The organism is Laspinema palackyanum D2c (assembly GCF_025370875.1).
Taxonomy (GTDB): domain Bacteria; phylum Cyanobacteriota; class Cyanobacteriia; order Cyanobacteriales; family Laspinemataceae; genus Laspinema; species Laspinema palackyanum.
Genome location: NZ_JAMXFD010000010.1, coordinates 115,343 through 173,013, shown reverse-complemented (window position 1 = coordinate 173,013; position 57,671 = coordinate 115,343). Strand labels below are relative to the sequence as shown.

At 49.8% G+C, this 57,671-nt stretch carries 36 protein-coding genes (1 of these 36 cut by a window edge); 13 read left to right on the top strand and 23 right to left on the bottom strand.

Annotated elements, in window-relative coordinates; genetic code table 11:
• Positions 1-32: 32 nt before the first annotated feature.
• The 5 genes from aroF to NG795_RS14285 form a co-directional block, all read right to left on the bottom strand.
• Positions 33-1,097, bottom strand: a complete 1,065-nt coding sequence (gene aroF / locus NG795_RS14305) for a 3-deoxy-7-phosphoheptulonate synthase (protein WP_367289338.1) — start codon at positions 1,095-1,097, stop codon at positions 33-35.
• A 210-nt stretch (positions 1,098-1,307) separates the two neighbouring features.
• Entirely contained in the window at positions 1,308-1,775 is a 468-nt protein-coding gene (locus NG795_RS14300; protein WP_367289337.1) for a PAM68 family protein, read from the bottom strand.
• Positions 1,776-1,792: 17 nt separating this feature from the next.
• Positions 1,793-2,062 (bottom strand): 30S ribosomal protein S15, encoded by a 270-nt coding sequence (gene rpsO, locus NG795_RS14295; protein WP_015151668.1) that lies wholly within the window; start codon positions 2,060-2,062, stop codon positions 1,793-1,795.
• A 310-nt stretch (positions 2,063-2,372) separates the two neighbouring features.
• Entirely contained in the window at positions 2,373-3,002 is a 630-nt protein-coding gene (gene ruvA / locus NG795_RS14290) for a Holliday junction branch migration protein RuvA (protein ID WP_367289336.1), read from the bottom strand.
• Between the two features lie 103 nt (positions 3,003-3,105).
• Positions 3,106-3,852 carry a sucrose-phosphate phosphatase gene (locus tag NG795_RS14285; RefSeq protein ID WP_367289335.1) on the bottom strand — a complete coding sequence of 249 codons (747 nt, stop codon included), beginning with the start codon at positions 3,850-3,852 and terminating at the stop codon, positions 3,106-3,108.
• 375 nt (positions 3,853-4,227) lie between these two features.
• Between NG795_RS14285 and NG795_RS14280 the strand changes: the two genes are divergently transcribed.
• On the top strand, positions 4,228-5,907 hold the full coding sequence (locus NG795_RS14280) for a purple acid phosphatase family protein (RefSeq protein ID WP_367289334.1): 1,680 nt from the start codon (positions 4,228-4,230) through the stop codon (positions 5,905-5,907).
• A 100-nt stretch (positions 5,908-6,007) separates the two neighbouring features.
• Here NG795_RS14280 and NG795_RS14275 read toward each other — a convergent pair whose 3' ends face one another.
• The 5 genes from NG795_RS14275 to NG795_RS14255 all read right to left on the bottom strand — a co-directional run bounded on the left by NG795_RS14275 (position 6,008) and on the right by NG795_RS14255 (position 26,237).
• Positions 6,008-6,532 carry a hypothetical protein gene (locus tag NG795_RS14275; protein WP_367289333.1) on the bottom strand — a complete coding sequence of 175 codons (525 nt, stop codon included), beginning with the start codon at positions 6,530-6,532 and terminating at the stop codon, positions 6,008-6,010.
• A 185-nt stretch (positions 6,533-6,717) separates the two neighbouring features.
• Positions 6,718-15,804: a DUF4347 domain-containing protein gene (locus NG795_RS14270; protein WP_367289332.1), complete on the bottom strand. Its 9,087-nt coding sequence runs from the start codon at positions 15,802-15,804 to the stop codon at positions 6,718-6,720.
• Positions 15,805-16,780: 976 nt separating this feature from the next.
• The gene (locus tag NG795_RS14265; protein ID WP_367289331.1) at positions 16,781-18,028 is read right to left on the bottom strand and encodes a WD40 repeat domain-containing protein; all 1,248 of its coding nucleotides are present in this window, start codon (positions 18,026-18,028) and stop codon (positions 16,781-16,783) included.
• Between the two features lie 64 nt (positions 18,029-18,092).
• On the bottom strand, positions 18,093-19,925 hold the full coding sequence (locus NG795_RS14260) for a WD40 repeat domain-containing protein (protein WP_367289330.1): 1,833 nt from the start codon (positions 19,923-19,925) through the stop codon (positions 18,093-18,095).
• 234 nt (positions 19,926-20,159) lie between these two features.
• Positions 20,160-26,237 (bottom strand): PAS domain S-box protein, encoded by a 6,078-nt coding sequence (locus NG795_RS14255; RefSeq protein WP_367289329.1) that lies wholly within the window; start codon positions 26,235-26,237, stop codon positions 20,160-20,162.
• Positions 26,238-26,785: 548 nt separating this feature from the next.
• Between NG795_RS14255 and NG795_RS14250 the strand changes: the two genes are divergently transcribed.
• The gene (locus NG795_RS14250) at positions 26,786-27,046 is read left to right on the top strand and encodes a CRR7 family NDH-1 assembly protein (protein WP_367289328.1); all 261 of its coding nucleotides are present in this window, start codon (positions 26,786-26,788) and stop codon (positions 27,044-27,046) included.
• A gap of 114 nt (positions 27,047-27,160) precedes the next feature.
• Here NG795_RS14250 and NG795_RS14245 read toward each other — a convergent pair whose 3' ends face one another.
• The gene (locus NG795_RS14245) at positions 27,161-27,706 is read right to left on the bottom strand and encodes a DUF2854 domain-containing protein (protein WP_367289327.1); all 546 of its coding nucleotides are present in this window, start codon (positions 27,704-27,706) and stop codon (positions 27,161-27,163) included.
• A 471-nt stretch (positions 27,707-28,177) separates the two neighbouring features.
• Here NG795_RS14245 and NG795_RS14240 point away from each other — a divergent pair, with 471 nt between their 5' ends.
• Positions 28,178-28,360, top strand: a complete 183-nt coding sequence (locus tag NG795_RS14240) for a hypothetical protein (protein WP_261200584.1) — start codon at positions 28,178-28,180, stop codon at positions 28,358-28,360.
• Between the two features lie 83 nt (positions 28,361-28,443).
• Here the strand turns inward: NG795_RS14240 and ppk1 are convergent, their stop codons facing one another.
• The 5 genes from ppk1 to NG795_RS14215 form a co-directional block, all read right to left on the bottom strand.
• On the bottom strand, positions 28,444-30,621 hold the full coding sequence (gene ppk1, locus NG795_RS14235) for a polyphosphate kinase 1 (protein ID WP_367289326.1): 2,178 nt from the start codon (positions 30,619-30,621) through the stop codon (positions 28,444-28,446).
• 349 nt (positions 30,622-30,970) lie between these two features.
• The gene (locus tag NG795_RS14230; protein WP_367289325.1) at positions 30,971-31,573 is read right to left on the bottom strand and encodes a superoxide dismutase; all 603 of its coding nucleotides are present in this window, start codon (positions 31,571-31,573) and stop codon (positions 30,971-30,973) included.
• 388 nt (positions 31,574-31,961) lie between these two features.
• Positions 31,962-33,695 carry a diflavin flavoprotein gene (locus NG795_RS14225; protein ID WP_367289324.1) on the bottom strand — a complete coding sequence of 578 codons (1,734 nt, stop codon included), beginning with the start codon at positions 33,693-33,695 and terminating at the stop codon, positions 31,962-31,964.
• Between the two features lie 257 nt (positions 33,696-33,952).
• Positions 33,953-35,680 (bottom strand): diflavin flavoprotein, encoded by a 1,728-nt coding sequence (locus NG795_RS14220; protein ID WP_367289323.1) that lies wholly within the window; start codon positions 35,678-35,680, stop codon positions 33,953-33,955.
• Between the two features lie 281 nt (positions 35,681-35,961).
• Complete coding sequence (locus NG795_RS14215) at positions 35,962-38,013, bottom strand: GAF domain-containing sensor histidine kinase (protein ID WP_367289322.1); 2,052 nt, start codon at positions 38,011-38,013, stop codon at positions 35,962-35,964.
• A gap of 236 nt (positions 38,014-38,249) precedes the next feature.
• Between NG795_RS14215 and NG795_RS14210 the strand changes: the two genes are divergently transcribed.
• Entirely contained in the window at positions 38,250-39,113 is an 864-nt protein-coding gene (locus NG795_RS14210) for a pantothenate kinase (protein WP_367289321.1), read from the top strand.
• Here NG795_RS14210 and NG795_RS14205 read toward each other — a convergent pair.
• The 3 genes from NG795_RS14205 to NG795_RS14195 form a co-directional block, all read right to left on the bottom strand.
• A complete protein-coding gene (locus tag NG795_RS14205) occupies positions 39,097-39,918 on the bottom strand; it encodes an alpha/beta fold hydrolase (RefSeq protein ID WP_367289320.1) in 822 nt (273 codons plus the stop codon). The two genes, NG795_RS14210 and NG795_RS14205, sit on opposite strands and share 17 nt — an antisense overlap.
• 134 nt (positions 39,919-40,052) lie before the next feature.
• Complete coding sequence (locus NG795_RS14200) at positions 40,053-40,508, bottom strand: NUDIX hydrolase (protein ID WP_367289319.1); 456 nt, start codon at positions 40,506-40,508, stop codon at positions 40,053-40,055.
• Positions 40,509-40,889: 381 nt separating this feature from the next.
• Complete coding sequence (locus tag NG795_RS14195) at positions 40,890-41,114, bottom strand: hypothetical protein (protein WP_367289318.1); 225 nt, start codon at positions 41,112-41,114, stop codon at positions 40,890-40,892.
• Between the two features lie 230 nt (positions 41,115-41,344).
• Here NG795_RS14195 and NG795_RS14190 point away from each other — a divergent pair, with 230 nt between their 5' ends.
• The 3 genes from NG795_RS14190 (at position 41,345) to NG795_RS14180 (ending at position 44,840) form a co-directional block, all read left to right on the top strand.
• Complete coding sequence (locus tag NG795_RS14190; RefSeq protein ID WP_015151665.1) at positions 41,345-41,512, top strand: Asl3888 family RNA-binding protein; 168 nt, start codon at positions 41,345-41,347, stop codon at positions 41,510-41,512.
• Positions 41,513-41,694: 182 nt separating this feature from the next.
• Positions 41,695-41,931 carry a hypothetical protein gene (locus tag NG795_RS14185; protein ID WP_367289317.1) on the top strand — a complete coding sequence of 79 codons (237 nt, stop codon included), beginning with the start codon at positions 41,695-41,697 and terminating at the stop codon, positions 41,929-41,931.
• Positions 41,932-42,686: 755 nt separating this feature from the next.
• A complete protein-coding gene (locus NG795_RS14180; RefSeq protein ID WP_367289316.1) occupies positions 42,687-44,840 on the top strand; it encodes a WD40 repeat domain-containing protein in 2,154 nt (717 codons plus the stop codon).
• A gap of 321 nt (positions 44,841-45,161) precedes the next feature.
• Here NG795_RS14180 and NG795_RS14175 read toward each other — a convergent pair whose 3' ends face one another.
• Positions 45,162-45,947, bottom strand: a complete 786-nt coding sequence (locus NG795_RS14175) for a pentapeptide repeat-containing protein (RefSeq protein ID WP_367289315.1) — start codon at positions 45,945-45,947, stop codon at positions 45,162-45,164.
• A 64-nt stretch (positions 45,948-46,011) separates the two neighbouring features.
• Here NG795_RS14175 and NG795_RS14170 point away from each other — a divergent pair, with 64 nt between their 5' ends.
• On the top strand, positions 46,012-46,143 hold the full coding sequence (locus tag NG795_RS14170; protein WP_367289314.1) for a hypothetical protein: 132 nt from the start codon (positions 46,012-46,014) through the stop codon (positions 46,141-46,143).
• Positions 46,144-46,172: 29 nt separating this feature from the next.
• Here the strand turns inward: NG795_RS14170 and NG795_RS14165 are convergent, their stop codons facing one another.
• Together NG795_RS14165 and NG795_RS14160 are read right to left on the bottom strand one after the other, a co-directional pair.
• Positions 46,173-47,168 (bottom strand): S-layer homology domain-containing protein, encoded by a 996-nt coding sequence (locus NG795_RS14165; protein WP_367289313.1) that lies wholly within the window; start codon positions 47,166-47,168, stop codon positions 46,173-46,175.
• A 280-nt stretch (positions 47,169-47,448) separates the two neighbouring features.
• Entirely contained in the window at positions 47,449-48,423 is a 975-nt protein-coding gene (locus NG795_RS14160) for a DUF2382 domain-containing protein (protein WP_367289312.1), read from the bottom strand.
• A gap of 249 nt (positions 48,424-48,672) precedes the next feature.
• On the opposite strand from NG795_RS14160, the gene NG795_RS14155 reads away from it, so the two are divergent.
• Both NG795_RS14155 and NG795_RS14150 read left to right on the top strand, forming a co-directional pair.
• Entirely contained in the window at positions 48,673-49,275 is a 603-nt protein-coding gene (locus tag NG795_RS14155; protein WP_367289311.1) for a hypothetical protein, read from the top strand.
• Between the two features lie 275 nt (positions 49,276-49,550).
• Positions 49,551-50,096, top strand: coding sequence for a hypothetical protein (locus NG795_RS14150; RefSeq protein ID WP_367289310.1), 546 nt, complete (start codon positions 49,551-49,553; stop codon positions 50,094-50,096).
• 243 nt (positions 50,097-50,339) lie between these two features.
• On the opposite strand, the gene NG795_RS14145 is transcribed toward NG795_RS14150, so the two are convergent.
• Positions 50,340-53,456, bottom strand: a complete 3,117-nt coding sequence (locus tag NG795_RS14145; RefSeq protein WP_367289309.1) for an alpha-mannosidase — start codon at positions 53,454-53,456, stop codon at positions 50,340-50,342.
• Positions 53,457-53,600: 144 nt separating this feature from the next.
• Between NG795_RS14145 and NG795_RS14140 the strand changes: the two genes are divergently transcribed.
• From NG795_RS14140 to NG795_RS14130, 3 genes are all read left to right on the top strand, one after another.
• Entirely contained in the window at positions 53,601-55,466 is a 1,866-nt protein-coding gene (locus tag NG795_RS14140) for a hypothetical protein (RefSeq protein WP_367289308.1), read from the top strand.
• 654 nt (positions 55,467-56,120) lie between these two features.
• A complete protein-coding gene (locus tag NG795_RS14135; RefSeq protein ID WP_015151639.1) occupies positions 56,121-56,237 on the top strand; it encodes a photosystem II reaction center protein I in 117 nt (38 codons plus the stop codon).
• A 121-nt stretch (positions 56,238-56,358) separates the two neighbouring features.
• Positions 56,359-57,671, top strand: partial view of a DUF3769 domain-containing protein gene (locus tag NG795_RS14130; protein WP_367289307.1) — the 5' portion only. 1,150 nt of this gene lie beyond the right edge of the window; the window shows 1,313 of its 2,463 coding nt (coding positions 1-1,313); its start codon is at positions 56,359-56,361; its stop codon lies beyond the right edge, outside the window.

Sequence of the window (57,671 nt, the reverse complement as noted above, 5' to 3'; positions counted from 1 at the left end):
TCTGGGCTGATTCTCCAAGATGGAATCGCCCGTTACGCTAAGACGGGGGTGGGGACAGTCCACCGACCAACGGCTTTACCAATCACCGCTAACTCTTCTCCCATCAGGTGATCAAAGCGATCGGGGGTGAGGGATTGGGGTCCATCGGAGAGGGCTTTATTGGGCGTCGGGTGTACTTCAATCATCAGGGAGTCGGTTCCTGCTGCGATCGCCGCCCGCGCCATCGAAGGCACCTGATCTGACCAACCCGTTCCATGACTGGGATCAATCATAATCGGCAGGTGAGTCAGCTTTCTCAGGACCGGAATCACCGATAAATCCAAAGTATTCCGGGTGTACTGCCGGTCAAAAGTCCGGATTCCCCGTTCACACAAAATCACCCGGGGATTGCCTGCGGCCAAAATATACTCCGCTGCCATCAACCACTCTTCAATCGTGGCGGACATTCCCCGTTTGAGTAACACCGGCTTATCCTGAGCACCGACTTTCTTTAACAGGGAAAAATTATGCATATTCCGCGCCCCAATTTGGATGACATCGGCGACTTCCCCTAACATCTCCAAATCTGACGCATCCATCAGTTCGGTAATAATTCCCAACCCAGTGACTTCCCGCGCTGTGGCGAGTAACTCTAACGCACTTTCGCCATGTCCTTGGAACGCATAGGGCGAGGTGCGGGGTTTAAAGGCACCGCCTCGCAAAAACTTGGCCCCAGCCGCTTTGACTCGTCGGGCCGTCTCAACAATCATATCCTCGTTTTCCACAGAACAGGGTCCTGCCACCACCACGATCGGGTGGGTTTCACCAAAGTGAACCGGACCATTAGGAGTATCCACCACGACTTCTGAAGCTTCGCCGTGGCGGAATTCCCGACTGACGCGCTTAAAGGGTTGTTCTACCCGCAAGACTTGTTCGATCGCCGGACTCATTTCTTGGAGTTGTTGCAGATCCAAATCTGCCGTATCCCCAACCAGTCCAATTACGACTTTATAGCGACCGACTATTTTCTCCGGGGTCAGCCCCCAATTTTCGGTCAATTCTGCATTGAGTCGGTCAATTTCGGCTTCGGGTGTGCCGACCTTCATTACAATGATCATGGTATGTTACCGGGCTTATTTGCTTTTGTACAGACTCTTTAACTGCTCTCGTCGGCGATCGGCTCTTCCTAAGTGATGGCTTCTTTCTAGCAATGTTCAGCACTTCGCTAAAGAGCAGCCGATCGCCGATCGCCCGCGAATCCTAATAAATTGAGCATAGGTCATTTGTCCTTGGTTCTCCTAAGACGACAAATGACCAATGACAACTGACTACTGGCTTTTTTGCTTCGCCGCTCGCCTCGCCGCATTCATTCGGCCCAAATTGGTGGTAAACTCCTGCCAACCTAACAGGGATCCGGGAATCTCTTCATCCCAGGATGCGGACAGTACGCCGTAGGTTAACCCAATCACGCCGAGTCCAAAGCAGCCCATGCTCACCAAGACGACGGCGAAATTAGGCAAGGGGAACAAGTCCCCAGTGATCACAAAATAGCTGGCGATAAATGTAAACATCCCCAAAGCAGTCGGAACCCCGCACAAGATTGCCATCCGACTCACCATGCGTTGGCTGACCACTTCGGGAATGGCCCGTTCTTCTTTGGACATCGGACGACGAGCAGTTTTTTCCGGTTTTCCAGAGGCTGGAGTTTCGGATGCCTTGGGGGTTGAGTTGTTTTTGGCCGGTTTTTTCCGTTTGGGCTCAAACGGTAACCGATTTCGTTGGGGTTCCTGTGACATGGGTTTTTCTGTTGGTTCTAACCCCGAATCCCGAGGCGGGTAATCAAAGCGCGATAGCGGGCTTGGTCTTGTTTCAAAATATAGGCCAGTAAGCGCTTGCGCTGACCAATCATTTTCAACAATCCTCTTCTGGAGGAGTGGTCTTTTTTGTTGGTTTTCAGGTGTGCGCTGAGTTGGTTAATCCGGGTGGTTAACATGGCAACTTGCACATCTGCCGATCCGGTGTCGGTCTCATGGATTTGATATTCGTTGATGAGTTCGTGTTTGCGCTCTTGCGTCAGGGTCATTGCTTTTTGGCTTTACTACTATAAACGCGGCAATTCACAATCTTAACATGACTTTGGGAGATGGGGAAGATTGGGGGGAGATGGGGGGCTTACAAGAGTAGGTTTTTTTTTCTCGTGACGTGGCTTAAGCGCGTCACGCACTATGGGCGGCTCTGCCGCCTGCTCCTCTGATGACGAGTTGAAGCCGTGACAGGTACAATAAGCAGCGATTAGCCCTAGGGACTGGAGGCAGAGCCTCCAGAGTGCATGACGCGGCAGAGCCACGTCACGAGGAACCTACTGCTGTAAGGGATGGGGGGGATGGGGGGCGTTATTGGGAGGCTAACCAGGCGATCGCCTGTCGGATCCACTCTTCTACCGGGTCCTCGTTGGATAATTGGCCACTTTGAGCGATCGCCGATAAAGATTCCATGACTTCGCTACTGCTATATCCGATCGCCAGCAACGTCATCTCTACATCCTCTTGCAATGCCGGTTTGACTCCCATTGCTGGAGTCGCACTCACCCCGGATTCCTTCCGCCATTGCGCCAGTTTGGTTCTCAGTTCTAGGGAAATCCGTTCCGCAGTCTTTTTCCCCACCCCTGGCGCTTTAGCGAGGATGGCGGTATTACTGGTGACGATCGCCTGGACCAATTCGTTCAACTCTAGGGTATCCAACAGGGCGATCGCCAACTGAGTCCCAATCCCACTCACGGCAATTAATTGCCGAAATAATTCCCGTTCCGCATGAGACGCAAACCCATAGAGCACCATCTGGTCCTCGCGAACCTGGAGATGGGTAAACATCTGCAAAGTTTCTCCGACTGCCGGTAACTGGCGAATCGTCCGAGGACTAATTTGCAAGTCATACCCCACCCCATTCACCTCTAAAGTTAGGAAAACCCGATTGCCCGTATTTTTTTGAACCCCTGCCACAGTGCCTTTGAGATAGCCGATCATGCCATTAGGTATCCTTGTGATGCGGTTGCGGTCTGATTCCAGGGTCTCGGTTGAGGGTGGAGGGGTTCAAGGGCGATCGCTCCTCTACCCTCAACCCTTGAGTTTACAAGAACTGAAAATGTTTTAAGCCTTCTAATATACCACCAGCACAGGATGCTTGGGCAAAATAAAGACTATCCTGGCGATGTTCTTCATACCAGGTTCGCAACTCGGGTTGGGCATTTCCAACGATGATCCCCCGTTCTTCCCCTACTTCAAACAGGGCGATATCATTCCCCGAGTCCCCACAGGCAACGGTTTGTTCTGGTTCCATGCCGTAGCGGTTGCGGATAAATTGCATGGCTAACCCTTTATTTCCCCTGATGGGTAAAATATCCAGGTCTTTGCCGCCACTGTAAATCAAACGCACCTCTAATGAGCGGTCTTTTAAGGCAGATTCTAACCGGGGGAGTAAATCAGGGGCGACATCCTCGGAAAGGAAATAACTGACTTTAAAAGGGCGCTGTTCCGAGTCTGGTTGGGACACTAAGTCAGAAAAATGACCGGCAGTTGCCAGAATGCGATCGCGGTCCCACCCGTCCGAGAGAATATCCGCCCATTCGGAGTCATACGCTTCCATGCCATTGGTATAGATTTCGGTGCCAACGGAGGTAACTAAGGCATCCGGTTGGATGAGTTGCTTTTCTTGTTGGAGTTCCTGGTACAGTGCAGGCGATCGCCCGGTGGAATAGACAATTTTCGTTCCATAGGTTTGGCGATGCTGACTGAGTGCTTCCTGAAGGATTGCCAAGGCTGCATCGTCACCGACATAAGTATGATCTAAATCGGTTATGAATAAAAACTGACTCATGTTTTCCTCTGGTTTATGGTATTTAGTGGTTTATTGTTTCGTGGCGATCGCACCTTGTCAAAGTCCAGGGGGTAGAATTTGGGTGTTCATTCAACGAAAAACTGAGAGTTTCCGATTCCCAGAAGCCTGATTCCCGTCAAATGGAGACAACCCTCGGGGCGATCGCGCGTTTATTTAAGGGTCTTCGGTGGATGGGTTAGACAGCCTGTTACTATGGCTTAAAGATTCTTCTAGACTGGGCGAACCTCTATGATACTGACTCCCCCACCCGAAGCGTTCAAATCTGCGCTCAACACCCCCCGCAAACTCGGGTTGTTGATTCTGCTCTTTTTCTGTTCCCTCTGTCTGATCTTCTTGTCACCTGGGTTGAGTGTCATGGTATTTCCCCCCCAACTTTTAACGGATCCGTTTCTGCAAGTTCCCACCGCCAATTCTGTTCGGGTCCTGTGGTTTACGGAGTTTGCTGGGATTGAGCATCGGGTCGAATATGGGGAAAAGGGGGAGAACCTGGTGGGGGCGACTACGATGAAACTGAGTCGGACTCAGGAGGACGGGCGATCGCACCTCGGGAGTCAAACCGAAGACGGATCAGTGTATCCGAATCCGACAGTCCGAGAGATTTGGCGGCATGAAGCGGAGATTACCGGATTAACCCCAGGAGTGCGAGTCCCCTATTCGGTGACGAGTGTGCGGGAGGATCAGGTAGAAATTAAGAGCGATCGCTTCACCCTGGCAGCCAACCCCGAACCGGGTAGCGATTTGAAAATTTTGCTCACTTCCGATTATCAGTTAAAGCCGATGACTGCGGCTAATTTACAGAAAGTTGTGGAAACAGTTGGGCGAGTTGATGCGGTGTTTCATGCCGGTGATTTAATCAATGTTGCCGATCGCGCTTCGGAATGGTTTGATGACAATCGGGGAAATGCCTTCTTTCCCGTCCTACAAGGTCGCGCTCAGTATAACTTTAAATCAGAGTCCGGAACTCATCTTTATACCGGGGGTCAAATTATTCAACACGCGCCCCTATTTCCTACGGTCGGCAATCATGAAGTGATGGGGCGGTTTTCTCCAGAAAAAGACTTAGATGACCAGTTTATCGATGCCTTTCCCCGGGAGGTAGCCCGTCGCCTTTACGAGGAAAAGGTTAAAGAAATCAATCCCGAAGAGTCTCCGGTATTGCGCGATCGCTGGTTGATTGACAACTCCTTTAATACCACAACCTTTAATGAAATCTTTAACCTCCCCAATCCTGAAGGCAAAAATTATTACGCCGTCACCTTCGGCGATGTGCGATTAGTTGTTTTATATATCACGAATATCTGGCGCTATCCCAGTCTCGATCCTACAACCAAAGGTCGATATCGAGAACGGGCAGAAGATTTAACTCAACCGGAAAAATGGGGATACGGACAACATATTTTTGAACCCATTACTCCAGGAAGTCGGCAATATCAATGGCTGGAACAAGAGTTAGCCAGTCCAGAGTTTACAGAAGCTAAATATAAAATTGTCATGTTTCATCATCCCCCCCATTCCCTCGGGGGAAATGTCGTTCCGGCTTATACGGACCCAGTGAAACGGTTAGAATCTGATGAAATTGGGCGGATCACCGTGCGCTATGAATATCCCAAAGACCAAGATTATATTATTCGGGATGTTGTACCCTTATTGGAATCTGCCGGAGTCCAGTTGGTATTTTACGGACATTCTCACTTATGGAATCGCTTCGTCAGTCCCAGTGGAATGCACTTTTTGGAATCCTCTAATGTGGGGAACAGTTATGGGGCGCATGACGAGAATAATCCCCGCGAAGTGCCGGAAAATTATCAAGAAACCTATACAGCGATCGGCAATCCCAATGGCTTGGATCCGGTGATTCCCACCCTTTCTCCCCTTTTGGATGACCAGGGTCAACCGTTACCCTATCTTGCCAGTAATGATATCTCGGCGTTTAGTATTTTCGAGACCCGTACAGGGATGGTCAGCAGCTACCGTTTTGATGTCAAAAATCCGAATGCGCCGGTGGTTAAATTTGATGAATTTAAGTTGAAATAATCTGGACAAAATCTCGATTGATTCCAAGTGTTTGACAGTTCTGAGACACCTCACAAAAAGCAGTGTTGAAAGGCAGATTTTATGAGTTTAAGTTTGCGAATTACCGCGAGAGTCCAGGGAATCCCATGCCGGAAAATTCAATCTGGACTCGTCCATCTTTTTCGGTGGCTTGGATGCCACCGCCATTATCAATTAAATAGCGCGATCGCATTCCCCCCTCGGGTAAGGCATAGTCACATTTGGGTTCTCCAAGTTTGGTTTCTAATTCCATCAACGAGTTGAATTTTAACCCTTGGTTTATCTCTTTTTTTAGTTGATGAACTACAGTAGCCGAGAGTTCAGATGGGCCTAATCGAATCGAACCTTCTGGACATTCGGATAAGCGATGATCTAGGACAAGCATGGGTCTATCAGCCCGTTCTCGAATCGGTCCGGTGGCCCCACAAGGTCGGTGGTGCAAGAATTGTGGTTGGGATAAACCCCAAATTTTGGTCGCTTTGGAGACTCCCCGACCAAAGCAAAAGGTGCGATTACATTCGGGTGGTTTAGTGAAATGTTTCTGAACGAGCATGATTAATAATAATGCAGCTAATCCCGTGTAAAAATAAGCTCTAAATGCGCCCATAAATTATCCTGAGTTGTCTAAAAAGATTAGCATAAAAAGGGTTTTATGTCATAAAATGATAGGACTCAAACGTAAGGACACGGCACTGCCGTGTCCTTACAGGTTAAACATCTCCATCAAGCTTGGAGAAAATTGGGATTAATCGTAGGGTGTTGAACTCATAGGCGTCAACCCCGCCAATTCAATTACACGAAACTGAAGTAATCCGACTGCAAATTCAGGTCAGAAACATCCTGAACGATCGCAACTAAATCTTCGCGATCGCCTTCTTTGCGGTAAATCGCAGTTCCCGCAAACATTTCCTCTGGGGAAGCAGCAAGGTAATAATTAGCAGCCGAACCGTGTAACTGGATCGTATCTTCCCCGATCGCAAAATCGGCGATCGCTGCAAAATCGTTCAGTCCCGTCTCGGCATCCACTCCGCTATCGTAGTAGGTGCGGTTGGCATCGCCGAGAACGAAGGTATCGCGACCCCGATCTCCAATGAGGCGATCAATTTCACCCACTCCCGGATTGGCAGCATTGACATTCACTCCCGTGAGAATATCGTGACCCGCATCGCCAAACAGGATGTCATCTCCTTCCATCCCTGCGATCGCATTCGATCCCCGCGTCCCCAGAATCATATCCGGAGTTGCAGAACCCATCATCTCGCCACCGAGGCGACCTTCAGTCATGCCGTACATCATATAATGTTCGTACCCGCTGCCGAAGATGCCATTTTTCACCGCGTCATCCACATCCGCGTGGTTGGCGAGGTAGTAGCTTTCGCTATAGGCCATACTCGGAGCGCGACCCTCCACCATCCCGGAATTGAGAAAGTGTTCCATCGCACTGCTCAACGTCCCATTTTCCACCGCTGCGGCAACATCGGCGTTTTGCGTCAGATAGTATTGCGAGTCAAAGGTTTGTGAGAGAACGTCGTAGGTCGAGAGCGTATTGCCACCGGACGCCAACTCGACACCCACCAAATGTTCCAGTCCGTTCGCATAACTGCCTTGACCCACCGCTGTAGCAGCATCGGGGTTTTTCCACAGATAGAACATCTCCAAATCTTTGAAGGCATCGCTGGGGAAACGACCTTCGGCAAAACCGAACTTGATAAAATGTTCAAACCCACTGCGGAACGTGCCGTTGGTTACGGCCTCTGCCACATCGGTGTTTTGTGAGAGGTATTCAGCGCCAAATAGCTCGCTGGGTGCGCGACCTTCAGCGAAACCAAATGCGCCGAAGTGTTCTGCTGCACTGCGGAATGTGCCGTTTTCCACCGCAGCAGCCACATCGGTATTTTGTGCCAGATAGTATTCGGCATCGAAGAACCGGATGAACTGATTCAGGTTGAAATTGAGATCGTTTTGCGCCAGAGTGTTGTTGTCTCCACTGTTAAGCGGCTCGCTGCTGGAAGGCAACCCCTGGGGAAGCAACGGTCCGAGTTCGGAGTTAGTGAAGTCAGTGGGGATAACACCTTCAATGGTAGGAGCCTCAAACACTGGACGCACGGTGGGATTGTTGGCGAAGGCATTCGCCATCTTCTCTTGGATCGCTTCCCGGGTATTTTGCGCGAGGAACTGTTCCACGCTAACAGTTCCGGCGGCAAGTTCTGGCAAACTCGTGGCAATTTCACCCACTGATACAGATTGCAAGCGAGCGATGTCGGTGGCTGCATCGGTCAAGGATTTTCCACTGCTGGTAATTTCCTCAACCAGTTGATTGCCTAACGCCATGATTTGCGACGCTGCCGAGGCAACAGTGGCAACCTGGGAGGAGTTGAGGGTGGGTTCTGCCTCCGCAACGAATCCGATCGCCGAGTTGACAATGGCTTCGATTTCCGATGGTTGGGTTAAGTCTACGGAAGTGCCGCTACTGAGGCGATTTGCGATCGCTTTTATTGCTGCATTGCCAAGCTGGGTCAGGGAAAGCTTGCTCACTCCCTCGATTAACTTCGCCGTCTGCACGATCGTGTTTTGCACCTGAATCATCGAGGCAAACACCGTCAAACCATTGGGATCCCCATTCGTCATCGCCTCTAAGGGATCGTAGTTCTGCAGATCTACTCCAGCAGGCAGTCCCAACGCCGCTTCCACCTTCGCTTGCGCCTGTGCGGGATCGATTCCTTGTTCGACTAACTGCGCGATTAGAGTGGTTAGCGGTGTGACCACAGTGGCATCAAAGGTAGAAGCTAGAGGCGTCACCAGTGGTAAATAGGTAGAGACATCAATACCGTTTTCGATGACGATCTTACCTTCACTGACATCGATTTCGCCATTGCCATTGGTGTCGAATTTTTCCAACTCGACCATCAAATCGAACGTACCATCGGGATTGGTAATCCCAAACGGTTCGGCTTCTACATCCCACACCCCGTTAAAGTTGGCATCGAAGAAGACAGTGCTACCACTAATGTAGCCGTCAATGGCGCGACTGCGACGAGTCGGACCCGAACCCAAGCGAAACTCGGCTAGAGTATAGGTACCCAGACGTTGTTTCCAAGCATTTTCCCATCCGGACCACAACGTCCAGTAATCGATTCCGGCATCTAGGAAGGCATCTACCTTGCCATTCACCTCAAACATCGACAGGGGGTTACGGATCCGGGAGATAATTTCCGAACCTCGGATTTTGCCATCGCTGGTTCCGTTTTCTTCGCCAACGTCAATCAGATCGAGTTTTGCCGTGCCCTGAACGCCGCCAGTTAGATATCCTTTGACAATTGCAAAATTTGCACTAGCGCCAGCGTATAGACTCGCATTGAGTTTGAGTTCGTTCACATCTGGCCCTGTGCCATCTGCGTTTTGAAGATCGCTGACGTAGAAACCATCGAATACTTTGTAGGAATCTCCCAGATCAAACCTGGAATTTTTCCACTGATTTAGGCCGTAAGTATCAAAGCCAAAGCCCAGATTTGACTGTGCATTAAAGTTGCCTCCAACATAACCGTTAATTCCGATTCCCAGGATGCTGTATAGCGGAAAGTCCCGATGAAATCCGAAGTCTATGTCTAGCTTCGGCATTTGGTAGGCAAATAAGGTGGCATCCGGTTTGCCCAACAGCAGGTCGATCGCCGTTCCCGGATCGCTCAAAATCGGGAAACTCAGCCCCTCGATGTTTTGCAACGCCGAGAGAAACTGGGAAATTTTGCCCCCACCCGCTTTCGATTGAGCTTGTTGGGTTGGCGAACTCGCTTGTTGGGTTGTAGTCGTGTCGGCTTGTGTCAGATCCGCATTTGGGTTGCTGGCATCGAAATTGACTTCGTAACTCCCCAAGTCGATTTTAATCGTGCCTTCCTGTGCGGATAGTTCTTGAACCAACGCGCTAACTTGGCCGATCTTATCCAGTGCATCCAAGAAGCGAGTATCCACCTGCTTCCGAGCAAGGGTTGCACCTGCTTCTACCAAAGTCACTTTGCCATCGCGATTTTGGTCGAACATATTCCGTAAGGCATCGATTCGCGATAGCACAGTCACATCCTTATTCAGGGTGCTAATCACTGGCCGAGCGGGATCCACTACCTTATTCACATTCGTGAGAATCGGTTTGGCAAAGTCAGTGACAAATGTCCCCAAATCAAGCTGCATATTGTTGAAAGCCAGAGTGGGTTTTTGCGGCCCACTCCATTGGCCATCTTCGTACTTCAAGACCGGGAATTCGGCTTTTAAATCGAAGTTAAACGAAGGAATCGTCGAACTTCCTTCAATGCTGGTTACGGCTTTCAGACCCAGGTTGGCTTTCGTATCTAAACTGACGGCAAATAAATCGCTGAGATTGTAGCTGCCTTTGAGTTCGGAGAAAGTCAGTCGTTCGCCATCATCACCGGACTGGTTCAAAGGTTCGACATCTTGAAGCTTGACTTTGAACTCTGCACCAATGTTAGTGGGATCGTCGGCATTGTTCTCTAGGTCAAGTTGCAAAAATCCCGCCGTCCCGGTGGCTTTGAAATCATCGCTTAAACCCAGACCGAGATTGAAAACGAGTTCGGTGTTTTCGGTATCTAGATAGAAGCCGTAGTCCTTGTGATACCCAAATCCCAGAGAGAGTTGATACTCGAATGCACTATCGGCAGACCCTTGCGCTTGTATCCCCAATGCAGGCAAGCCGATACTGCCGTTGAGCGGGATTGTTGCTAGGTCAATCGAGTTTTTCCCGGTAATCTTAAATTTGCCTTCCTTGGCAGTGATTTCGGGATCGATTTCGACTTCGGAGAAGACGAAGGATAGCTTTTCTTGGAGTGTTTTGGCGAGATCGTCGGCACCCCCATCGAGGGCGTCGTTAATGGCACCGAGTACGTCGGTGCGGAGTTTGTCAGCGAAATCGGAGGTGAGAATGTCTTGGAGAGATTTGTTAACAACGGGTAGTCTGAGTTGGGAGAGTTGCGCGTCGAGCAAGTTCTCGATCAAATCGAATCCGGTTGCGAGTCCCTCCTTCGTTTTGGTCAGATCCGGATCGCGGATGTAGGCGTTAATGTTGGGCAGAGTGATGCCGTTGTACTTCGCATCGGTGCTACTGACGGTATGAGCGATCGCGCTGGTGCGATCGCCTTGCAATTCATTATCGGCAACGGCACTGACCGAGACCGTCTGAGGAACGTTCCAGTTGCTTGCACTAAAGGTTAACGCGCCAATCGGTTTCAGGTTGTCATCCGTGCTAAAGTCAATCCGCACGTCGGCAGTGGGTTGGCTGGATAGCACGACTGTATAAGTATCCGGACTGCCGCCTTCGCTCACTTCGGTTCCCGAGCCCGACTCCACAATTCGCATCCCGGCGGTATCATTATCGATAACGTAGGCGATCGCCGTGCCGGATGAACCGATGTTATGATTGGAGCCAGGATTCAACGAAACTTCTATACTTTCGTCGTCTTCATCGACGAAATCATCCACTGGCACGAGATTGATATTGGCGCTAGTTGCTCCTGCGGGGATGAAGGCGCTGCCAGATAAATTGTTGTAGTCGGTGCCGCTGGTGGCGTTGCCTCGAAAGCTATAGCTGACGCGGATGCCTTCTGCTGGCGCGGGGTCGCTTAATGTAAGCATAAAGTTGCCCGTAGTCGCGCTCTGTTCCTGGGGATTGCTTCCAGGAGCGATTCCCAGATTGGGCCAGTCATTATCGGCAATATTTGCCGTCACTGGGGACAAGCTGATGCCGTTGTAGTTGGCGTCGCTGCTGCTGATGCTGTGCGAAATTGTCCCACTGTGAGGGTACTCCACCGCCGTATCGTCGATCGCCCCCACTGTGACGGTTTGCGCGACGTTCCAGTTGTTTGGCGTGAAGGTGAGGCTTGTTGCCCCCACTACCCGGGTTTGACTGTCAGGGTTAACGGTGATACTGACGTCCTGGGTGGGTTGACTCAACAGGACAATCTCGTAAGTATCGGTGGTGCCGCTTTCCGCAACATTGGTGCTGTTGTTCGACTGGGTAAGCTTTGCGCCTGCGGTGTCGTTGTCTACCAGGGAAATCGTTGCCTCACTCGTCGTCCCCAAGTTGTAACCCGTTCCCGTCGCAACGGTGAGTTTCACCGTTTCATCCGGTTCGTCAATGGCATCGTCGAGAGGAGTAACGTTAATATTAGCAGTCGTTGCCCCTGCGGGAATGAAAACACTGCCGGATAAGGCGGTGTAGTCGGTGCCTGAAGTGGCGGTTCCGGCTACAGAGTAGTTGACTGTCATGCCTCCCGTCGGTGCCGCATCGCTTAAAGTGAGAGTCCACTGACCGCTGCTGGTATTAGCTTCGCTGGCATTGTTACCCGCTGCTACATTCACTTTGGGTAAATCGTTGTCCGTCACATTAGCCGTTATATTACTCACCGCCATCCCGTTGTAGTTGGCATCGGTGGAGGTGACGCTGTGGGAAATGGTGCTGGTGTGGGCGTATTCCACTGCCGTATCGTCGGCAGCAGTCACGGTGACGGTTTGGGGGGTATTCCAGTTGGTGCTGGTAAAGGTGCGCGTCACTGCCGTTCCCGCACCATTCCCCAAATCGGTTTGGGCGTCGGGGGTGATGGTGATATTGACGTTGGCGGTGGGGGCGCTGGTTAAGACGAATTGGTAAGTATCGGTTGTCCCCCCTTCGGTGACAGCAGTGCTGCCACTGCTTTGGGTGACTAAGATATTCGGCGTGTCGTTGTCAATATTGGTGACGCTGACATCATTCGGGTTGATGCTGCTGTAGATGCTGTCCGTGCTGGTGACGGTAGTTTGAATCGTGTAGGTGATATTGCCATCGGCAACGGCATCATCTACCCCAGTGACGGTCACGGTTTGGGGGACGTTCCAGTTGCTGGGGGTAAAGGTGAGGGAGGGCACGGAGACGATACCTTCCCCGGTGTTGCCACTAACTAAGTTGACGGTGACGTCGGCGGTGGGTTGGGTGTCGAGTACCACGTCAAACGACGCGCTATCCCCCGCTTCGCTAGTGTTGCCGTTCATGGCAGAAACTGTGACTCCAGCCGTATCGTTGTCGGTGACGGTGACGCTGGCAGTATTGTTGGTGGCGTTGACGTTATAGTGGGTGCCCGCATTTAGGGTGACTTCTACGGTTTCACCCGGATCGGCGATCGCGTCATCTGTCGGCACTACTTGGATACTGGCGCTAGTCTCACCTTCTGCAATAAAGAGGCTACCGGATAAGGTGGTATAGTCGCTGGCGCTGGTAGCGGTTCCGGCAACGGTGTAGTTGAGAGTTATGCCTCCGAGTGGGGCAGGATCGCTGAGGGTAATCTGGAAGTGACCGGGGGTGGCACTGGTTTCGTCGGGATTTGTTCCTGGGGCGATGCTGACGGTGGGCCAGTCGTTGTCGGTGAGACTGACGGTGACATCGGTCACGGTCAAACCATTATAGTTGGCATCGGTAGAGGTGACGCTGTGGGCGATCGTGCTGGTGTGGTCATACTCTACCGCTGTATCATCGATCGCAGCGACGGTGACGGTTTGCGCTACGTTCCAGTTGCTGCTATCAAAGGTGAGGGTGACGGGGGTTCCCGCACCGCTACCGAGGTCAGTTTGGGCGTTGGGAGTGACGTTGATGTTGACGCTGGCGGTGGGTTCAGTGGCGAGTTTGATGGAGTAGGTATCGGTTGCACCATCTTCTGAGGCGGCAGTGTTGCTGCCGGTTTCGGCGATAATGACCCCCGCCGTGTCGTTGTCGGCGATCGTGAGGCTGGCAGAATTATTTGCGGCACTGGTGGCGTAACCCGTTCCTGGACTCAGAGTGAGTTGAACGGTTTCATTCTCATCGTCGATCTCATCGTCAATGGGAACCAAATTAATAGTAGTGGTGGTACTTCCCTCCGGAATAAAGGCGCTACCGGACAAGGCATCGTAGTCCGTAGCATTGGTTGCCGTCCCCCCTACGCTGTAGTTAACCGTAATTCCCCCTGTAGGTGCGGGTTCGCTTCGGGTGAGGTTAAACGTGCTGGTTGTCGGTCCGATTTCGCTTGGGGCAGTACCCGGGGTTATGCTGACCACAGGCGAGAGTTTAGACACCCATGCGTCATACCAACCCACATTACTGCCGTCCAACGTACCGCGTGTATCTCCAGCAACGTAGGGGTTGCCCGCGCTATCTACCGTAATATCAAAGGAGTTATCAACATGGTCACTGCCGAACTGCTTAATCCACTGCTGAGTGCCACTGCTGTCGTACTTCGCAACCCAGGCATCTCCTAACCCGGCATTGGTTCCGTCCAAGTTGCCATCGGTATATCCGGTAACGTAAAGGTTGCCCGCGCTATCTACGGCAATCCCATCAGATCTGTCGCTACCCGAAGATCCGAACTGCTTGATCCACTGCTGGTTGCCATTGCTGTCATACTTCGCAATCCAGATGTCCTGCCCTCCGGCATGGGTGCCGCCCAAGTTGCCATCGGTATATCCAGTAACGTAAAGGTTGCCCGCGCTATCTGAGGTAATACCGTTAGATCCATCGTAACCGCTGCTGCCGAACTGCCGAACCCACTGCTGGTTGCCATTGCTGTCGTATTTGGCAATCCAAGCATCAGTTGCCCCGGCATGGGTGCCGCCTAAGTTGCCATCGGTATCTCCGGTAACGTAAAGGTTGCCCGCGCTATCTGAGGTAATACCGTTGGCTCCATCGTAACCGCTGCTGCCGAACTGCCGAACCCACTGCTGATAGCCGGAAGTGTTGTAAGATCCAATCCAAGCATCAGTGGCTCCGGCATTAGTGCCATCCCAGTCGCCATCGGTAGATCCGGTCAGGTAAAGGTTGCCTCCACTCCCGATGGTAATGCCTTTGGCGTTCTCATAATTGGGAGTACCCCACATCTCGACCCACTGCACATTGCCACTGTTATTATACTTGGCAATATAAGCATCCTCACCCCCCTGATATGTCCCGGCATTGCCGTAGAGTAATTGACCCGAAGCTCCTCCGGTAAGGTACACGTTGCCCGCGCTATCTACGGTAATGCCGTTGGATACATCAGAACCGCTGCTGCCGAACTGCTTGACCCACTGTTGAGTCCCATTACTGTTGTATTTGGCAACCCACGAATCTCTGCCCCCGGCATTGGTGCCGCCCAAGCTGCCCTCGGTATATCCGCTAAGGTAGATGTTGCCTGCGCTATCTACGGCAATATCAGAAGCGCGATCGTTACTTGAAGAGCCAAACTGTTCGATCCACTCCGGTGCGCGTGTCAGAACGGCTGCGTATCCCCGCATTACCTCCGGCGCAAACGCCAAGGCGGTTTTAATTTCCCCGGTGTGGACTTCGAGTTCCCAGTCGCCGCCAAGTGCAGTGCTGCCGGTACGGTTGGCGGAGGCAGCGATATTGGCTCCTGTCAGTTCGTGGAGGCGGTGGAGGAAGGGTGAGCCACAGATTGCACTGATGTTCACGGATGAGGAGGTGGCTCCTGTAGAGAGGCGATTCATCGCGTCTTCTGTTGAGCAGGCGGCGACGTTACAGCCATAAATCAAGATATCGGCGTCGGGGGTGAGGGCGTTGCGCCACTGGTGCAGTAGGGGACTGTAGGTATCCAGGGTGTCAGTGGCGAGGCGGGTGGAACCCAGAAATAAGCAACCCGGTTGCCCATGAGACAAGATATGCAATGCGTCAATGTTGCTACGAGTGGCAAGCAGTTCGGTAATTTGGGCGACTCCATCTTGATGGGGGTGGAGTACCACGATCTCAGTGCCTGGAAGCACTCCTGCTGCTAAACTTTCCCAGTTTTCTACCGCCGCGTCGAGAACAACAATGCTGGGATTTTGCGAGGTGGTGGCGGAGGTGTCTACCACAATCTGAGTCATTTCGAGTGCGTTCATCAAGGGGAGTGTCCTTTTGGGTCAATAGGGGATGTTGGTAGATGCAACCCGAGGCAATATCGAGGCGAGTGGGAATCGCTTCTGCTATTCAGTCAACTGAGGCCGATCGCGAGGTGTGGACTGAATCGAGAGAAACTCTATGAGTCAAAACAGGATTTTTCCGAGCTGATATGCCTGGAAATTCAAGGGGAAAATCGGCTTAAAAATTTACAGCAAATTCATGCGGTTTTGCCGATTTCTGTAAGGGATTGCAGGAATAAGCACTGAAAGAGTTTTTTGTCAACTCCTAATAGATGTGTTTTTTTTGAATGCACCTCTAATGTAACTCTCAGCAGCCCAACCTAACCATCGGGCAATTGTAAATATTTGATAAAGCCGATTTTTCCCCCTAGTGGATTTTAGTCAGGGGTTCAGGAAGTAATAAGGCTTTTTGGGTTTTATACAGGCAAGGGTGTTCTTGTCAAGTGATAATCCACGGGAAAATCGGTGAAGTTTTGAATGTAAAGAGGTCAATATTTCCGTATTATTACGGTGAAGGGTAGCTGATGACTTCACAAATTTTTACGGATGACAGAGTGCTTCATGTAGAGACGCCATAAATGGGCGTCTTCCGGTGAGGGGGCGCGATCGCATTGTTTAGAAGCACAGGAAGCGGTAAGTGTTCTTACTTACTCAGAAGAGGGATAACCCGGAGTGGAGCCGATCGCTGTTAAGATACACAGACGCTACATCATTCATATAATTGAGAAAGGAGTGGGACAGCGATCGCAGCCGAGTATAATTTGAGGATCTCGCTCCGCAAGTCCTCACGGAGTTGAGGGATTGTCCGAAAAATTGTGAAGGTAAATAGCTATTAACAGAATATCAATATATCAATATTAATACATATTTAGAACCCACCCTGTTCTTTACAGAATAGCTGAATTTCTATCACTTTTATTAAAACTATAATGCCCTATTTAGATAACCCATATAACTAGGAATTCTGCATTTTCCAAATTTTAATGGTTTTATCACTACTGCCGCTCACGAGCATTTTACCATCAGCAGTCATCCCTACGGCATTGACACTATCGGAATGTCCCGTTAGGGTTTGAATGGGCTGCCTACTTCTGAGGTCCCAGAGTTTCAGGGTATGGTCTGAACTGGCAGAAACCAGCATTTTTCCGCCGGGACTGATGGCAAGACTATTGATGCGATCGCCATGTCCGGTTAAGGTGCAAATCTCGGTGGCTGTTTTGATATCCCAAAGTTTAATGGTCTTATCTAAACTGCCACTGGCTAAGATTAAATTATCAGGGAATATCCCCACAGCAGTCACGCCGTCCGAATGTCCCAATAATGGGGGAAATTCTTCTGATGTTTCTATATTCCAGAGTTTAATGGTTTTATCTAAACTGCCACTGGCTAAAATGCGATTATTCGGACTAATTGCCAAGGAGGTTACTGCCGCTAAATGTCCGGTTAAGGTGACCAATTCTTGTCCGGTGATGCCATTCCAGAGGCGAATGGTTTGGTCAAGACTGCCACTGGCAATCAGGGTTCCATCGGGACTGAAGATGACGGCATTCACCCATTGTTGATGTCCGGTTTTGGTGAATAAAGGTTGTCCGGTTTGGGCTTTCCAGAGTTTGACGGTTTTATCATTACTGCAACTGGCTAAAGTCCAGCCATTGTAACTGAGGGCGACGGAATTTACGGGGTAAGAATGGCCGGTGAGGGTGAGAAGTTCTGCGCCGGTTTTGAGGTTCCAGAGTTTAATGGTTTTATCCCAACTGCCACTGGCGAGGAGTTGACTCTCGGCATCTAAGGCGATCGCACTGACGGGGCGAAAATGGCCGGTTAGGGTAGCTTGACATTCCATGCCGGGAGTTTTTAACACTTCCACCGGGGAGACGGGTGTGGCGGCAAAATCTGGGGACTCGGGAGAAGCATGAGGATTAAAGGAAGAGGAAACCTGGGTCAAATGAGACTGAAGAACTCGGGTTTCTTGTTCTAGTTGCTTAATTAGATGGCTGGCACTTCTGAGTTCGTCCTGCTGCGATCGCAGGGTAGCCCAGAGGCGTTTGGCCCAAGCTACTTTGGCCCGTTCTTTCGATAAAATAATCGGTCGAATATCCGGAGTAACCGATGCGGGATAGGGGGTCAAATCCCAGCCACATTGGGCACAGCGATCGCATTCTCCTTTCGTAAATTCTGCTTGACAAATCGGACAGTTAGACATAAGGGTTTAGATAGACGGGCAACAGAACTGATGGAGTCCGAACTAACCCCGGATGGCATGGGGGTTAATGGTCACCAATTCCCCAAATTTTAATCTTACCCCCATCAAACCCCGTGACAATTTTATCTCCGTTGGGACCAATGGCGCTGCATAACATATACCCCTCATTGCCGTGAGTCGTTTTCAACGGAGGAATGGTATGAATGGGTCTAGCTTGCTCTAAATCCCAGATTTTAATCGTCCCATCATCGGAACTGCTGGCCATCATATTATTCTGAGAAATAGAAACAGAAGTCACCCCACTGGAATGATCCGCCAGGGTGTACAAAAGTTTGCCAGTTCCAACATTCCACAGGCGCAAGGTCGTATCATTACTCCCACTGGCCAAGATATTACCATCGGGACTAATAGCAACGGAACAGACGGATCCGGTATGTTCCGTGAGGGTATGGAGTAATTCTCCGGTGAGTAAGTTTCTAATTTTAATCATATTATCATTTCCCCCACTAATTAGGGTATTTCCTTGGGGATTAATGGAGATAGACCTCACGGTACTCGTATGTCCATAAAATGTCCCAATTAATTCCTGGGTATCCAAATTCCATAAGGCAATAGTTTTATCTGCACCGCCACTCACTAGCATATTTCCTTTAGGGTGAAATGCCAAGGCATTTACCCATCCTGTATGTCCTCGCAGGGTGAAGCGGAGTTTGCCAGTTTTGAGTTCCCAAAGTTTGATGGTATTGTCTCCACTGCCACTGGCGAAGAGTTCGCCATTGGGGGAAATGGCTAGGGCGATCGCAGAACCCGTGTGACCGATTCCGGTTTTAATCAGATTTCCGGTGTTGATTTCCCAAATTTTAACGGTTTTATCATTACTGCCACTGACCAAAAAATTTCCATTCGGGTCAAGTGCCACCGTTCGCACGGCTTTTTGATGTTCTACGACTTGTAGGCATCGGAAAAACCGATAGGGTTGATAATCTTCTATAGCCATTTTTGCTTTGGGTAAATGACTGCGTTTGAGCAACGCATAAGCCCATCGCTGGACGGCTTCCGATGGATCGGCCAAGGAGGAAATCAATAAATTAACCATTTCTGCTTCAAATTCAACCGCCCCATTAGCGCGACTTTTAGCTTCTATTTCAGCGTTTAATTCTTTAACTTTTTCTTGGAGACTGGCGGATTTTTTTTGTTCAGAAATCAATTTGTTTGTTAGATTCAATTGCTGGGATTGAGATTCAGTTAACTGGTCTTTTAATTCCTGAATTTTTAGAAAAGATTCTGCTTCTTTGGGGGGTTGCAATCGAGCTATTTCTTGATGCAGGTTGGCCAACAGTTCTTTTAAATCCTGGGGTTCTATCATAGGATGGCTGCTCGATTGAATGGGATGAAGGGATTGAGAATTTTGTGACCGATCGCCATTGCTTTGCTGTAACTGAGAGAACACTTCATCCAGTCGAGACTCTAACTCTTGGTCCCGAGCTAGGCGTTCTTGCCGCTCTTGGTTAATCTCCATTTCGAGGCGAGCGCGTTGTTGGCGGACTTCCTCACTCTCAAATAACAGGCGATCGACCTGTTCCTGGGCATTAATTCGTTCTTTCCCCGCCCGATCTAACCGTTCCCAAACTTTAGATAACTGTCCTTCAATGTCGGCTAATTTCCACTCTAACTGTTTAACGGCTGAGTCGCGTTCCTGAACCAGAGCCCAGACGTTTCGCGCCCAAAATAGTTTGGTCCCTTCACCGGGAGAATTCACTTCGGGCAACTCCCCCGGCATTAACGGGGGATCCAACGTTACATCCCACCCACAGGTTGGGCAGAGTGTCTGTTCTCCCTGCACATATTCCGTGCCACACACCGGACATTTAGACGCACCCAAGCTCACCCTATTCATACGTTCTACCCGCCAGAAATTCGATCACCCATATCAGCATCTACTGTTATGCTAATGGTTTCCCATACCTTTAGCCTAAGACCTCGGTATCGCCTTCAATCGATACAGGACTTACGGCTCACACAGATGTAAGATGGACATTGCCAAGCCAGGGCTACATTTATAGTTTTGAACCTGGACTGGCGTTAGTCCTAAGATAGGGCAGTGCCGAGGTTCCTCCTCAACCCCAGTTTTTCATCGCTGCAACTCATCTTGTAAAGCGGGTTTGAGGCGTTCGTACTCCAAGTAAATCGATCGCACTAGATCCAATGCCTCTGGGGGTAAGAGCGTTCCCGCTTCGGAACTCGTTCGTCCGAGCTTTTCTAGCTGTTTGCTCAATTGCGCCAAGGGTTTCGCGCCGAGGGTGGCACTGGTTGATTTTAAAGTGTGAGCCGAACGATGAAGGGTGGGAGCATCTTGTTGCTGCACAGAAGTTTCCAGGGTTTCTAACAGATTGGGTAAATCGTTTAGATAACTCTCAACCACTTCAATAAACGCTTCTGGCTCATCTTCCCCCACCATTTCTCGTAAGTTTTGCAACGCTTTGGCATCAATGGGAGGTTCAGGACTGGAGTCGGAGAATGAAGAATTAGACATGGGAGTTGGGGGAGATTGGGGAGATTGGGGAGATGGGAAAGAGACAGACTCCGGTGGTTCGGATACATCTGATGTCTGTGCCGGTGGTAAGGGTTCAGAATAGAGATGACATCCAGCTAGTGCTTGGGCGAGGGCTTCCATGCGAATGGGTTTGCTGATGTAATCATCCATTCCCGCTTGCAGACAGATTTCGCGATCGCCTTGCATAGCATTAGCCGTCATGGCAATAATCCAAGGGCGTCCCATCGGTGAAACATCCCGGCGTTCACTCCATTCTAAGCAGATGCGCCTTGTGGCTTCTAAACCATCCATTTCAGGCATTTGCACATCCATGAGGATGACATCGTAGCTTTGACGATTTAGGGAGGCGATCGCCTCCAATCCGTTACTGGCGACATCGGCACGATATCCCATCCGTTCTAAAATCCGCAACGCCACCTTTTGGTTCACCACATTATCTTCCGCTAACAGAATTTTCAGAGGGCGATCGCTCTTGAGAGGAGTAGACTGACGCGGCAAACCGGGAGCACGACGGCCCCTTGAATCCTTCCCATTCGATTGCCGAGAGAAAATCCCAATCAAGATATCAAACAGTTGGGATTGTTTGATGGGTTTACTCAAAAACGCCGCAAAATCGATTCCGGACGCTTCCCGAGAAGCGGGTTGCCAACCCAGAGAGGTCAACATTACCAAAGGTAAGCGATCGCCATCGGGGAGTTGACGAATCGCCCCTGCTAGGGCCAACCCATCCATGTCCGGCATCTGCATATCCAAAATAGCCAGGTCAAAACGGGTTTGTGAATTTTGCAACCCAGCCAATGCTTCCGGGCCCGAAGCGGCTGCTGTGGTTAGCATTCCCCAGGATTGAGCTTGGCGGGTGAGAATCAGACGATTGGTGGCATTATCATCCACAATCAGTAAATGCTTGCCTGTCAGTTGCGGCACTTCATCGTCTGGACTCACCGAGGCCAACTCCGAGGTAGCTGCGGCCTGAATGGTAAAATGGAACGTCGAACCGATGCCGATTTGACTTTCCACCCACATCGTACCGCCCATCAGTTCGCTCAGGCGCTTGGCGATCGCCAAACCCAAACCTGTACCCCCATATTTGCGGGTGGTGGAAGAATCCACCTGAGAAAACGACTTAAACAGGCGATCCATGCGATCGGGGGGAATTCCCACCCCGGTATCTTTCACCGAAAAGTGAATTTGATAAATCCCCCCCTGAGTTCCCGGTTCTATCCGTTTCCCCAACTGGGAATCCTGCACTAACGTCGCATTCACCGAGACAATCGTCTCCCCTTCCTGGGTAAATTTGACCGCATTACTGAGTAGATTCACCAAGATTTGACGCAAGCGGGTGACATCACCGATGATGCTTTCGGGGGTTTGGGGACCGAACAAATAGGCCAGTTCGAGTTGTTTTTCTGCGGCTTTAGAGGCTACCAAGTCCAGACATTCCTCAATACAGGTTCGCAGATTAAACGGATGTTCCTCCAAATCCATCTTCCCAGACTCAATTTTGGAGAAGTCGAGGATGTCGTTAATAATCGTCAGTAAGCCGTCGCCACTGGTGCGAATCGTTTCCACAAAGTCGCGCTGATCGGCATTCAAGGGCGTATCCAACAGCAACCCGGTCATGCCAATCACCGCATTCATTGGAGTGCGGATTTCGTGGCTCATGGTAGCGAGGAATTCACTCTTGGCTCGGTTAGCCGCTTCTGCGGCTTCCTGTGCTTGCAAAGCGGCTTGGCTTTTGAGGGCCACTTCCTGACGGGCGAGGGTTTCCTGTTCCAGGAGTCGGGCTTGAGCCAGGGCAATTCCCACTTGTTCAGCGACGGCTTCACACAACTCAATTTCCTCACGAGTCCAGCGTCGGAAGCGATCGCACTGATGCATCCCGATCACCCCATTAGGTACTCCCTGATAGGAGGTCCGCACCGCTAACATGGACTTGACTCCAATCTGCCGACACATCGCCTCCGCTCCTTTGAGCAGGGGTTCCTTATAAACATCCGGGGAGACCAGCACTGTATCGAAGGCTACCAGTTGTTCCGCATGAGGATTCCCCACTACAGGCACCTCAAAGTTCATCATGGATTGAACTCCAGGCTCTAAATACTCCGCAACTAAGGGCATTCTCGGTGGGTCCGTGGGGATGTAACTATGAATCAAACAGCGATTCACCCCAAATGCCTGACCAATTTGAGTGGCAGTGGTCTGAAAAATCTTTTGAGTATCTAAACTTTGGCGGATTTCCCGGCTAATTTGAGACAGGAGCAAACTGCGATGGAGTTGCTGTTGCAGGGCAATTTGAGCCTGATTCCGCTCGATCTCACCGCCAATCCACTGCGCCATCAGTTTCAACAAATTTTGATCCACTGATTTAAAGGGTTGAGTCCGACGCTGGAAAGAGGAAAAGCTCAGACAACCGTAAACTACCCCCGAGACAATCACTCGCACTCCCAGATAAGCTTCTAATCCCCGCATCTTATAGGCCGGATGCTCCCGCCACTCGGAGTCACTGGCGCAGGGGATGCAGACGGGCTCGGGTTCCCGGACGGCAACGGAGCAATAGGTGAGTTCTAATTTAAAGGCATCCCCTTGGGTCAAGGGAGTTAAACTATTAGCGGGTAATTGCAGGGCGATCGCCTCGATGGTAGAAGCACGCTCCATTCCGTCTCGACTCTCCCTCGGGCTGTCTAAACGGCCTACCATGCCAATATTCAAGCCAAACCGCAGACATCCCATCTCTAACATCCGTGAAAGCCTGGTGTCAAAGTCCAGGCTGCGATCGGCTGTTACGGAATAGAGCGCCCGAATCGCTGCCTCACTCTCTTTCAGGGAGGCAATTAATTGAGTCTTTTCCCACTCGGCCTGTTTGCGGAAGGTAATATCATTAAGGGTGCCACTAATCCCGGTCAACTCTCCGGCCTGATTGCGACTTCCTCGGGCAAAGACTTCAATCCAACGGTAGCCTCCATCTTTGGTGCGGTATCGCATCTCATCTTCACAGTTCTGCTGTTCTCCAGAAATGAGTGCTTCTAAATATTGGGAAAAGGGCTGGAGGTCGGGTTCATAAATGTAATTTAACCAGGACCTCCCAAGGGTCTGGTCAATCTCAAAGCCAGTAATTTCCTCCCAAGCGGGATTGAGAAAGGTGAAGGAACCCTGAGCATCGGTCTGGAAAATCACCTCTTTAATGTTATCCACCACGGAGCGATATTTTTCCTGGCTCTGGCGCAGGGCTTCTGCGGCTTCAAAGCGTTCTGTAATATCCTGAACCATGCCTAGGGCAAATTTAGGATTGCCATTGGCATCCCGAATGATGGAAACGGTGACATCAACCCAGATCCTCGATCCGTCCTTGCAAATATAACGCTTCTGGATTTCGTAGCTGGGGCGCTCTGCGGCTACCACAGCCTGAAAGAGGGGGAGTTCTTTCTGTAAATCTTCCACATCGGTGAAGTCAGAAAAGCTCATGGTAGAGAGTTCGGTTTCAGAGTATCCCAGCATCTTCTCAAAGGCGGGATTACAGTTGAGAATCCGTCCCTCATCCAAGGTCCCCAAGGCGATGCCAATGGCTGCCCCTTCAAAGACGATTCGGAGTTGAGCAGCGCTTTCGGCGAGGGCTTCTTCCGCTTCCTTGCGTTGGGTGATGTCATGGGCGACAGCGTAGAGTAATCCTTGTTCGCGAAAGGGGGTGGTGTTCCAGCGGACCCAACGATAGGAGCCATCTTTGCAGCGATAGCGGTTCTCAAAACCGAGGGTGTCCAGGTGCAAGTTACTCAGTTTCGCGGTTTCAGCTAGGGTGGCGGCGCGATCGTCCGGATGGACGAATTCGATAAAGGGTTGGGAAAACAGTTCTTCGTCGGTGTAACCGAGGATTTTTCCCCAGGCGGGATTGAGGCGTTTGAAATATCCATCGAATCCGGCGATACAGAGCATATCCAGGGAGAGGGTGAAGAACCGATCGCGTTCCTGTTCGGCGGTTTTGCGATCGGTGATATCCTGGGCTACCACCATCACGGAGTCGATTGGGCTGGTTTCGGTTCGCACGGGTACGGTGTGGGTGAGGTACCACCGGCCATTCCAGGGCATTTCCTGGATGACTGAGGTTGAGTTACCCTTGATCTGCTGAATACTCTGTTCTAAGAGGGTCCGGGCTTCTAATGAAAAGACCTCACTGAGGGTTTTGCCTTCTACGAATGCTTTAGAAAGACCTGCCGTCTCTAACCCTGACCCTTCTGCGAGTAAAAACCGTTGATTTCGGTCTAGGAGGAAGACTGCGCCCTGGGGAAAGTTCTGGCTGAGGGTGCGATAGAGTTCTTCACTTTGACGAAGGGCTTCTTGCGATCGCACCTGTTCGGTCCGGTCCGTCGCTACCCCAATCACCCCGCTCACGGTGCCGCTTTCATCCCAGATAGGGGTCAATTTATGTTCATAAATTAATCCGTTGCAATTGCCAATCCAGTTTTCTTCTTTCCCGTCCAACACCTGATGGATCTGCTGGAGGATACTCGGCTGCTCGGCGTAACAATCCAAAATGGATGTCCCGATTACCTTGTCCGAATTCAACCCTAAGGATGAGAGTTCTTTTCCTTCCAATAGGGTAATGATGCCATGACGATCGGTGGCGTAGAGGAGCACGGGGGACTGTTTAACGAGGGTTTTTAAGTGCGCTGTACTCTCTCGCAGTGCTGCTTCTATCCGTTGGCGTTGGTTGATTTCTCCCTGCAATTCCTGGTAGGCGGTTTGCCATTGTCTGGTTCTTTCGGCTACTCGCCCTTCTAGTTCTAAGTTGAGCGATCGCAGGGCGATTTCTTGCTGTTTGCGATCGGTAATATCCTCGATCATCAACAGGGTTAAGCTCGGTTTCCCCTCGAATGCTGTAATCTGGGAAACTATCATCTGAGCGGTCCGCATTTCTCCATCTTTCCTGCGGTAATTCTGTTCTTGTCCATCGGTACTCTTGAAAGATGTCTCTTGTCCCTGGGCGATTTCCTCCTGCGGTTGCATCAGTTGGGGCTCTGCGCTTAAGTCGCTCCAGGTGATGGCATTCAGTTCCGAAGCGCTATATCCGAGCATCTGTTGCAGCGCTAGATTGGGTTGGGTGATGTTGCCTTCGGGGGTCACCAGGGCAATTCCCAGGGGCGATCGCTCAATCACGGTTCTCAACAGCACTTCGTTTTCCCGCAATGCTGTTTCCACCTGTTGCCGTTCTGTAATTTCTGTTTGTAGTTGCTGGTTGGCTTGCTCTAACTGCTCTGGGGATGCCAATGCCAAGGCTTTGGGAATCAGGGGGACCAGTAAAAGCGCCGTGGCGAGGGAGACGGAGGCGGTGATCGCTTTGATTCCCCCGGATAGCCAATAGTCCGGATGCCACAGGGTCCAGATTTCCATTAAATGGCTGGTCCCACAGGAGATGATAAATGCCCCAAATAATACAAAAATCCAACTAAAGGGCAGGTCTTTACGATTGCGGATAAAATATAACAGGGTTAGGGGAATCGCAAAATAGGAAAGGGCAATCAGGGCGTCGGAACCAACATGAAGCCCCACTAGCCCGGGCTGCCACAAGTAACAATGCCCGTGAGGGATAAATGAGAGCAATCTCTCCCCCGACAAATTGGCGATCGCTGGGTTTGTGAACAATCCTAAAACTTGGTCCTGCATTTATCCCCCTTAAACATTGTCTCGCGCTCCATTTCTGTCTCTGGTTCCCTTGTCTTTGACTTTCTATTGATTGAACGGCTTTCCCTTGGGCTGACCTGTTTTTGTTGTTTAGAAGAGGGAGCAAAGGGGAAAATCCCGTGAGCGGTATTCTCCATGTTTTTGAGTTAAAATAGAAGAATGTCCGATAGAACCCTGATACAATGGTTCTCTAATTTTAGCCAAATTATAGAAGCTTTCAGCCAGCCCCGGGGGATTCTTTGTTAAAGCTTAAGATTGCCCAGGGTGCAGTTATCCGGGGGATTCCTCCCTTTGGGGGAAACGAACAGACTATTGTCGGTCCCTCTATCAAGCGGTGGCGATCGTCATCCCCTTGGGAAATGGTGTATCAGAATGGTACGTTAGAAGGGTGCGTTAGTCCCCCAAGGAAAAGGCTTTTCAGACTTTCCCTCGGGGGACTGACAGATCCTACACCCTTGTCGCGACCCTGACGTTGCATCCTGACCCTGAATCAGTCAATATTATCAAAACCCGTCATCCGAATCAGAACGATGCCTAACTCCTTAATGTATCAAGACCCCACTCATTTTGTCCTCCTCGAATCCAATCAACCGGAACAATTACTGACCGCTGAGGAATTGCTCTCCAAGCTCAAAGTGATTTTAGGCGATCGCCAGGATAATTTGCCTCGGGATTTACAAAAGTTTCCGACTATCGATGCCCAAGCTCAATATCTTTTGGAAACCAGTTGCGAATTTGATTTAGGTCCAGGAGAATATTTTCAATGGTATGTAGTTCGACTCGAAAAATAAATTAATTCAGCCTATCGCCAGGGATTTGATAAGATTTAAAACTTTTATATTTGACAGACAAAGACGGGGAAATTCCCCGCCTTTTTATTAAAACCCTCGGTTAAGTAAAAAGTATCAAGGGGTAGTAATTAGCGCCACATCAAGGCGATTGTTTCCAGTATCTTTGAATTCAACTGAGATACCTGGACCAAAAAATTTTTCGATTTTTTCTTGCTTTTGCTGCCAAATTTCCAAGGGGAATTGTGGGGAATCAAATTCTAAAATTAAAGCATAGCACCCCTCTACATTCTCTTCTCGAATCCCCACGAGAACGGGTCGGGCTTCATCGGAGGGATTTAGACCAAAGCGTTCCAGGGAATCATCCAGATGAGCATCTTGACCATAGCGATAGCGCCTGACATCTTTGCGAATTTGATTTTGGATTTGAGTGGCTTGTTTTTCTCGCAGTTCTAAGATATCCGGGGAGGTGGGGTGAGTGAAGGGGACCGGCTTGAGTTCTGCCGCTTTCAGGGCCAATCCACCGAGTAACAGGGGAATGCCATAAAAGAATCCGGCCAGATTTAAGGTAGCGTAGTCATTAAAGTAAGCATAAAAGCCAACTACGGTGATCAGACTGCCCAGGGATAAACCTAAGGTTCCCAATGAAAGTTTAGCTAACATGATAGTGAATGAATGAACGATCGCGCTTAAAGTGCAAAGTTCTATTGTCCCCTGTTGGCGATCGCACCACAACGATCTGGCCGGTTGTTTTCAGGCCGATGATGGTTACCCTTGTTAATCTTTGTTAAAATAGGTCAGGTTCAAGAATGCCAGACCCGTCGGATTCGGGGATAAAGAGGGAAAAACTGCGATCGCGTCGTCAAGAGAGGCGATCGGGGATCTCGGGCATCGGTATTGTCTTCAATCATTCAGACTAACAACTGGATTTCTGGCCCTGATGGGGTAAAAAGCGCGTGGGGGGTGGTCAAGAAACCCGGTTGGTCTTCCCCGTCTGCTACCACCGCCCTCGGCGGATCGATTCAGCTTGACAAATGGCTGATTTTATAATAGAGCAAGCTGCCGGATCTCAACCTGATCGGCATCAACAAAACTGTTTACAGTGATATTAGCAAAAACAAAGGGAAGGCAGAAATGGACGAACAAAAACTCAGAGAACGGGTCAGCGCGATCGCAGACAAACGGGAAACCCTCGTGCGTCTCTTGGAACAACCGAACTTAGGAACCCTCAGAATTGATGTAAATCAGGCGATCGAAGAACTCGACGATTTGCTGGATGAATTCAACCGCACCTTTAGCGATCGCCCGATCTCCTAAACCCGGTCGAAACCCCAACCGCCCCTAACCCCTACGGTCCAGGGGCGGTGTTTTTATGCCCCTCCCCTGGAATTCCCGACCCCTCACCCTTGTTGCAGGGCCATCTCCATCAAAATATTCTGCGAACTTTGGGCGATCGCCTCATTCTTTCCCCTCCGTTGCAGATAACTCCCATCCGGTTGCAACTCCCACGCTTGGCGATTATCCGCTAACATAATCCCCAGAATTTCCTGGAGGTCTTTCGCCAAATCTGGGTCTTCTACCGGGGTTATCGCCTCCACCCGTCGATTCAGGTTCCGAGGCATCCAATCCGCACTGCCAATATACACCTCTTCCGCCCCACCATTATAAAAATAAAAAATCCGGGAATGCTCTAAAAACCGCCCCACAATACTCAACACCCGGATATTTTCACTCACATTCGCCACCCCCGGACGCAAACAGCAAATCCCCCGCACAATTAAATCAATTTGCACCCCTGCCCTCGATGCTTCATAGAGCTTAATAATCATTTTCGGGTCTACCAAGGCATTCATTTTTAACACAATTCGCCCCGCTTTTCCCTGTTTGGCATTGTCAATTTCCCGCTGGACTAAGGCGGTCATCCGTTCCCTCATGTTCACCGGCGCAACTAACAAACTGCGATAGGACCGCTGGCGGGAATACCCAGTCAAATAATTAAACAAATCCGTTAAATCTGCCCCGATATCTTCCCGGCAGGTAATTAACCCCAAATCCGTATAAAGTCGGGCCGTCTTGGGATTATAATTCCCTGTCCCAATATGAGCATAGCGCCGGATACCATCGGCTTCCCGACGCACCACCATCCCGACTTTCGTATGGGTTTTCAGTCCTACTAACCCATAGACGACATGAACGCCCACTTTTTCTAACTTCCGCGCCCAAGAGATATTATTTTCCTCATCAAAGCGCGCTTTCAGTTCCACCAATGCCGCCACCTGTTTGCCATTTTCTGCTGCTGCAATTAAGGCATTCACAATGGGCGAATCCCCCGAGGTTCGGTAGAGGGTCATTTTAATCGCTAATACCGCTGGATCGTATGCCGCCTGGGTAATAAATCGCTGGACTGTTGCGCTAAAGGAATGATAGGGATGATGGATGAGCAAATCCCGCGATCGGATCAAAGCAAATAGATCCTCTGTCTCTTCCATATCCTCCAGATTCAGTTCTGAGGGCAGTTCTCCCAGGCGACGGAAAGAGGCGGGAGTCACTGGATTCCACACTGGATATTTAAGTTCGGGAAGAGGTAAATCCATCAACCCCATTAAGTCTACTAACCCCAGCAATCCCTCCACTTCATACACTTCATGAGGAACTAAACCCAATTCTTCCCGCAGCATTTCACGGACGGCTGAGGGAATATCCGATTGCACTTCCATTCGCACCACGGAACCGCCGACTCGTCGCTTGCGAATTTCTTGTTCGATCGCCAGGAGTAAATCATCCGCTTCATCTTCTTCTAGGGCAATATCCGCATTACGAGTCACGCGAAACGGATGATATTCCAAAATATTCATCCCCGGAAAGAGAAACTCTAAATTATGGGCAATCACCTGTTCTAAGGGTGTAAAAGTCCAGGTTTTTCCGGGTCCTTCCCCGTGACTGCTGCTGGCGTCTCGGGGTGCTTCAGGAATCGGCACAAATCGGGGTAAAACTTTGGGGACTTTCACCCGGGCAAAAAATTCTTCCTCTGTTTCTGGATCTTTAATCACCACCGCCAGATTCAAACTGCGGTTAGAAATGTAGGGAAAGGGATGTCCCGGATCGACGGCTAAGGGGGTGAGAACGGGGAAAATTTCTTCTTCAAAATACTGTTGCAGATAGGTCCGCTGTTCTTGGTTGAGATCCATATAATCGAGGATCTGGATGCCATAAGCAATCAGTTGGGGACGCAGGAGTTTTTCAAAATGGCGATGTTGTTCGGCAACCATTGGATGCAGGCGATCGCCCACTGCATCCAATTGTTGTTGGGGGGTGCGTCCATCAGGAGTCCGGGAAGACACTCCCGCTTCCACCTGCTGTTTCAGTCCGGCAATTCGCACCATGAAATATTCATCTAAGTTCGCACTGAAAATTGCTAAAAATTTCAGCCGTTCTAACAACGGAGTTCGCGGGTCAAAGGCTTCCTGTAAAACTCGGTAATTAAATTCAACCCAACTTAATTCTCGGTTGAAGTAGTATTGCTGATCTTTTAAGTTAATTTCCGGGGTTGTTTCTTGGGGTTTCTTTGTCGTTGTCATAATTTTGATCGGATGGAGTAATAAAAGGAGTTCATTGGTAAGTACACTCTGTAGTCCGACCCTGACTTCGACCGCATCGGGGTGGAGAGAATGAAGTCGGATGGATCCGTTGCCACCGGAACAGACCCAGGAGTGGAAAATCCTGGCAAAATGCCTGGTGTTGGAGGTGGGCTTTTCCTGGAGGTGATGGGGATGGGTAGATATATTGTGCCAAGGATGAGGTTATGATGCCACGGAATGGGGGAATTCACGACAAAAAACAGTCACGAAGCGATCGTGACTGCCTAGGATGAACCGTTAGTAAGGGCGATCGCCCTTACGGAGTGACTCAATCTTGTTTAACCGGGGATTAAGCGGCTTTTTTCATTTGTTCGGCGACAAAATCCCAGTTGATTAAGCTGCTGATGAAGGTTTCAATGTAATCAGGACGCTTGTTTTGGTAGTCCAGGTAATAGGCGTGTTCCCAAACATCAATGGTCAACAGGGGAGTCAGTCCCATTGCCACAGGATTTTCGGCATTGCTGGTTTTGACCACTTTCAGGGTGCTTTTATCCAACACTAACCAGGCCCAACCGCTACCAAACTGGGTGGCTGCTGCTGCTTTGAATTCTTCTTTAAATTTATCAAAACTGCCAAAGTCCGAAGCAATCTTGTCGGCGAGTTCTCCACTGGGTTGACCACCGCCACTGGGTTTGATGCAGTTCCAGTAGAAGGTGTGGTTCCAAGCTTGGGCCGCATTGTTGAAGATTCCGGCTTTAGAGGCGTCATTGTAGGTGGCTTTGATCACCTCTTCAATGGATTTGCTCTCCATGTCGGTGCCTTTCACCATGTTGTTGTAGTTGTTGACGTAGGCCGCATGGTGTTTGTCGTGGTGGAACTCCAGGGTGCTCTTGGACACATGGGGCTCAAGGGCAGTGTAGTCAAACGGCAAGGGGGGAAGTTCGTAAGTCATGGTTTATCCTCTCTCGAAGTGTTCTTAAGGGTTGCGCCCAGAAAGCGCTTTCTGTCGGCAGGCGTCAACAGCACACCACCAGCAACCTAATTCCGGTCTCTGGGGTAATGCCTCTGTGGGTCAGCTTAGGCGAAGGTTCGCCAGAATGCGATCGCCACATTACGATAGGATTTTATATCAAAAGTCGGACCCGATCCAACTCCGAGATAAAAATCTACCAGAAGAGGGAGAGAACTGGATCCATTCTGCGCCCCCCATAGGTTTTTTACGCTTAACTGCACATCCGGTCCCCTCCCCTGTGTCTTGGTCCGGGTTAGGGTGGGGTTCTCACTGCACCTGATGGTCCCCTCCCCTTGGCAAGGGGAGGGGACCGGAGTTGGAGAGGGGTTTAATAAAAACTCCCAGTTTTGCGATAATGAACAGCCGTTACCCCTTCGGTATCCAGCACTTTGCCATTTTCCACCGTGGCATACACCACCCAATGATCTCCACATTCCATGCGGTTTTGCACCACACATTCCAGATAAGCGAGTCCATCTTTTAAAATTGGACAACCGTTCGCGGCCTCAATGGTTTCTAACCCCACAAATCGGTCTTCCCCGGGAGCAAATCGCTTCATGAAATGCTTGCGTAATTGTTTCCCTTCTGCTAAAATATTTAGCACAAATTTATCCCCGGTATGGGTGAGGGATTCCAATGCCCGGTCTTTGGCGACGGCAACGGTTAAACCGGGAGGATTAAATGAGCCTTGGGAAACCCAGGAGGCTAACATTCCGCTAATCACATCCCCGCGTTTGGCGGAAACAACGCATAAAGACCCAACAATTCGACCGACGGCTTGGGCAGTGCGATCGCTGGTTACTCCTGTATTTAAGGAAGATTTAGCCGTCCGTCGTTTCTGCGATCGCTTCAAATTTTGGGCGAAATCCAGGGCAGATTCTTCACAAGCTTGCAAGGTCACATCGGTGGGTTTAAACTTCACCCGAATCGGGTCAAAGCCAAACTGATATCCCGCATCGGTTAACTTACTTTCCAACAGGTCGATCGCTTCTCCACTCCACCCAAATGACCCAAATACTCCGGCCAATTTACTGGTAGAGGCGGTTTTCAAAATAATCCCCAAAGCGGTTTGAATTTGGGTCGGTGCATGACCTCCCAAGGTGGGAGACCCGATAATAAATCCATCGCATTTTTCCACAGCCGCCTGAATTTCCGAGGGTTCGGCTTGTTCACAATTCAGAAATTCTACTGCTATTCCCGCTTTAGTTAACCCTCGGGCGATCGCCTGTCCCACGATGGCGGTATTCCCATAAGCTGAAGCATAAACTAAAGCCACAGTCAAATCCTGAGACTTCTGCAAATTACTCCAGGACCGATACAATTCCGTCAGTTCTTTTTTGCCATACAAAACTAACGGTCCATGACCCGTGGCATACAATTTTACCTCGGGTAATTCAGCTATTTTATCCAACGCCGAGATCACCTGTTTCGCCTGGGGTGCGTGTAAGCAATCATAGTAAAACCGTCGGTCTTCACTATAAATGGCCCAACCTTCATCAAAAATTTGGTCTCCGCAAACATGAGCCCCAAAGAATTTATCGGTGAACAGAATTTTAGTTTTGGGGTCGTAAGTTAACAATTCATCCGGCCATTTGGGAGTCGGAGTGGCAATGAATTGTAACTGATGTCCCTGACCTAAATCTAAGGTATCTTCCCCTCGGATAACCAAAATATTTAAGTCTTCGGTTTCCAAGAATTGGCGTAAGGCGATCGCCCCGGGATTGGTACAAACAAATTGCACTTGCGGCGCAAGATTCAATAGCGCTTTAATCGTCTCCCCGCGATTGGCATTAAAATGTCCCAGAATGACATAATCAATCTGGGAAAGGTCAATTCGGGACTTCAGCGACTCTAAATAATTTTTAGTAAAGGATTCCCCGGGTGGGTCGATCAGGGCAATTTTATCCCCTTGAATTAAAAATGAGTTGGCGGTGGTTCCTTTAGCTAGGGAATATTCCACCTCAAATTTCAGGCGGTCCCAAGTGCGCGATCGCATCACTCGGGTTTCTTCGGCAATCAGGACCACCTGAACATCACGTTGTTTAGTCGTTGTTTCTATCATGAGTGAGGAATGCGCTAAGACAGTTTACTTAAAACAATTACAATCATCCCTCATTATCTAACCCTTGTGCAGATATGAGGAATCAATTTGCTCTCCTGGCTCATTTCCTAGGACGCCGATACAGGATTAGATAAGCTAGGACAAAAACCAGGTTTCTTTACCCAAATGTTGGTGATTAGCAACAGATTAGGATAAGAAACCTGGTTTCTAACCTTTACTGTACCGATGCCCTAGGAAAAATGAGCAATGGCATCGGTCTAATAATGATTGCCTACTTTGCGATGGTGGATTGCAGGTAAGGCATCGGGATTGGAGACTCGGCCATTGTCTACCTGGCTATACACGATCCAGTGATCGGGACATTCCATGCGACTGATGACTTGGCATTCCAGATAGGCAAGGGCTTCACTCAGAATCGGACTACCGTTGTTCGCGGGTTGGGTTTTGATTCCGGCAAAGCGATCGGCCCCCGGGGGGAAGCGTTTGAGGAAGTGTCGCATCAGTCCTTGATAGTTGTCTTCATCCAGGACATTGAGCACGAAAGTATCGCCGACGTGCATTAACGCTTCGATCGCCCGGTCTTTGGCAACAGCAATGGTAATCCCCAGGGGTTCAAAACTGGCTTGCGTCACCCAGGAGGCTAACATGGCACTACTCACATCCCCTTTCTGGGCGGTGATGATATACAATCCCCCGCTAATCCGCCCCAAGGCTTTATCCAGTTCACTATCTAAGGATTTCATCTGTTTGATGGCTTTCTTCAGGGTCAGCATCTGTCCCATGTCGGTTCCCGCTTCATCGCACAGTTGATAGGTGGCTTCCGTGGGGTTTTCCTTGACGATAATGTTGGGAAATCCCTGTTTGAGCCCGAGTTCTTTAAATTTAACGGCGAGGGGATAGATGGATTGGTCGTTACCTCCACCGGATTCAAAGAGTCCGATCGCCTGTTTGTTATTGGCGGCCACTAAAATGGTCCCGATCGCCGCTTCTGCATTTTCTGCACCCGGTCCCGTTAATGGGGGTGCACCGAGGGCGATTCCCGAGGCGACACTGACCAGTTCCCTCACTTCCTGGGGTTCTGCCGATCGCAAATCCATCATTTCTACGTTAACGCCGGTTTTGGTAATCCCGTGGGCCACCGCTTGGGAGAGGCGATCGCTATAGCCGTAATCGGAAAAATAAAACACCGCAACGGTGGTGTCTGCCTTGGCTTGTTCCTGACTCCACTGTTTGTATCGTCCGGTGAGTTCCCCGACATTATACCGCAGTAGAGGTCCGTGGCCGGTGGCGATCGTGCTAATTTTTTCCACTTCCGGCATCCGCTTCATGGCACTCAGAACCGATCGCGCATTCGGGGCCATCAAACATTCGTAATAAAAGTGATAATCCGCTTCAATTTCACTTAAGTTTTCATCGAAGGTTTTATCGGAACAATAGTGCATTCCAAAGGCATCGCAGGTAAATAGAATCTGCGTTTTGGCATCGTAGGTAAAGATTGTATCCGGCCAGTGCAAATTCGGGGCATTGAAAAATTCTAGGACATGGCCGTTGCCTAAATCCAGGGTATCCCCATTTTTGACAATTAAACGTTTAAAGGGTTGATGAACTAAGTCTTCTAAAAACTGAATGGCAACTTTGGCCCCGACAATGGTAATATCTGGGGCGAGTGCTAAGACATCTTTAACTAATCCGCTATGATCCGGTTCCGTATGACTGATGATCAGGTAATCGATTTGAGTTGGGTCGATTTCCTGGCAAAGGGTTGGCAAATAGGACTCGCGGAATTTGGCATGGGAGGTATCCACCAAGGCAGTCTGACTCCCCCGAATCAGAAAGGAATTATAAGTGGTCCCGTTTTGCAGGCCAAATTCGATATCAAACCGATCGCGGTCCCAATCCAAACAGCGAATTGCTGTGGTTTCGGTGGCGATTTCCCCCGTTGCGATCGTCAGTCTCGGTTGTACTCTGTCGGTGACGGCTACCATTGAGTGGCCTCCTGTTCTTGTCGATGTTAGGGTTTGCTTACTTTTTAATATTGTTACATATTTTAACCATTAGTTTTCATGGAAAAATATATGGTAATCATAAGCCTTACCAATCACCGATTCCCCCCGGGAATCCCTGTGTTATAGTTAAAGATTGATTTTCACCCTAACAGAAGAGGCGAGAAAGCGAATCGCCTCTTCTGTTAGGGGTTCATATTAAATATTGCGTAAGTCCTATCTAGGAATAGTGACGACTTGCGGGATGGAGGTGGGGAATGGGTTTATGTCTCCTCACCCATTTTGAGGGGCAGTTCTACAATAAACTCCGTCCCTTCCCCTTCGCTGATGCAGCGAATCTTCCCGTTATGACCCTTGACGATAATTTGATAACACAGGGACAGACCTAACCCAGTGCCTTTCCCCACGGGTTTTGTGGTAAAAAACGGATTAAAAATTTGGTCTTGAATCTCTGGAGAGATTCCCGGACCATTATCTTTGATGGAAATGCTCACCCAATTGGGATAGGGTTCGCAAATCGCCAGGGTCAGTTCACCCTCTGTATCTGGATTGGCGGCGATCGCATCTAAAGCATTGTCAATTAAGTTAAAAAACACTTGATTAATCTGGGCCGGATGACATTCAACTCGGGCTTTAGCATGATAATGTTTATGAATTTTTAACGCCGGGGAAAATCGATGTTGCAACATCGATAAACTGCTTTCCAGACCTTCACTGAGATTCACGGGTTTAGCCCCGGCTTCATCTAAACGGGAAAAATTCCGCAAGTTTTGGACAATTTTGCGAATGCGATCGCTCCCTTGCTGCATGGAACCAATCAGGTTCGGGGAATCAGACCGGATATAATCCAAATCGACTTCTTCATTCAACTCTTCGATTTCTGGAGGAATTTCTGAGGCCGCCGATTCGTAAATATCAACCGCTTTTTTCAAAGCTTCCACATATTCTTGGACGTAAAATAAATTAGCATGAACAAAATTATTAGCATTGTTAATTTCATGAGCGACTCCAGCCACCAACTGTCCCAAACTCGACAATTTTTCGCTTTGAATGAGTTGTTGCTGGGTGGCTTTCAGTTCTTGTAAAGTCCGTTCTAATTGTTCAGCCTGGGCTTGATATTGGGCCGCAGAATCCTGAACCTTTTGATAAAGTTCTGCTTGTGAGATAGCAATTGCCATCTGATGGCCTAACTGTTCTAGGAGTTCGATTTCTCCTTGGGTCCAATGGCGGTTTGAATGACATTCATGAGCAATCAACAACCCCCAGAGATGATCGGGCATATTAATGGGAACGATTAAATTGGCCTTGACTTGCAATTGCTCTAAGAACTCCGCATGACAAGTATTTAATCCAGAATTATGAATATCATCGATCGCCCGAACTCGCCCTTGTTTATAGAGTTCGGCATGGTCGGTTTTAAAACAATTATCCGCTATAGCCCCCCCCAAAATCGGCGGCCAAGGTACCTTAAGGTCTTCAACCACGATTTCCCCGGCCCAGTTTTCTAGGAAGCGGTAAATCACCACCCGGTCAGTATTCAAGAGTTCCCGGACTCCCTGGACTGCGGTTTTTAAAACCGTATTCAGGTCCAATGTACTGCGAATTTGGTTGGTAATTAGGCGCAGTAAAGACTCCCTTTGTGCGGCAGCGCGGGTGGCACTGTACAATTGGGCTTGGTTAATGGCGATCGCCAGTTGGGAGGCTACTCCTTCTAATAGGTCTTGTTCCCATTGCGACCACTCCCGTTCGCGATCGCACTGATGCAGTCCGATAATCCCATTAACTTTCCCCTGGTAGGAAGTGGCGATCGCCAGCATGGACTTAATTCCCAGTGCCTGTACCAGTTGTAAGGTTTCTTCCCCCAAACCAGGAAACTCTAAAAACCGAGTCACCGCTAGGGGTTCCGCCTGAGACATCAACTGATGCAAGTGGGGATTATCCGCCAACGGCACTCGGGCTCCTAGTTGGCTGGTGTAATCATCGGTTTTATACTCTCCTCGGGTGATTAGCCAGTCTCCCGCTTCCGATTCGTTGACTAAAATGCTGACTCGACTACAGTTGAAGGTTTCCCCTAACAAAAGACAGGCGGCTTGGAGCACTTCATCTAAATCCAGGCTACTGCGAACTTGATGATTGATCTGGTTGAGCAATCGCGATCGCTCTACCTCCCTCTGGAGTTCCCGAGGAGGTAAATTTTGTATCTCCATACCTTCTTTGTAAGTCTCAGTCGCCTCCTGAATTGAGCGACTGGCTTGCGGGAGTGATAAATCAGGCTTCGGCCATGTACAGTAGGGGGCTTGTTCTTTTATATACATAAATTTTTATCGGAGGGGGCCAACATAAATCGATGAAGCAGATGCAGCTATTCTGTTATCTTAACAAATTTTTATAAAAATTTAAGGTATTTTTTATAATTGTTAGTGAAATCAATTGAAAAAATTGCTATAATGTCTGATAAAATTTTAAAAAGCTTCAATCGATACATCTTTATTTGATTATAAGCGACTTTAAGGGGACGGAAAAAGCAGGGGAACCCAGGGCCACCCTAAACATGAGCAACAGTGCAACCGAATCGGGAAGTGACCAGGGCAACTGGCTGGCCTTAAGCATCGGCAATTCCAGACTCCACTGGGCCTGGTTTCAGGGAGAACTCTGCAAACAGGTGTGGCACAGCCCTCATTTAGACGCTGCTGCTAGGGAAAAGCTCATTGATGCCTGGAACCGGGGGGAGTTGTGGGATGGAAGTCTGGAGTATCCCGGTCCCCTGGGGGATGAGGCGATCGCCCCGAACCCGCCCCTGTGGATCGCCTCCGTCGTTCCCCAACAGTTAGCGCTTTGGCAGTCATACCGGAGATTCAACCGGATTACCCTCGCGGATTTGCCCCTGTTGGGACTTTATCCCACCTTGGGAATCGATCGCGCCTTGGCCTTAGTAGGGGCCGCAACCGAATCAGGTTGGCCGGTTTTGGTCGTGGATGCAGGAACCGCCCTCACCTTGACCGGGGCGGATCCCGAGGGCCGATTAGTCGGAGGGGCAATTCTCCCGGGGTTTGGGTTACAACTGCAATCGTTAACGGAAAAAACCGCAGCATTACCTCGGGTAACATTTCCCGGGACCTTACCCCCACGGTGGGCTTTAAATACCCCCGAGGCGATCGCTTCTGGGGTAGTCTATGGGATTGGGGCCGGGGTGCGAGACTTTATCAGCGACTGGTGGCAGCGCTTTCCCACCTCACCTGTGGTGATCACCGGAGGAGGGGGGGAAATGCTGCTGAGATATCTCCAGGAGACTGCGCCAGAAATAGCAAAACAGGCGATCGCCATGCCGGATCTGATTTTTTCGGGGATTTGCTGCATCAAACAGCAGCAGTCCGGGGAAAGTTTACCCGCTCCTGGGTTTAAGCCTCTATATTAGAAATAAAATCTCGAATCTGTTGGGCCACGAGATCCGGGAGTTCTTCGGGTAAATTAGAATGGCCCTCGGGAATGCGGCGTAAATGCGCATCAGCGATCGCCCGATGGTAGGTTTCGGATAGGGCGACTGCCGTTGGGGTATCGCGATCGCCGATTAAAATCAAAACCGGGATTTTCAGCCAACTCAAACGGTCCTGCAACAACTCCCCTTCAATTTCACTCTGCCGACGTTGAAACAAAATCTGACAAGCTACCCCAAATTTTTGTAAGCGATCGGCATTTAACAAAGCTTGATGCATCACTTGGTGCAAGCGCAAGATTCTGGCGAGGGGAAAGAGGACCGATTGTAACTTGCGAATCAAAGGCAACGCCTGAATCCAAAGGCGAGTCCTAAACCAGCGGTTTTTCAACCCTTCCACCTGGACCCCTTCCGGGGTCAGCAACACCAATCCTGGCACCACCTCGGGATATTTCAGGGCGTAACTCGCTGCCACCCAAGCGCCAAGAGAGTCACCCACCAGATAAACCGGGCCGGGGTTCAGTGTTTCCAGAAATTCGTGTAAACACTCCACCTGTAGGGCGATCGAGTAGTGGATATTCGGCTGTTCCGACTCACCAAACCCGAGTAAATCTAAGGCAAAACAGTGATAATTGGCCCGGAGGCGCTCAATCACTGGCACCCATTGAGCGCTATCGCTCCACGAACCATGTAAAAATACTAGAGTGAGTCCCTCCTGGCCGACTTCACGCCAGAACAGTTGCCCTTGGGACAGTTTGATTCGGGAATTGCGGAGCGGTAGAGTCATCCTGAGTCCTTGAAACGCATCCGTATCGAGTTAAGGGTTTATGAGGCCGGAGGAGTTGACGATCGCCGTTGACAGAAGGAAACCCGAGGTAACTCCTCCGATCCCCAATCAGGGTACCACGCTCCCCGACCCAATTAAGCGACTATCGTCACACCATTGAGAAAGTCCTGTAATTGGCGATCGTGGTCATGGGACAGTTGACCCAGGGGTAGAGAATCCCGGTCAAATGCCTTGACCTCAAGAATTTCAGCGGTATCATAGATTTTCATCTCCCCCTGGACCTGTGCGGCGACGACGACGCAGATCGAATGAATCCGGGGATCGCGATCGGGGGCGGAATAAATTCCCACTAAACGACCCACTTGAGTCACTTCTAGGCCCGTTTCTTCCGTGAGTTCCCGTTTTAAGGTATTCGGAATATCTTCCCCCCAGTCCACCATGCCTCCGGGTAGACCCCATTTGCCATTATCGCGACGGCGCACCAACACGATTTGACCGTTGTCTAACAGGGGAATGATGCTAATTCCGAGGACGGGATGTCGAAACACAATCCCGAGCACGGCTTGCGTAAAATGCCATAAGCGCTTCATAAATCAAATCATCCTGGATTCAACGACCACCACCGAGCCTCAATCTGTTTACCCCGATCGCCTTGTTGTGTAGGCTTGAGCTGACTCCCTCCCTCTGCTCCATGAGCAAAAAACAACGCGGAACACCCCAGTGACTTGAGCCACGAGATGAAAACCGGGCCAAGCCGTCCTGATTTTAACCTACAACCTGTTAGAATCATCATCGTTGATGAGTTTACAGGATTTCAAGACAACAAATCCTAACGTTCCCAAGTTCAACGTCCCGACTTCAGTCGTTCCCCCATCATCCCCATCCTCCCCAGAGGGGATAGCTCTTTGCTGTTATCATGAATTTAGTGCTACGCAAGTTCGGTCATGCCTGTGATTGAGATTCCATAGAACTCAGCTACAGTCTAGGCCGAGAGCAATTCGAGAAATTGTGCGTTCCCTGGCATAAAATAGTGGATCGGATTCATCCGGAGTAGGGGGGGTAAACCGCCCCATCCAAAAGAGACTCACCGGATGATGGGCGATCGCTTGCTTTCTTTCGGGAGAAAGGTTCTCATAGAAACCCGAATGGATGGGATTGAGCCTATCCCCATCCGAAATGGGTGAGCTGGGTTTCACCCTCGGTACGAAACTGCTCGGATATTGGGTGGGAGTGCTAACCCTTGCCCCCTGTTCAGGAATTCCGTCCCCTTGCCCTGTTTGTTCTAACTCGTGATTGTGCAATTGACACCTGTGCAATCAATGGAGCGATCGCCAGTCGGGTCAGTCTGTACCTCGCGGCGATCGTACCCGAGAGCTACCCTAGAGCCAAGAGTCATTTTTGTTGTTTATCCTTGAGGTCCATAATAATGGCAAAACGTCGCAATCCCAAAAAAGAAAAAGCACAACGGAATAAAGCTTATGCGCGCCAATTCCGCAAACCGACTAATTCCGGTCGCTTTTTCAAGAACCGTAACTCTAATATGAATGGCAACCGTGACGAAAACAGCGAAAACACAGAAGGGGAAGAAAACTAACGGAATTCTCTGGGATTTAAACCTCAGTTAAGGCGGAGTTTATCCCCCCATGAAGTTGGGTTAATCAAGAGAATCAAGTGCGGTTGAGTTACGGATTTTTGAGAGATTTGGGAAAGTAAAGGGGAGTCGAAGTGGAGGGTCAGTTGCCCAAGAGGTGACTGGCAACTTTGTACTCCCGGGTTATGAACCCGAAAAATCGAGCCGTTGCCTGGAGAACATCCTCTAACCTCGCAACTCGAATCCCCCAGTGGGAAAAACATCGGTTCCGAGTGGGCGATCGCTATGAGATTGCCCACTACCGAATTTTTCTGGGATTCCCAGGCGATCGCCTACCGAGATTCAGTGGGGAACTCGCTTCCCCAAGACGGGTTAAACCCGAAAGTTCCGCTCAAACCGCTTCAATGCTGCCCATTCCCTAGGTTAATCAGGGAAGATTTATCCGGTCTTAAATTCTCCAGTCCCGTCATGAGAATCCCCGACAAACTGACCGAAACAATCTGAGGAATAACCCCAGCTCACCCTGAATTTTTTTAGCCCAAAACCAAGACTCTAAAACCCCCGAAGGCTGAGGGAAAAAGAGCCAGTCCGGTAAACAGGTCTTCATCAACGCAGCGGGAAAGCAAAAATAGCATATTTTTCTTTCTCATGCCAGAAATTCGTTAAAACTTGATAAAACCTCGTTTCCCTGAGTCCAGAAATTCGTTAAAACTTTATAAAAAGTTGTTTCCCTGAGTCCAGAAATCAGATAAAATTTGAATAAAACTAACCCAGAAGAGGGGAGAGAACAGGGGGGTATCCCAGGAAGGAGGGAAAACTTCACGGACCCCATTCAATCTGGGGATGCGGTCGAAACGCCTCAATCCCCCGGAAAACCTCACTCCCTGCAATCGCTTTTACTGCGGAAGAATAGCCATGAAGGTGAGTAAACGTAGGAATCGGCGCGATCGGGCAAAGGTTCTAACCCCCTGAGTGCTTTCCTGGGACAGAGAGCCTCAATCTGTTCCGGTTGGGACTGATGAAAAAGGGTCCTATCGAGGGGTAGAGTAAAAGAAAAGAAAAGCAACAGCGTTTGTCCCTTCAAGGGGTAGGGAAAAAATCGCGATAGCGAGACAAGCGCTGGGTCTGTTGTATGCAGAGAAACGGCTCATAGAGCGGCACGGAGTAAAAAAAAGCAATGGCAAATCATCCAACTCAGCCAGTCCATGCTCAGGCGGCGATCGCAGATATCGAAGCAAGAATCGATACCCTCACCACGGCTGTAAAGCAGGGACCCTCGGGATTAGAGCAGGTCATCAAGGCATTAAAGGACGAATCAGAACCCGTGCAGCGTGCGGCCTATTTGCTGCTGCGAAATCGGCCCGAACTAGAGGTTCGCAAAGCCTTACAAGACTATAACCCCTATCGCTTTTTTAAGTGCATCCGCACGATGGGGGGACATTCCAGCCGGATTTATTCCGTGGCGATTAGTCCCAATGGCCGGTTGGTAGCCAGTGGCAGCAATGACAATACCATTAAACTCTGGAATCTGGAAACCGGAGAAGAACTCGGCATTCTCAGTGGACATTCCGATTGGGTGGATTCCGTTGCCTTTAGTCCCGATGGTCGTTTCCTCGCTAGTGGCAGTGGAGATGCCACCCTCAAACTCTGGACCATCAACGAGGAAAATTCTCCCAAAATAGCCTCCCTCAAACAGACCCTCACCGGCCATTCCCGGTGGGTCACCTCGGTCACCTTTAGTCCCGATAGCCAACTCCTGGTGTCCGGTTCCAAGGATAATACGATTAAACTGTGGAATGTTGAGACTGGGGAAGAACTCAGAACCCTAGAGGGTCATTACGACTGGGTATATTCCGTCGCCTTTAGTCCCGATGGTAAACAGTTGGTCAGTGGCGGAGACAGCACGGTTAAATTATGGAATATTGACACCGGGGAAGAATTACAGACCTTTACGGGACATCGTGACTGGGTGTATTCCGTCGCCTTTAGTCCCGATGGAGAGCAGATTGCCAGTGGCAGTGAAGATGGCACGATTAAACTGTGGAGTGTGAGTGACCCGAGGGCGATCGCTACCCTCACCGGCCATACTTCGGGAGTCAACGCGGTAACGTTCAGTCTGGAGGGACGGTTGCTGATCACTGCCAGTGCGGATGATACGGTGCAACTGTGGAACGTAGAAACGGGGAAAATCCCTGAGAATTCAGCCTTAAAAACCCTCAGAGGACATGGGGAGTGGGTCAGTTCCCTGGCGATCGCTCCTGATGGTCGCCGATTAATCAGCGGCAGCGGCGATCGCACCCTGAAAGTCTGGAGTTTAGAAACCGGGGAAGAACTCCGCACCCTGGGAGGAGACGCCGAGTGGGTGGATTCCGTCGTTTTTACCCCCGATGGTCAAATGGTCGGCAGTGGCAGTGGCGGAGATACCGCCAAATGGAACCTGCACAGTGGCGAAGAATTGCGATCGCTCAGTGGCATCTCTAGCTGGGTCGAAGACATCGCCGTCAGTCCCGACGGCAGTCGCGTCGCCAGTGGCAGTGAAGATGGACTCGTCAAAATCTGGAGTCTCCACAGTGGCGTCCTCGCCATCCTCCTCTCCGGACATTCCGAAGGCGTCTGGTCCGTTACCTTCAGTCCCGATAGCAAACTCCTCGCCTCTGGCAGCGGTGACGAAACCATCAAAATCTGGAACCTGCAAACCGGCAAAGAAATTCGCACCCTACGCGGTCATTCCTATCGCGTTGATGCCGTCGCCATGCATCCGAAACTTCCCATTTTAGCCAGTGGGTCCGCCGATGAAACCATCAAACTCTGGAACCTGGACACCGGAGAAGAAATTACCACCTTAGAAGGCCATTCCGATGCCGTATCCTCGGTTCTGTTCAGTCCCGATGGGGAATCTTTAGCCAGTAGCAGCATGGATGGCACCATCAAACTCTGGAACTGGAATACCTCTGAAGAACTCGGCACCCTAGAGGGTCATGCTGATGCGGTTAATTCCATCAGTTTTAGTCCCACCGGCAAAACCATCGCCAGTGGCTGTGAAGATGGCTCCATCAAACTCTGGAACTTAAGTACCTGTGAGGAACGCGGTACCCTTTCGGCTCATTCAGACCCCGTTAATTCCGTCGCCTTCAGTCGCGATGGTTATCAATTGGCGAGTGGCAGTGCAGACAGTACCCTCAAAATCTGGCATCTGCGAACGGGGAAAGAATTCCGGATGTTTTCAGGCCATTCTAACTGGGTCAATGCAGTGGCGTTCAGTCCCTCCACTTCCCATTTCATCGTCAGTGGCAGCGCTGATGGGACGGTTAAAGTTTGGGGAGTGGAGTGATTAGGGGAGATGGGGTTCATGTTCGTAGTAACGACTTCAGTCGTTGCTCTCGTGTTATGGCTGATGCCATAACACGAGCAATCGGAGGGTCTACCGCCTGTCTGCTGGGGAACTGGAGGCAGACGCTGATATTGGGGCGTTATTGGAGTAAAGCCAAGTAACCAGGAAACGACTGAAGTCGGGACGTTGAACAGAAGAGGGATAACGACAGCAAGTCGGGACGTTGAACTAAGAAAGAGAACGACAGCAAGTCGGGACGTTGAACTAAGAGGGATAACGACAGCAAGTCGGGACGTTGAACATCTCCCCCATCACCAAACATCACCAATGAACGGAATGTGCTTGAACTGGGGGTTTAACGGCTACATTCTCTTGGCGATTTTCTCTTAACTGGCGGAATTTAGAGCGATCGCCTCGGTAGCCGGTTGGCATGACGAGGCGTTTGTAATCGGTGGTGAGGTCAAAGTTAACCTGGTTTAAATCGGCATGATAGAAATTCACACAGTTGAGCGAGGCATTCTCAAAACAAGCCTCACTTAAACAAGCTTCTACAAAAAAAGTGCCGAACAACTGAGCGCGTCTGAAATTGGCTCCCGCTAGATTGGCTTGTTTAAGGAATGTTCCCAGCAAAAAGGTCTCGGAAAAGTTAGCCCTAGTGAGATGAGAATAGGCCAAGTCCGCAGCGGTGAGATTAGCCCCCGTGAAATTGGCCGTGGGTAACTGAACCTCGACTAACCTGGCCCCGGTTAAATTGGCTTCGCTGAAATTCGGTCCCTGGGCATCTTCCCTGCCTAAAATTAGACCATTGAGGATGGCCCCGGAGAGGTTGACTCCGGTAAAGGTCGCTTCACCCACGATCGCGTGAGAGAGTTCAACTCCACTCAGATTGGAATAGGACAGGTTCGCCCGCGTGAGATCAGCACCACTGAGGTCTGCATTGCTCAAATCGGCACCGCTAAGATCGGACCCGACGAGATCAACGCCCATGAGATTAATATGGGGTAAGGAAGCCCCGCGCAGATCTAAACCACTGAGATCCAACAGCAAAAAGTCACGTTGTCCGGCTTCATAATGATTCAGCAGGTCCTCAGCACTCATTCGTTTCATAGGTTGCCCTTACTCTAATTGCGCTTAAAGGGGGTCTGCACGAATTCATCAACCACCCAGAGGTATGAATCGGCAAACTCCACCCTCTAACTTGCGCGCAAATCGGGCTGCATCCGGACTTTTTGCTTCTCTGACTGGGTTTGAGGGAAATGGCGATCGCCGCTTATGGACTGACCCATTCCCTCGACGTTTGTAGGGGCGATTCGAGAATTGCCCCTAGTACATTTAGGGTTGCTTCTCTGCTGGGGGTTCTACAATGTATTGATTGGCGGCCGAATTTTCCGGTAGCGGTTCCATGCGTCCGGCATGGACTAAGCTTTGATAAATCATGGCAGCAGCGGAACCCCGACTCAGAAATTCGGTGGGGTTGAGGACTGCTGGATCGGGATGATTGACCACGATATTCGCTTGGGTTGCCGCTAAGATGGGGTCAGTTGCCTCGGCGGGAACGCGATCGGCATCAGTATAATAGGCGGTTAAATCCGGAGTCGGTTGTTCGGTGGCAAAGGATTGTTGAGTGGGTTCCTCGACGGCGGTTCCGGGTTGTGCCGGAGGTTGTGCGTTAGCTCGCTGAATTAAGAGGAACGGTTGCATCATGGCGGTAAACGCCACGGGGAATGCGAGTTGCCGTTTGGCAACTGGGCGTCTTGTCCGACGTGAGGGAGAGCGATCGCCAGTTTGATCAGCCGTAGCCGGTGGACGAACTTGCACCAGTTGTAAACCTTGTGCTAAGGAGGTAATCGCCTCGGCTCGCGTCATTTCTCGCTGGGGATAGAATAACTTATTATTAGAAAAGGCGTCCATAAAACCACCTTGATAGGCTTCCTCGATCGCCGGAACTGCCCAATGATTTTCGGGAACATCATTAAACTCACTACCACTGGAAATTTGCCGTTTCTCGGTCACATCAAAGGCTTTGCGAATGAGTGCCGCAAACTCGTCCCGCTCGATATTTTGATTGGGTCTAAAGGTTCCGTCCGGATATCCTAGCACAATTTCTTCTTGAGCTAACCCTTCAATAAACGGGCTCGCCCAATAATTGGGTTGGACATCGGGGAAGGAGCTTTTTTGTTGGGGTTGTTTTTGCGGTTGTTTTTGCGGTTGTTGACCCTGTGCGGAAGCGGTTTCTACGTTCCACAGATCCGGAACGGTAATCCCGGCTGTCACGCCGAGAATAATAGAACTGAGGATGGCGAGGGGCCATTTCAATGAAAAAACCATAATTAATATTCTCCTTACTGCTGGCTGCTCAAACTGGGGAATCAATCAGCCCTTAATTCTGGTGAGCGGGTGACAGGGTTTAAATGGGTGGATTATTTTTTATACAGAAAATGGAAATCATTGTGAGAATAGAATTAAGGAGTGGGACGCTCCCACTCCCCTGATAAATTATCCCTTTCATGACATCCAATATGAGCCACTGGGTTACTAAATACACCGATGGCGGGCGATCAGTCTCACCTAGAGTGATTCGGAAGCGTGAATCACTCTTAAATAGGGTTTAGCGGCGCTTTTTATCCTCAACAATTGGATTTCCTTCACGCTTGACTTCTAATTCTTCGTGACGCAGAGTTTCTTCGGCTTGAACCGTATTGCGTTCGACTTCTTTGTGAATTTCGACTTCCTCTCGCACGAATGCTTCCTTGTGAATGTCGGCCTTCTCGTTATAGACTTCGACCCGAGCAATTTCCGTGTCATTAAAAGCCACTTCACCTGCTGGAATATTTTGTTCAGTCCCTACGGCTTCGCGGACTTCCACAACAACTTTTTCATTTTCAACGGGAATAGAAGTCTTTGCTTGTTCAGTGACGACTCGTTTGCTGACTAAAACTTCCCCGGTTTTTTCGCGGTGTTTGTGTGCGACGAGGCGTTCTTCATAAAGCTTGAATTTTTTATGATCTACATCGCTTGTATTGTAGAGAGAAGGTTCGCGATCGTAACCATAATACTCGTCATCGTGAGCAACGACGCGATCGGTTTCCCGGGTAGTCGTTGTCCGGTTTGGAAGCGGGGGGAGGGTCGGGGACGTCACCTGGCGACCCGTGGCGGTTGCCGCTACACCGGACCCTTCTACCGGAGGACTGTCTTCTACTGCGGCAGAATTTTCCACGCTAGGAACGCCATAAACCGATCGCACATTTTGCTCGTAATGGCGATCGACTACGGTATCTTCATGGTATTCCGGCAGTTGTTCGGCTTGTTCTTTGGTTTCTAAACCCATTGCATAAATCCGGTTGTGATCGTTATCAACTCGGCAACGCCCGATGGGAATCAAGACCCGTTTTCCAAACACCCAAAATCCGGTATCAATGACGAGATAACGAAAATAACCAGATTCATCGACTAAGGCATCATCAACGTGACCAATTTTTTCATCGTTGTTGGCGGCATAAACGTCATAGCCTTTAATATCATCCCCATCAAACAAATCATTCCGGTAGTTGGGATAAAAATCTTCAATTTTGTAAAGCATCATGGTCATCTCCTTAAACTTTTGTTACATTTATCTTCTATGTCTCTATATTAGAAAAAGTAATAGGTTCTTCCCTCTACCTGACGATTGAGTTTTTGTTGGGTCTCATTCGGTTAACTTATATCCCTAGACAGATAGATAAAATAGCAAATCGGCCTTACAGTATATCCATATTGATGCAGGCATTCCCCCCAGTGTCAGCATTTTGCTTAAAAAAAAATTAACGAAAGTAGGGTAAGGGAGATAGTAACAATGACTTATGGAAATCGAGGCGGAGTGAATATTGCCGAACCAGCCATGATGACAACCCCCGTAGTCGATTATCACGATCGCGTCCGGTGGGGTCCAATTTTTGCAGGAATCGTGATCGCCCTGAGTACCCAATTGGTATTAAGTGCTCTGGGAGTGGCGATCGGGATGAGCGTGGGTGCCGCAGATGCCCAATCCGACCCCAATGCTATTGGTTTGGGAGTGGGAATTTGGTCCATTATTAGTTTATTTATTGCTCTACTTTTGGGGTCTTGGATGATGGCTCGCACCTGTGGACCAATGAATAAAAATACAGCCCTATTGAACGGAGCAATTTTGTGGGCAACCACTTTAGCACTCAGCTCATGGTTACTGGCAAGCGGTGTAACAGGAACCTTCGGAATTGTGATGGCCAATGCGGGAGAAATTGCCGATCGCGTCAACGTAGCCCCGGGAACCGCAAATGTCACCCCGAATGAGGCCCGTAATATCGCAGACGGTGTAGCCCGGGCTGGCTGGTCATTTTTATTTGGTTCTTTGCTCGGGTTAGTGGCCTCCTTAATTGGGGCAACCCTCGGTGCTCGGAGTCCTCGGACGGTTGTATAAGACAAGCATCTAGCATTTCAATCTCTTTCAATCTCTATTTTTCCAGCTAGTTCAGGCTCGTTATTCAACGTCCAGTCTAGCTGGTTTTATATTTTGCATATCGGGCGAAGAATCATAAAATTGTATAAAAGTTATTTGTATTTTTGTATAATATAATAAAGATAGAAACGAACAGTTGTGTGAATAGAAATGTCCTAAATTGATGGATGATATCTGGAGGGGTGAACCGGGGTATTCTAAAGGAGCAGCATATCCAATCTCATCCCAATCATGCTATGGCAAATCGAAATTTACAAGCGGGATTAGCGCAACTGAAATCGGGGGATTATGCCGAGGCGATCGTCCAATTAGAAGCCGTCTTAGTCAATGAACTCCATCCGGGTACTCTCTTTAAAGCGAAAAAAGCCTTAGTCAAAGCTTATGAAGGTGATGGGAAACTGCGTCAAGCTTGGCAACTCTGTGAGGAACTCAGCGAAAGTACCAGTCCTGAAATCCGCGACTGGGGCGATCGCACCTTAGCAGAACTCGATCAGCGTTACCCCACCCTCGCCTCAGAGATTCTCATCGGAAAACGCCTGACTCGTCAGCAAAAAGTGATTCGTGCCCTCATTCAGTGGTTCAAACGGTCCCCCCAGCGTGTCTCTACCCTAGAAACCGCTTGGAACATTATTGAGGAAGAACAGTACAATCACCCGGATAATAGTCCATTCGTGAAACTCACCGTTTATTGGAATATCTTTCGCCGGATTTCTATTTTCTTGGGGAAAACATTTTGGGTTTGGATTCAGGCTAAATGGCAGGAATTTGAATCTCGAAAATAAATTAAGTTGCTGCTGAGTTTGGGTTGCTTGAGTCTAAGTGGATTCAAGGTTTAGGTAAACCTTGAATCCGGATAACGACTAAAGTCGTTACTACGAACGGGGAGAATTGTCGTTTATTTATATCAACCTTGAATCCGGATAACGACTAAAGTCGTTACTACGAACGGGGAGAATTGCCGCTTCTCTTATGTTCGTAGTAACGCCTTCAGGCGTTTCCGGATCATCAAACTAACGCATCACCACTCAATCCCCTAATTGAAAACTCACCACCTTCCAAGGAGAAATCGGCACAACCTCCCCCTTAACCCAAACCTGATCTAAATTTTCTTCTAATAAATCCACCTTTTGCAAACTATTCCACTCCTCCTCAACCGCTAATTTTGTCAGTTTCCCTTCCGATTCATAACACCGCATAATCCATTTGGTTTCATCCATTTCCGACTGCTTGAATGCCATCAAAACCAGACTCTCTCCCGACAACTGTAAAAAACTCCCCTGCAAACCTAAAGTTTTTTCCCCCTGTTCCAAGACTGACTCTATCAAACGAACCTGCAAGGGTAAATTCAATTCATACCCCTGCCGGACGGTTTTGGCGGACTGCCAATTTCCCCCATGTGGATAAATGCAATAGGTGAATTGATGCCACCCTAAATCCGCCTCCGGGTCCGGCCAATTGGAAGCGCGTAGGAGGGTTAAACGCAGTTGATTGGGGGTGGCATCGTAACCATATTTACAATCATTGAGGAGACTGACTCCCACCTTTTCTCCACTCAAATCGGCCCATTTTAAAGCCGGAACTTCCCATTTGGCTTTTTCTGTCGGTGTTTCGGGTCGGGTGGTTCGTTCCACTACACCACAAGGGGTTTCATAGGTGACAAAATCCGCTTCAATGGTCAGGGGAAATGCGGCTTTTACCATTACATTACGGTCTTGCCAATTCACGGTGGTGGCAATTTTTACCCAGGGGGAGTCCGCTTGGAGGATATACTCTTGAATAAAGTCCGATTGTCCCAATTGGCGAATCACTTGCACTCGTTGTTGCAATTCCCCTCGTTCTAGCCAGTGAATCTGTTTTAGAGTAGCAGGGGGAAGCGGATGTTGGCTATAATTGGGGTCAATATTCCAGGCATCCCAATATTGGCCTTTATCTGCAAAGGCTTGGAGTTTGTTGCCCGGTTCTTTGAGAGTTTCCCAATTATTTATTTTATCATAAATGCTGCTAAGATTGCCGGTTTCTGGGTCAATTATAACTCGCAATTTGTCAGTTTCTAGGATAAATTTGTCATCGGGTTCTGGAGATGAAGAAATGGGATTGAGTTCGGATTGCCCTAACCAAAAAACGTGATAGCCAATGGAGGGAATATCGAGGCATTCAAACAGGAGATGAGTGGTGGTGAGTTGCGATCGCACTGGATTTCCCTCACTATCATACACTTGCCATTCCATCCCAGTTGCAGCGGGTTCGGGTAATTCTAGGGAAACCACTTGCGATCGCTGCCAATTGAGAGAGTTAAACACTATCAGCGGTTGAACCGATCGCAAGGCAGCAGGAGGAACTCCCGCAACTTGTGAGGCGATCGCCGCAAATGCTTGTTCTAACACTTCCCGTCCCTGTTCTTCCGCCTCCTGCCAACCGAGATTCGCATCCAGATACACCTCCGGAATCGAGGAACCGGGTAAAATATCGTGAAATTGATTGAATAATACCGCTTTCCAAGCGGCTTCAATTTGCCCTTTGGGATACTCTGTTCCCGTCACCCGGGTAGCGACTGCCGCCCATAATTCCGCCTCATATAATAACCCCTCACAACGGCGATTCCATTGTTTTTGGTCGCCGTGAGTCGTATAACAGCCGCGATGAAATTCCAGATATAATTCATCCCTCCATACCGGAAACTCTCCCTGCTGTTGCAACTGGCGCAAATAGTTCTCAGCGGTGGTAAATTCCATTGCCGGGAAAAAGGGCGACTGCCGCCAGCGATCGCCAACTTCTAACATATCGCGAGTCGGACCCCCGCCATGATCTCCCACTCCGGGTAACCATAAACTCTCTTTTAGTCCCGTTTTTTGTTCCCAATCACAAGCATAATCCGCCATTTGCACCGGGTCAATTCCGGTGCCAATTGGGGCGGACATTAAACTAAAAATTTGCGTTCCATCGGGGGATTCCCACCAGAAAATAGGATAGGGAAATTCCGTAGTATCATTCCATCGCAATTTTTGGGTGACGAAATATTCGATGCCTCCTTGTTTTAACAATTGCGGCAATTGTCCACAGAATCCAAAGGTATCTGGAAGCCATGCCACAGGAGAGAGTTTCCCAAATTTTTCTAAACAATACTGTTGTCCATATAACAGTTGTCGGGAAATAGACTCACCGCTAATAATATTTAATTCCGGTTCCACCCACAATCCACCTAAGACTTCCCAGCGTCCTGCTGCAACTTCGCCTTGAATGTCTGCAAATAAATCTGGGCAGTTGTCTTCAATCCAAGCATAGAGGGCGGCGGTGGAATGTCCAAAGGTGAGGTGAGGAAATCCTGCCATTAAATCCAAAACGGAGGCAAAGGTAAACTCTGCAACATCCCAGGTTTCGGCAATGGGCCACAACCAGGCTAGGTCTAAATGGGCGTGCCCCAATAAAAACAGTTTACTGGTTTGTTGAAATTCTTGTTTCAACTTGGTTCGCAATTCAGCCAGGGACTGTTCAAATTGAGGAACATCATCGGGTAAGCTATTCCAGGCGATCGCCTCAATCTGGGTCTGTAATTGCTGCAATTTCGTCTCCGCATCGGATGAAATTCCCCAATACTTGCCAATTACCGCTAATTCGTCCGCAATAAACCCCGGATCAATGCAACTTTCATAACTCTGTTCATAGCTTTTTTCATAAATCCACAGCGATCGCACTAATGCCCCGCAGTCATGTCCGGGACTAACTAATCTTAAAGCAATATCAATCCCCTGACCCGGTTCTACTTCTTCGATAATCATCACCCGGGTCACACAATCAAATAAATCCCCCTCTTGGACTAACTCCCCATTCACAAAAATTTGGGCCTCATCTGCCCACCAAGTTAGGGCCAAGCGCAAGGTTAATCCCGCCAGGGGATACCCCTGCAACTGGTCCGGAACCTGATATCGCAACCCTAACCAGATCGTCTGCTGCCCTTGAGTCCAGGGGATATGTCCTTTCTCGTTCAGTGTGGCCCTCTGCCACTGGTCCCAGGTGTCCGCTGCTGTCCCTTCCTCCACGGATAAATCGGCAATTTGGTATCGCCAACTACCGATCGCATTCACCTGAGTCAGTTGCCGCAGTTTCTCAATTGATCCGGTTATTTTACTGTTTGGAGCTGCCATAAATTTGCTCAAATTTTCGATATGATTAAATGACGGGTTTCGGATTCTCCAGGCATTCTTTATAAAAAAACCCGTTACAGAGGTTCATATTGCGGATAGTCAATATGAAATCCCCCCCCGAACAAACTGATTAACTTAAAAATTATGTCCTCTTCCGGTCGATATCAAAGTAAATTATTCAATTTTCTGCAAGCGGGGTCTCGGAAACTGGCGACCCAGTTAGAAAAGGCCGGACAGCAGATCCGCTGGGTTGCCCAAACTGGGGGCCACTATTTACTGATTCCTGTCTATGCAGTGTATCAGGCCACGCGGTTGGTGGGAAAGCAATTGGCGGGAAGCGGTAACCCGTCGGAGTCTTCGGCAAAAACCCTGGGAACTGCTGAGGCGAATCCAGGGACGAGAGAATCCGACAGGTTCTCGGAAACCCCGTCAGCCGATCGCCCGATCGCCCGCGTCTTGAGTGGGGTCGAACTGGTAGCAGTTGCTGCAACAACAGCGGATACCGAGGAATCCTGGCAAGTCTTGGTTACAGAAGAGGACAACTCACCCCAACCCCAGGAGGTTCTCGCGTTAACTCCGGGACGGACTGGGTTGCGGCAACGGGTACTCAACTGGATTCCGGGGAAAATTTTAGCCCGGTTTGGGGTGAAAGGCAATCAGTCAGGAACCCTGGTCCCGGTGGCATCAACAAAACAATCCTTAACTGTGGCAACTCCCGCCTCAGCGATCGCCACTTCTCGTCCGGTGATTCAAGGGATTGCTACCCTGCTGGAAACGAGGAGTTTAGTTCTCATCAGCGATCGCAACCAAATTTTAGATATTCTCACCCCCGTCCAGCAGCAACAATTGCAAGCCAGAATTGAAGGGGAACTGGCAGCAGCAGCGTACAACCTCGAACCGAAAAGCTTGTCATCTGCCGGAACTGATTCGGTCCTCACAGGTTCGCCATCGCAAAAACAGTTACCGCCAGTGAAGCGATTGCGTCGCTTGCGTCAACTCTTAGCTGGAGTTCAACCCGTTCCTCTGGGCAATTTATTGGACCGGAGTTTAACCAAAGTTGGGGATTTGTTGCAACCCTCGGCCCTCGTTTTGCAACCGGATGGGGTGAGTGAAGTTCCCGAACCCCAGGGGACTGGATCCCCCCGCTATCAGGGTCAACCTAAAATTGCAGCAGCCTTGTTAAAGATGGATGCAGCAGTGGCGAGATGGGAAGGGATGCAACTGCCCCAGGGGGGAACCCTCAGCGAAACCGTGGCAGACAGAGGCGAGTCCATGCTGAAGGGGATTCAAAATCTGGCGATCGCCCTCGTCACGGACCCCCAGTCAGACACCACGGATTCTGAACTCTCCCAGGAACAGCAATCCCTATCCCTGCAAATGCAACGGTTGATTCAATCGGCAGTGGATTATTTCTTCGGAACCTCGGATCAGGCTTTAACCGGAGAGGGCGATCGCCCGTTGACTCATCTTGAAGTTTCGGGGAAAGAGATTGCACAAAAGTTTGAAAATGTCAAGCCTTTATCTGGAAATTCTGAGGCGGCGACTGGGCAGTTGTCCAGTAATCCGGAATTAGACAGGTTGCCGGACTCCTTCTGGGGAGTGGAGGCGGTGGAACAATTTCTGAACCCACCCTATCCGACCACCCGACGAATTGGGCAGCCCCGACCCGTGGGCAAACCCTCCCGCAGCAAGTCCACCAAAGGAAATCACCGGCGAGTCCAACCCCAGCGATCGGTTCCCCGGACCGCAGTCGAGCCCACCCCTACAGTAACCGTTGAACCCACCGCCCGGGTTAGCCGCCCTAGTCCGGCTGTTGACTCTCCCGCGCAATTGCCACCCCAGGTGCAAACTCCAGGGAAAAGCGACTGGATTGATGTGGAAATTGCCGGAGTGGAATATATTATGCACCCCTTAGAGCAAGCTTTGAAGTGGTTTGACCAAATCCTCGTCTGGCTGGAAGAGAAACTGATTCAAGGGTGGCAATGGGCAAGGCAACAACTGTTTAGTTAAGTAAAAACCGGCGGGGGTTAAAACCGGCGGGGGTTAAAACCGGCGGGGGTTAAAACCGGCGGGGGTTAAAACCCCCGCCTAACAGCTAAAGTCGTCTAAAGACGACTAAAAAAACCACCCGATAAGACTTATAGTCGGTTTCAACCGACTTTAGCTATTAGGCGGGGGATTTATCCCTTTAGCTATTAGGCGGGGGATTTATCCCCCGCCGTAGAGGCGCTTATAAAAGCGCCTCTACAGGCTAAAAGGTTCAAACCCCTATAGGTGTTAAGAATGGTGCAAGATCTCAGTTAAAACCGACTAAAAACACCACAGCATAAGACTTGCAGTCGTCTTTAGACGACTTTAGCTATTAGGCGGGGGTTTAAACCCCCGCCGGTTGGGGGTTTAAACCCCCGCCGGTTGTTGCTTTAAATAACCCCTGAAGGGGTTACTACAAACGTTAGGATCACCGGGAAGTTGGGGAACGAGCGATCGCCAACAGACGTCCCCCACCGCAGGGTGCAGGAAACCAAAAACCATTGGCCCATCTAAACTCGGGAACCAGACAAAAATATTTCTTAATAAAACGGGACAGCCTTCCGATATGATAAAAAAACTGGAGAGTCTTGATGGTAAACTCTCACAGCTTTTCCAAAAACTGGAGATATCTGTATGGTGACCCTTAAAATCGTAGTTTATGTTGTTGTCTCGTTCTTCGTGGCCTTATTTGTCTTTGGCTTTCTGAACGGAGACCCGGCCCGTAACCCAAAACGGCGCGACCTCGAATAATCAAGGGATATTCAGACCTTGATGGCGATCGCAGGGGCGGCCTTTTGGTCGCCCAAGCATCGCGAACCGGGGTAAAGGGTTCGCCTTTGGGCTATTGATTGTTAAGTCTAATCCTCTAAATATGCCTTACCCGGTTCTGCCTCCCCCACCCCCTGCTATTGTTACAAATGTTTCCCCCGAACCTATTAATTCGGAGGCGATCGCCGCTTCAGTGGATGATTCCGCAGCCGACTTGTCCGTAGAAATTCATCCCACGCCACCGGAAACCGTAGTCACTGAACCCGAGTACGGAGTCAGTTCTGCCGCGCTTTTAGGTCCACCGTTAGAAATCTCCTCACCGATGAGACGGGTTGAACCCCCGGTGAGTGTGGCATCCAAAGAATTAGAACAATCTGAAACCCCCATAACCGAACCCTCGGCGAAGCAACTCCCCGATCTGGAATCTCCTACAGAAAAAAACCCAGAGTCTGAGGCGATCGCGACGTTATCCATTAGTTTGAGATGGACCCTGCGTAACGCTGCTGCCTTACAAGACACTTCATCCCCTGGGGAATCGGCATCGGTGACCGAAACCGAACCCCAGACTCGGGATTTGTATCCTGAGGAGGAGGAAACCGCCGAACTCCCGGCGACAACAGCCGAGGAAACAGCGCAAACCCCTGAACTCCCGGTGACAACGGCACAAGAAACAGACCCGGAATCAGAGAAAACAGACCCGGAAGAGGCTGAAATTGTGGTGGAAGTTTCACCTGCTGGGCAAAATGCCACACCACCGATGATCGCCCCAGCGGATACGGTGGAATTAAAAGCCGATCGCCAGGAGTTCGATAACGAACGGCAAATTGTCACCGGAGAAGGCAATGCCAGAATGAGAGGGCGGGGCGCAGCAATCGACGGCGAACGCCTACAAGTTAATTTAGAATCCCAGGTGGCGATCGCCGAGGGAGATGCAGTATATGCCAAAGGACAGCAAGTCCTCCAAGGCGATCGCATTGAATATGACCTCGTGCAGAATCGCGGCGGCATTGATGGGGCCAAAGGAGATATTTTTACCCCCACCACAGCGGAAGACTTTTCCCCCAACCTCCCCACGGATGTCTCCGCTGCCGCCTTGCAACAACAGGATATCATGGACCGACTCCGGGCCGGAGAACCCCCCAGGCGAATAACTCCCGCCGGGGGTATCACCTTTGGCGGGGGGGGCGGAAGTCTTCCCACCTCGGGTGGAACCATCGATCGCTTTCGCTTTGAAGCCGATCGCCTGAATTTCAATGATTTGGGGTGGGAAGGGACCAATGTCCGGATGACTAACGATCCGTTTTCTCCTCCAGAGTTGGAATTGCGATCGCCCCGGGCCACTTTTCGTCCCATCTCGCCATTACAGGATGAAATTTTTGCCAAAAGTCCGCGTTTAGTCTTTGACGATCGCATCTC

Excerpts from the sequence above, each read along its gene's own strand:
- NG795_RS14185 (WP_367289317.1), top strand. The coding sequence starts at position 41,695 with ATGAACCCGAAAAATCGAGCCGTTGCCTGGAGAACATCCTCTAACCTC.
- aroF (WP_367289338.1), bottom strand. The coding sequence starts at position 1,097 with ATGATCATTGTAATGAAGGTCGGCACACCCGAAGCCGAAATTGACCGA.
- NG795_RS14155 (WP_367289311.1), top strand. The coding sequence starts at position 48,673 with ATGACTTATGGAAATCGAGGCGGAGTGAATATTGCCGAACCAGCCATG.
- ruvA (WP_367289336.1), bottom strand. The coding sequence starts at position 3,002 with ATGATCGGCTATCTCAAAGGCACTGTGGCAGGGGTTCAAAAAAATACG.
- NG795_RS14170 (WP_367289314.1), top strand. The coding sequence starts at position 46,012 with ATGAATCGGCAAACTCCACCCTCTAACTTGCGCGCAAATCGGGCTGCA.
- NG795_RS14255 (WP_367289329.1), bottom strand. The coding sequence starts at position 26,237 with ATGCAGGACCAAGTTTTAGGATTGTTCACAAACCCAGCGATCGCCAAT.
- NG795_RS14215 (WP_367289322.1), bottom strand. The coding sequence starts at position 38,013 with ATGTATATAAAAGAACAAGCCCCCTACTGTACATGGCCGAAGCCTGAT.
- NG795_RS14250 (WP_367289328.1), top strand. The coding sequence starts at position 26,786 with ATGCCTAACTCCTTAATGTATCAAGACCCCACTCATTTTGTCCTCCTC.
- NG795_RS14265 (WP_367289331.1), bottom strand. The coding sequence starts at position 18,028 with ATGTCTAACTGTCCGATTTGTCAAGCAGAATTTACGAAAGGAGAATGC.
- NG795_RS14240 (WP_261200584.1), top strand. The coding sequence starts at position 28,178 with ATGGACGAACAAAAACTCAGAGAACGGGTCAGCGCGATCGCAGACAAA.
- NG795_RS14280 (WP_367289334.1), top strand. The coding sequence starts at position 4,228 with ATGGTATTTCCCCCCCAACTTTTAACGGATCCGTTTCTGCAAGTTCCC.
- NG795_RS14275 (WP_367289333.1), bottom strand. The coding sequence starts at position 6,532 with ATGGGCGCATTTAGAGCTTATTTTTACACGGGATTAGCTGCATTATTA.
- NG795_RS14165 (WP_367289313.1), bottom strand. The coding sequence starts at position 47,168 with ATGGTTTTTTCATTGAAATGGCCCCTCGCCATCCTCAGTTCTATTATT.
- NG795_RS14210 (WP_367289321.1), top strand. The coding sequence starts at position 38,250 with ATGAGCAACAGTGCAACCGAATCGGGAAGTGACCAGGGCAACTGGCTG.
- NG795_RS14300 (WP_367289337.1), bottom strand. The coding sequence starts at position 1,775 with ATGTCACAGGAACCCCAACGAAATCGGTTACCGTTTGAGCCCAAACGG.
- NG795_RS14190 (WP_015151665.1), top strand. The coding sequence starts at position 41,345 with ATGGCAAAACGTCGCAATCCCAAAAAAGAAAAAGCACAACGGAATAAA.
- NG795_RS14140 (WP_367289308.1), top strand. The coding sequence starts at position 53,601 with ATGTCCTCTTCCGGTCGATATCAAAGTAAATTATTCAATTTTCTGCAA.
- NG795_RS14205 (WP_367289320.1), bottom strand. The coding sequence starts at position 39,918 with ATGACTCTACCGCTCCGCAATTCCCGAATCAAACTGTCCCAAGGGCAA.
- NG795_RS14200 (WP_367289319.1), bottom strand. The coding sequence starts at position 40,508 with ATGAAGCGCTTATGGCATTTTACGCAAGCCGTGCTCGGGATTGTGTTT.
- NG795_RS14160 (WP_367289312.1), bottom strand. The coding sequence starts at position 48,423 with ATGATGCTTTACAAAATTGAAGATTTTTATCCCAACTACCGGAATGAT.
- NG795_RS14220 (WP_367289323.1), bottom strand. The coding sequence starts at position 35,680 with ATGGTAGCCGTCACCGACAGAGTACAACCGAGACTGACGATCGCAACG.
- ppk1 (WP_367289326.1), bottom strand. The coding sequence starts at position 30,621 with ATGACAACGACAAAGAAACCCCAAGAAACAACCCCGGAAATTAACTTA.
- NG795_RS14285 (WP_367289335.1), bottom strand. The coding sequence starts at position 3,852 with ATGAGTCAGTTTTTATTCATAACCGATTTAGATCATACTTATGTCGGT.
- NG795_RS14145 (WP_367289309.1), bottom strand. The coding sequence starts at position 53,456 with ATGGCAGCTCCAAACAGTAAAATAACCGGATCAATTGAGAAACTGCGG.
- NG795_RS14270 (WP_367289332.1), bottom strand. The coding sequence starts at position 15,804 with ATGAACGCACTCGAAATGACTCAGATTGTGGTAGACACCTCCGCCACC.
- NG795_RS14260 (WP_367289330.1), bottom strand. The coding sequence starts at position 19,925 with ATGAATAGGGTGAGCTTGGGTGCGTCTAAATGTCCGGTGTGTGGCACG.
- NG795_RS14180 (WP_367289316.1), top strand. The coding sequence starts at position 42,687 with ATGGCAAATCATCCAACTCAGCCAGTCCATGCTCAGGCGGCGATCGCA.
- NG795_RS14135 (WP_015151639.1), top strand. The coding sequence starts at position 56,121 with ATGGTGACCCTTAAAATCGTAGTTTATGTTGTTGTCTCGTTCTTCGTG.
- NG795_RS14175 (WP_367289315.1), bottom strand. The coding sequence starts at position 45,947 with ATGAAACGAATGAGTGCTGAGGACCTGCTGAATCATTATGAAGCCGGA.
- NG795_RS14150 (WP_367289310.1), top strand. The coding sequence starts at position 49,551 with ATGGCAAATCGAAATTTACAAGCGGGATTAGCGCAACTGAAATCGGGG.
- rpsO (WP_015151668.1), bottom strand. The coding sequence starts at position 2,062 with ATGACCCTGACGCAAGAGCGCAAACACGAACTCATCAACGAATATCAA.
- NG795_RS14230 (WP_367289325.1), bottom strand. The coding sequence starts at position 31,573 with ATGACTTACGAACTTCCCCCCTTGCCGTTTGACTACACTGCCCTTGAG.
- NG795_RS14245 (WP_367289327.1), bottom strand. The coding sequence starts at position 27,706 with ATGTTAGCTAAACTTTCATTGGGAACCTTAGGTTTATCCCTGGGCAGT.
- NG795_RS14225 (WP_367289324.1), bottom strand. The coding sequence starts at position 33,695 with ATGATAGAAACAACGACTAAACAACGTGATGTTCAGGTGGTCCTGATT.